Consider the following 57,671-nt stretch of genomic DNA (forward strand, 5'->3'; position numbering starts at 1 on the left):
AGGGGTGCCGGGCTGATGCTCGGCCTCAAATGCGCCATGCCCAACACCAAGGTGAACATGGCCTTGCGCGACCAGCACCTGTTGACGGTTCCGGCCGGCGACAACGTCATTCGCCTGTTGCCGCCGCTCACCGTCACCGACGCCGAGATCCATGACGCGCTCAACCGCATCCGCGCCGGCGCCAAGGGCCTGGCGGAGGCGATCGCTTCCGCCGCGGCGAAGTAATCCCGGAATCATTGCTGATGTCAGTTCGCCATTTCACCGATCTTTCCACCGTTTCCGAAGGCGACCTGCGCTTGATGCTGGACGACGCGGTGGTGCGAAAGGCGCGGCTCAAGGCCGGCGAGCGCACCAAACCGCTCGAAGGCAAGGTGCTGGCGATGATCTTCGACAAGCCGTCGACGCGCACGCGCGTCTCCTTCGACGTCGGCATGCGGCAGCTCGGCGGCGAGACCATCATGCTGACCGGCACCGAGATGCAGCTCGGCCGTTCCGAGACCATCGCCGACACCGCCAAGGTGCTGTCGCGCTATGTCGATGCGATCATGATCCGCACCACCTCGCATGAGCGGCTGCTGGAATTGACCGAGAACGCCACCGTGCCGGTGATCAACGGACTGACCGACGATACCCATCCCTGCCAGCTGATGGCCGATATCATGACCTTCGAGGAACATCGCGGTCCGGTAGCCGGCAAGACCATCGCCTGGACCGGCGACGGCAACAATGTGCTGCATTCCCTGCTCGAGGCCTCGGCCCGGTTCCGCTTCAACCTCAACGTCGCCGTTCCCGAAGGCAGCGAGCCGGCGCAGAAGCATATCGATTGGTCGCAGGCGCATGGCGGCAAGCTGCACTTCACCCGCTCGCCCGAGGAAGCCGTCGACCAGGCCGACTGCATCGTCACCGATTGCTGGGTGTCGATGGGCCAGGAGCATCGCGCCCGCGGCCACAATGTGTTCTCGCCCTACCAGGTCAATGCCAAGCTGATGGCGAGAGCCAAGCCGGACGCGCTGTTCATGCATTGCCTGCCGGCGCATCGCGGCGAGGAAGTGACAGACGAGGTTATCGACGGACCGCATTCGGTGGTCTTCGACGAAGCCGAGAACCGGCTCCATGCCCAGAAGGCCGTGCTTGCCTGGTGTCTAGGCGCTTGAAGTGTCTGGGCGCTTGATCCCTGGGAGCTTGATCTGCGGGCGTGTGATGCCTATTTGCGCCGCATCACGCAAATCAAGCGCGTTTCGACGCATGCGCCCCGGAGGGCGGCATCGCCGCGCCCTGGAGCTTTGTCATGTTGGAAACCTATCAAGTGACTGAACATCACCCCAAACTCGGCGAATTCGGCTATGCCGGCGACGATCACGTCGTGCCATTCGAGGTCGGCCCTCTCGACGTGCGCGGCCGCACGGTCCAACTCGGGCCGATGCTGGACGCCATCCTCAGCCGCCACGATTATCCCGAGCCGGTCGCCCGCCTGCTGGCGGAGGCCTGTGTGCTGACCGTGCTGCTCGGCACTTCGCTGAAGTTCGAGGGCAAGTTCATCCTGCAGACCCGCACCGACGGACCCGTCGACATGCTGGTTGCGGATTTTTCCACGCCCTCGGCGCTGCGCGCCTATGCGCGTTTCGATGCCGACCGGCTGGAAGCGCTGGTCGCGGCGGGCGAAACCTCCCAGCAGACGCTGCTCGGCAGTGGCGTGCTGGCGCTGACCATCGACCAGGGCGCCCATACGCAGCGCTATCAGGGTATCGTCCAGCTCGATGGCGAGACCCTGGAAGACGCGGCACGCACCTATTTCCGTCAGTCGGAGCAGATCCCGACGGATATCAGGCTGTCGGTGGCCAAGCTTTTGACGCCCGGTCCCGGCGGCGCCCGCGAGCAATGGCGCGCCGGCGGTATCCTGGCGCAGTTCCTGCCGCAGTCGCCCGAGCGCATGCGCGTCCCGGACCTGCCGGGCGGCGATGGCGATCCGCGTGAGGAGATCCACGATCCGGTCGACAATTCCTGGCAGGAGTTGCTGGCTCTGCTCGGCACCATCGAGCCGACCGAACTCATCGACCCGACGATCGGCGCCGAGCGGCTGCTCTACAGGCTGTTCCACGAGCATGGCGTGCGCGTCTTCGGCGGCGTTCCGGTCGCCGACCAGTGCTCGTGCTCCAGGGACAAGATCCGCGGCATCCTCGAGGGTTTTTCCGCCCAGGAGATCAAGGACAGCACCGAAGACGGCGGCATCCACGTCGCCTGCGAATTCTGTTCGAAGCAATATGATTTCGACCCGGCGGAATTCGCGGCCCAGTAGAGTAGAAACCACGCCTCACCGGTCGCTCCGCGGCCGGTGAGGCGAAATCAATTCACCGTCCGCCGCGTCCCCGGCAAGTCCAGCGAAAACGCCGGAATGGCGATGTCGAACGTCTCGCCCCGCTTGTTGCGCATCGTGTAATGCCCGACCATGATGCCGGACGGTGTCGAGAGCGGGCAACCGGACGTGTACTGGTAACTGTCGCCGGGATTGAGTTCGGGCTGGTCGCCGACCACGCCGGGGCCGCGCACTTCCTCGACCCGGCCGGTGCCGTCGGTGATGTGCCAATAGCGCGACAGAAGCTGCACGAAATCGTCCGACTGATTGTCGATCGTTATCTGATAGCCCCAGACATAGCGGTTCTCAGAGGGATCCGAACGGTCCTCCAGATAGAACGGCCTGACCTGCACTTCGATGTTGCGCGTGACGGCGCTATACATAAGCGGCTCCAAAAAACGGTTCCAGCGGAACTTTCGGCGCTCCGTGCGGTTAGGTCAACCGATCGAAGCCTCCTCTGGCCGACCTCGCGGGCAGGTGCCGACAAAGAATGTCATTTAAGTGACATATGACAATGATGGTGTGCGCGGACTGGTGACGCGCGACTCGGGCGCTCTGCTGAACTGTTGAAACCGGCCATCTTGCGGACCGGTTTTCCTGGAGTGACCGGATCTCGATGCAACTCACTCTCATAGCCGCCACGCTTTCAACCGTCCTCATCCTCTCGAATCTCGCCAGCATCGTGCTCGCCGCGTCGCGTCTGAGACGGCGTCGCACCATTGCGCCGCCGGCCGGCAAGCCGCGGCCGGTGTCGATCGTCGTGCCGTCGCGCGGCGTCGAGCCGTTCACGCAGGAGACGCTGGAGCGCGCCTTCTCGCTCGACTGGCCGCGCTATGAGCTGATTTTCTGCGTCGCCCATGCCGACGATCCGGTGGTCAAATTGATAAACAGGACGATCGTCCGGTTTCCGAAAGTGCCGGCCCGGCTGCTTGTCGGCGACGACCGCATCAGCGCCAATCCGAAACTCAACAATTGCGTCAAGGGCTGGGAAGCGGCGCGGCACGACTGGGTCGTCCTGGCCGATTCCAACGTGCTGATGCCGAGGGACTACATCCAGCACCTGATGGCTGCCTGGCGGCCCGGCACCGGCCTTGTCTGCTCGACGCCGATCGGCTCGCGGCCGGCCGGCTTTTGGGCCGAGGTCGAATGCGCTTTCCTCAACACGCTGCAGGCGCGCTGGCAGTATGCCGGCGAGGCGCTCGGCCTCGGCTTTGCCCAGGGCAAGAGCATGCTCTGGAACAAGCCGATGCTCGACGCCAATGGCGGCATCCGCGCGCTGGCCGCCGAGATCGCCGAGGATGCCGCTGCGACCAAGCTGGTGAACAGTCTCGGCCTGCGCGTCAATCTCGTCGCCGCCCCCTTCGAGCAGCCGCTTGGCCGGCGCTCGTTTGACGAGATCTGGTCGCGTCAGGCCCGTTGGGCGCGCCTGCGCCGCGTCACTTTCCCGCTGTTCTTCGCACCCGAAATCCTGACCGGCGCCGTGGTGCCGCTGGTGCTTGCGTTTCTTGCGGCGGCAAGCGCCGGTTTCAGCCTCTGGGCAACCGCCCTTGCCGTGCTGGCGGCCTTCTATCTTCCGGAGTGCGCCCTGGCCTGGTCCAAGGGCTGGTACCTGTCGCCACGCATGGTCGCCGCGATCATGGCGCGCGACCTGATCCTGCCGGCGATGTGGGGGCGCGGTTGGCTCGGCGGCGCCGTCGACTGGCGCGGCAATGCGATGACCATCGGCACCAAGACGGCCGAGCTGGAAGAGACGCCGTCCGGCGCCTGAAGGCCTCCTACCTGGCCTTCAGCGCCTGCGCGATGTCCTCGAGCAGATCGTCGGCATCCTCCAGGCCAACCGACAGCCTGAGCGTGCCCGGCCCGATGCCGAGCTCGGCGCGCGCCTCGTCGCTGAGATTCTTGTGCGTCGTCGTCGCCGGGTGGGTGATCAGGCTCTTGGCGTCACCGAGATTGTTGGAGATCAGGACGATGTCGAGCGCGTTCTGCAAGGCGAAGGCCGCCTGCTTGCCGCCCTTGACGTCCAGGCAGATCAGCGTCGAGCCGCCCGACATCTGCTTCTTGACGATGTCGGCCTGCGGATGGTCGGCGCGGCCGGGATAGATGACGCGCGCGATTTCCGGCCGTTCGGCCAGAAAATCCGCGATCCGGCCGGCACTTTCCGTCTGCTGGCGTACGCGCAGCGGCAGCGTTTCCAGGCCCTTCAGCAGCGTCCAGGCGTTGAAAGGCGAAAGGCTTGGGCCGGTATGGCGGAAATAATCGTGCAGGTTCTCGTCGATCCACTTCTTGTCCGACAGGATGACGCCGCCGAGGCAGCGCCCCTGGCCGTCTATGTGCTTGGTCGCCGAATAGACGACGATATGGGCGCCGAGCTGCAAGGGCTTCTGCTGCAGGGGCGTGGCGAAGACATTGTCGACGATCAGCCTGGCGCCGATCGAATTGGCAAGCGAAGCGACAGCGGCGATATCGACCACTTCCAGCGTCGGATTGGTCGGGCTTTCCAGGAAGAACAGCTTGGTGTTCGGCTTGACCGCCTTTTCCCAGTTGGCGATGTCGGTGCCGTCGACCAGCGTCGCCTCGATGCCGTATCTCGGCGCCAGCGTCTCGACCACCCAGCGGCAGGAGCCGAACAGCGCACGCGCCGCCACGATATGGTCGCCGGCCTTGGCGCTGCACAGAAGGGCGGCCGTCACCGCGGCCATGCCCGACGCGGTGGCGCGCGCGTCTTCCGCACCTTCCAGCGCGCACATGCGCTTCTCGAACATGTCGACGGTCGGATTGGCGTAGCGCGAATAGATGAAACCCGGCTCTTCGCCCTTGAAACGGGCTTCGGCGGCTTGCGCCGTTTCGTAGACATAGCCTTGGGTGAGATAGATCGCTTCTGACGTTTCGCCGAAACCGGAACGCAGCGTTCCGCTGTGCACGAGTGCCGTCTGAGGCTTCCAGTTGCGCTTCTTGGTGCTCATCGCTTTTCTTCCAGACACAAAAAAACCGGCCGCGAAAGTCGCAACCGGTCCATACGGCCTTGCGGCCCGACGGTCCTTTAGCGACTTGTTTAACGTGGCTGCAAGCCGACCGGCCAAATCACCACGGGATAACGACCCTTTAGACCCGCACCGCGCTTGCGTCAATTGCCGGCTTCATTAAGAGGTTTGTACCAAGCAGGAGTGGAGCCTTGCGGCAGACAGGCATTCTTCCCGACCAGGACATATCGGCGCTGTTCCAGTCCGGCGCGCTGAAGTCGGCGCGTGCGCTCGACACCGACCAGATCCAGCCGGCCAGCCTCGATCTCAGGCTCGGCGACAAGGCCTGGCGGGTGCGCGCCTCCTTCCTGCCCGGCCCCAATCACAAGGTCTCGGAAAAGCTCGACCGGCTGCAGCTGCACGAGATCAATCTGGCCGAGGGCGCGGTGCTGGAGACCGGCTGCGTCTACATCGTGCCCCTGCTTGAAAGCCTGGCGCTGCCGGCGGACATTTCAGCCTCGGCCAATCCGAAGAGTTCGACCGGGCGGCTCGACATCTTCACCCGCGTCATGACCGATCGCGGCCACGAGTTCGACAAGATCGCGGCCGGCTATCATGGCCCGCTCTTTCTGGAAGTCAGCCCGCGCACCTTCCCGATCGTCGTCCGCACCGGGTCGCGCCTGTCGCAGATCCGTTTCCGCACCGGCAATGCGCTGCTCTCCGAAGCCGAGTTGCACGACCTGCATCGCACGCAGATGCTTGTCGCCACCGAGCCGCCGAACATTTCCGGCGGCGGCATCGCGCTGTCGATCGACCTCAACGGCGATCAAAGCGGCTTGGTCGGCTATCGCGGCAAGCATCACACCGGCCTCGTCGATGTCGACAAGCGCGCGGCCCAGGAAGTCGTCGACTTCTGGGAACCGATCCACAAGAGCGGCGCCGGCGAATTGGTGCTCGACCCCGATGAATTCTACATCCTCGTCAGCCAGGAGGCGGTGCATGTGCCGCCGCTCTACGCCGCCGAGATGACGCCCTTCGATCCGCTGGTCGGCGAATTCCGCGTCCATTATGCCGGCTTCTTCGATCCGGGCTTCGGCCATTCCGCATCCGGCGGCACCGGCAGCCGGGCGGTGCTGGAAGTGCGCAGCCATGAAGTGCCGTTCATCCTCGACCACGGCCAGATCGTCGGCCGGCTGGTCTACGAGCATATGCTGAAGCGGCCGCAGGCGCTCTACGGCACCGATCTCGGCTCCAACTACCAGGCGCAGGGCCTGAAGCTGTCCAAGCATTTCCGCGCCGCGCGCTGACCCTCATTGCCCCAAGGCAAAATACTTGCCTGTACCGGCTCGCCATGCTTGGCTGCCTTGCCGCCCGTCAAGCTGGCGGCGTTCAAGGGGAACCAAGAAAATGCGATTTTCGAAATGGGTCATATCGGCGGCGGGCGCTGCCATGCTGGCAATGCTGGCCGGCTCTCCGTCGGTGCAGGCGGCGGAGAAAATCAAGATCGGCACCGAGGGTGCCTATCCGCCGTTCAACACCATCACCGCCGACGGCAAGGTCGAAGGCTTCGACATCGACATCGCCAATGCCCTGTGCGCGCAGATGAAGGTCGAATGCGAGATCGTTACCCAGGACTGGGACGGCATCATTCCCGCTTTGCAGGCCAAGAAATTCGACGCCATCATCGCCTCGATGAGCATCACCGAGGAGCGCAAGAAGCAGGTCGCCTTCACCAACAAATATTATACGACACCGCTGGCTCTGGTGGCGCCGAAGGACACCGATCTCACCTCGACCGAACCGGCGGCCCTTGCCGGCAAGACGGTCGGTGCCCAGGCTTCGACCACGCAGGCCGACTATGCCCAGAATGAATATGGCAAGGCGGGCGCGGAGGCCAAACTCTATCCCACCCAGGAAGAGGCGATCACCGACCTGACCAACGGTCGTCTTGACGCCGTGATCTCGGACAAGTTCGTGCTGATGGACTGGCTGAAGAAAGCAAGCGACGGCTGCTGCAAGCTGGTCGGCGACGTCAAGGGCACCGAGACCCAGGCCGGCATCGCCGTGCGCCTGGACGACACGGCCCTGCGCGACAAGCTCAACGCAGCCATCGACGCGATCGTTGCCGACGGCACCTACAAGAAGATCCAGGCCAAGTATTTCGACTTCGATATTTATTGAGGCAGAGGCGCCTTTTTCCTTCTCCCCTTGTGGGAGAAGGTGTCGCCGGAGGCGACGGATGAGGGGTGTTCCAGGGAACGCCAACGTTTCACTCCGCTGGAACACCCCTCATCCGTCTCGGCGCTAACGCGCCGATCCACCTCCCACTTGGGGAGAAGGAAAAGGCGCGCTCTCAAAGCGCCTTCACAGCCACCTTCACCGGCTGCTCGATCTCGAGCGGGTTGCGCAGCGGCAGGCCGAAATCCCCGGCCTCGATCTCGAAGACATCGCCGGCCTCGGTCGTGATGCCGTCGGCGAAGGACAGCGTCGCCGTGCCGAACATGTGCACATGCACGTCACCCGGCTGGCGAAAAGCCGCGTATTTGAAATGATGATGTTCGAGATTGGCGATGGTGTGCGACATGTTCGCTTCGCCGGACAGGAACGGCTTTTCCCACAGCACCTCGCTGTCGCGCACGATGCGCGAGGTGCCGCGGATGTCGGACGGCAGGTCGCCGATCAGGATCTCCGGCCCGAACGAGGCGTTGCGCAGCTTGGAATGCGCGAGGAACAGATAGTTCACGCGCTCGGTGACGTGGTCGGAAAACTCGTTCGACAGCGTGAAGCCGACGCGGAAAGGTGCGCCGTCGTCGCCGATGACATAGATGCCGGCGACTTCGGGCTCTTCGCCGGCGTCCTTGGCAAAGGCCGGTGACAGGAGTGCGGCGCCTGGCGCCACCGCCATCGTGCCGTTGCCTTTGTAGAACCATTCCGGCTGCACGCCGATCTGGCCTTTCGCCGGCTTGCCGCCCTCCAGCCCCATGCGGAACATCTTCATGGAATCGGTGAGCTGCTCCTCGCCGTCGGCGCTCAGCTTCTTGTGCATGGAATCGCGCGTCGCGGCGGAGCCGAGATGCGTCAGCCCGGTGCCGGTCAGGTGCAGATGCGCCGGATCGGGGTGATTGATCGGCGACAGCAGCCGCCCCTTCTTGTAAGCGGCCTCGAGATCGACCGTCTCGCCAAGCCCCTTGCGTTCGATCAGCGCGACGAGGCCGACGCCGGTGCGGGCGGCCTCCATCGCCAGCGAATAGACGCTGCGGGCGCCATTGATGATCCGGGTCTTGCCGCCATTGCGGGCGACGACGCGGATGGTCTCGGCGTCGTCAAGGATCTGGGAGATCAGCATGATGAATCCTCTCTCATTTGCCTTGGCAGGGCTGCCAAAACGGCAAACCTTGCTCAGCGCGGCCGGGACCTCGTCCATGCCACGGTTTAAATTCTCAGTTCGGATTGCGCTCGCGGGCCTGGTCCCTCAGGGACTTCTGTTACCGGCGGGTTGCCGGCAGCGTCGCGATCGTATGCCTCCTGCTTTCCTCGACCAGAGCAGTTCACCGTTTCACGGAAACGGCGAACCGCTCTAACTCATTGTCTTGGCGCAATTCCGGGCGGAAAACCGTTTCACACTTTTCCTGGAATTGCTCTTAAGTCCGTTCAAGCCTTGTTCTTGTTGTAGACGTCGAAGATCACGGCGCCGAGCAGCACCAGGCCTTTGACCACCTGCTGCCAGTCGACATTGACGCCCATGATCGACATGCCGTTGTTCATCACGCCCATGATGAAGCCGCCGACCACCGCGCCGATGACCTGACCGACGCCGCCCATCGCCGAGGCGCCGCCGATGAAGACGGCGGCGATGACGTCGAGCTCGCTGCCGAGGCCCGCGGCCGGCACCGCCTGTCCCAGTCGCGCCGCGATGATCAGGCCGCCGAGCGCCGACAGCACGCCCATATTGATGAACACCATCAGCGTCAGCCGCTCGGTGTTGATGCCTGACAGCTGCGCGGCCTTGGCATTGCCGCCCATGGCGTAGATACGGCGGCCGATGGTCATGCGCTTGGTGACGAAGACGAACAGCGAGATCAGCACGCCCATGACGAGCAGCACGACCGGCAGGCCTCTGTAGCTGGCGAACTCATAGACCAGGAACAGCGCCAGGGCGCTGGCGACCAGCGTCTTGACGACGAACAGGGCAAAGGGCTCGGCCTCATAGCCATGGCGTTCGCGCTTGCGACGCGTCCTCACCCCGAAATAGGCATAGGCCAGCACGGCGATCAGGCCGAGCACGACTGTCGTCATGTGCAGGGTCACGCCGCTGCCCAGGATGGTCTTGCCGGCCGCGTTCACCACCGGCGGGACGAGCGTCAGCGGGCCGATCACATCAGGGATGAAGCCGGAGCTGAGCATTTTGAAGTCGTCCGGAAGCGGGCCGACCGAAGAGCCGCCGCCGAGCAGCGCCTGGCAGATGCCGCGGAAGATCAGCATGCCAGCCAGCGTCACAATGAAGCTCGGTATCCGGTGATAGGCGATCCAATAGCCTTGCGCGGCGCCGATCAAGCCACCCGCAACCAGGCAGACGATCGAAACCACCAGCGGATTGCTGAGCGGTCCCAGCTGCCAGATGACCATCATGTTTGCCGCCAGCGCGCCGATGAAGCCGGCGACCGACCCGACGCTGAGGTCGATATAGCCCGATACGATCACCAGCAGCATGCCCAGCGCCATCACGATAATGAAGGAGTTCTGCTGCACCAGATTGCTGAGGTTGACCGGTTTGAACAGCGTTCCCGACGTGGTGAACTGGAAGAACAGCATGATGACGATCAGCGCGATAATCAGACCGTATTCGCGCAGGTTCGTCGCCAGCGCCGAGACGGCGATGCGCGGGCGCTGTTCCTCGGCGACATTGCCCTGCGGGGCGGGGGCGGTTTCGGTGCTCATGCTGCTTTTCCTTCTCCCCGGACGATGGCGCGCATTATTTTTTCCTGGCTTGCTTCCGCCGCCGGCATTTCGCCCACCATGCGCCCTTCGTTCATGACGTAGATGCGGTCGGTAATCCCGAGCAATTCCGGCATTTCCGACGAGATGACCACGATCGCCTTACCCTCCGAGGCAAGGCGCGCGATGATCGTGTAGATTTCATACTTGGCGCCGACATCGATGCCGCGTGTCGGCTCGTCCAGGATCAGCACGTCAGGGTCGGCAAACAGCCATTTCGACAGCACCACCTTCTGCTGGTTGCCGCCGGAAAGATTGCCGGTCATCTGATAGACGCTGGACGCACGGATATTGGTCTTCTTGCGATAGTCGTTGGCGACGGCGAGCTCGCGCATGTCGTCGATCACGCTGTGGCGCGACACGCCGCCGAGATTGGCCAGCGTAATGTTGTGCTTGATATGGTCGATGAGGTTGAGGCCGTAGGTCTTGCGGTCCTCGGTGACGTAGGCAATGCCGTGCTGAACCGCCTTGCTTACCGACGAGACATCGACCGGCTTGCCCTTGAGCATCACCTCGCCGGTGATGCGGCGGCCATAGGAGCGGCCGAACAGGCTCATGGCGAATTCGGTGCGCCCGGCGCCCATCAGCCCGGCAATGCCGACCACCTCGCCCTTGCGCACATTGATGTCGATGCCCTTGATCACCTGCCGCTCGGCATGGAGCGGGTGATAGACCGACCAGTTCTTCACCTCGAACACGATCTCGCCGATCTTGGGCTCACGCGGCGGATAGCGGTCGTCGAGCGAACGGCCGACCATCGAGGTGATGATGCGGTCTTCCGAGATATCTTTCTTGGCCAGCGTCTCGATGGTGCGTCCGTCACGGATGACGGTGACCTTGTCGGCGACCCGGTTGATCTCGTTGAGCTTATGCGAGATCAGGATCGAGGTCATGCCTTGCCGCTTGAATTCGAGCAGCAGGTCGAGCAGCGCCTGGCTGTCCTTCTCGCTGAGCGACGCTGTCGGCTCATCGAGGATCAAAAGCTTGACGTCCTTGCTCAGCGCCTTGGCGATTTCGACCAATTGCTGCTTGCCGACGCCGATATTGGTGATCAGTGTCTTGGGGTCCTCCTTGAGGCCCACCTTCTTCAACAGGGCGGCGGTGCGCGCCTCGTTGGCATCCCAGTCGATGACGCCGAATTTCGCGTGCTCGTTGCCGAGGAAGATGTTTTCGGCGATCGACAGCATCGGCACCAGCGCTAGCTCCTGGTGGATGATGACGATACCCTTGTGTTCGCTGTCCTGGATGCCCTTGAACTGGCATTCCTGGCCTTGGAAGATGATCTGGCCGTCATAGGTGCCGGAGGGATAGACGCCCGACAGCACCTTCATCAGCGTCGACTTGCCGGCGCCGTTTTCGCCGACCACGGCGTGGATCTCGCCTTCCTCGACGCTGAGGTTGACGTTCGACAGCGCCTTCACGCCGGGAAACGTCTTGGTGATGTCGCGCATCTCCAAAATCGTCGGGGCCATGGGGACTACCGCTCCTTGAGAGCTCGGCAAACATTGCCGGCGAGGTCGGTGACAATACCGGGCTCGCTGGTGAACGAAAAGGGGCCCTGCGTTGCGCAGGACCCCCTGACTTTGTAACCGGGATTACTTCAGTTCGTCGGCCTTGATGTAGCCGGAGTCGACGACCAGCGCCTGGTAGTTCGACTTGTCGACTTCATGCGGCGTCAGCAGGATCGAGGGAACGACCTTGACGTCGTTGTTGTAGGTCTTTTCATCGAGGCCGTCCGGCTTGCCGCCCGAGAGCACCTTGTCGACGAGCTGGACGGTGGCCTTGGCCAGTTCGCGGGTGTCCTTGAACACGGTCGAGTACTGCTCGCCCGAGATGATCAGCTTGACCGAAGCGGTCTCGGCGTCCTGACCGGTCACGATTGGCCAAGGCTGAGCTTCGGTGCCGTAGCCGACGGCGCGCAGCGAGGCGGTGATGCCGCGCGACAGGCCGTCATAGGGCGACAGAACGCCATCGACGCGGCTGCCGTCCGAATAGTTGGCCGACAGCAGATTGTCCATGCGCGCCTGGGCGGTGGCGGCGAGCCAACGCAGCGTGCCGACCTTGTCCATGCCGGTCTGGCCGGACTTGATCTTGATCGAGCCGTCGTCGATCAGCGGCTGCAGGACGGAGATGGCGCCATTGTAGAAGAAGAAGGCGTTGTTGTCGTCGGGCGAGCCGCCGAACAGTTCGACGTTCCACGGCTTGGTGTTCGGGAAGCGTTCCTTGAGGCCCTTGACCAGCGAATTCGCCTGGATCACGCCGACGCCGAAATTGTCGAAGGTGGTGTAGTAGTCGACATTGGCGGTCTTCTTGATCAGGCGGTCATAGGCGACGACGACGACGCCCGCGTCAGCGGCCTTCTGCAGAGCATCCGACAGGGTGGTGCCGTCGATCGAAGCGATGATCAGCGCCTTCGGGCCTTTGGTGATTTCGTTTTCCAGCTGGCTGAGCTGGTTGGGGATGTCGTCCTGCGCGTATTGCAGGTCGACGGTGTAGCCGAGAGCCTCGAGCTGGGACTTGACGGCGTCGCCGTCATTGATCCAGCGCTGCGAGGTCTTGGTCGGCATCAGCACGCCGACGAGACCCTTGTCGGCTGCGTGCGCCGAGTAGGTCATGGCAGCGATGCCAAGGGCCGCGACGGCGGCCAGTGTCTTGATGATTTTCACTTTAACTCTCCCTGTTTGATGGACGCGGCACCCCGGGGGTCGCGGGCCGCGCAATCGTGCAGAAGCGCCAAGGCACCGCTGCCGTCATATCGATCTCCGGTATCCTCCCATGGCCCCGAGACGCTGATTCAATCGATACGATTTTTCTCGTCGGCGACCGTCACGTCTTGGAACGCGCGGAGGGTGTGGGTCTTTGCCATAACTGTCAAATGCGATCTTTGATGGTTGCTATATCATGGTTGGTATATGTATTGCGGCGTGACGGGCTGACCCCGATGTCGGTCGTACACGAGCAGAAGGCAGGGAAAGCGATGGCGCGGCCAGCGAATCCGACAACAGCTTCAGATGGTCACAGAGAAGCACCGGGCGATGGCGAAACCCTGCTGCGCAGCGGTCTCAGTCTGCGTCACATGCGCATGATCGTCGCGCTCGACGACCATGGCCGGGTCAGCGCGGCAGCCCAGGTTCTGAACATTTCGCAGCCGGCGGCCTCGCGCATGATCGCAGAGATGGAGGCGGTGCTGGAGGTCAGGCTGTGCGAGAGGCTGCCGCGCGGCATCACCTTGACGCCATACGGCAAGGCTTTGGCCAGGCGGGCGCGCTCGATCCTGCTGGAGATGCGCGAGGTCGACCGCGAGATTTCCGAGCTCAAGGCGGGCAAGGGTGGTTCGGTTTTCCTGGGTGCCGTGACCGCGCCGGCAATCGAGCTGGCGGTGCCGGCAATTCGTGAAATCCGCCGCATCTATCCGCGCATCGAGATCACCATGCAGGTCGAGACCTCCAATGTGCTGGCACGCGAACTGATCGCCACGCGCCATGACTTCATCATCGCGCGCATTCCTGACGACTTGAACCCACGGCTGTTCGAATCCCGTGTCATCGGCGTCGAGAAGGCCTGCCTGATCGTGCGCCGTGGCCACCCGCTCACCAGGGGCAGCGTGGTGCGGCTGGAAGACACCGCCGCCTATGACTGGGTCTTCCAGTCTGGCGGCTCGCCCTTGCGCCAGGCGATGGAGAGCAACTTCCTCAACCGCAACATCGCTTTGCCGGACCGTATCCTGAACACCAGTTCGCTGCTCCTGACCCTGGTCATGGTCGCGCAATCCGATGCCATCGCACCGGTCTCTGTCCAGGTGGCGAAATTCATCCAGAACCCTGACGGGCTGGCCGGCGCCATCGACGTCGTCCAGACCGAATTCGACATCGAGGTCAGGCCCTACAGCCTGATCACGGTGAGGAATCGCGCGCTGTCGCCGGCCGCCAAGATGCTGCACGACTTCATTCTGAGGGAAGTGGGATGATGGCTGGATCAGGTAAGCTTCTCCGGCGAAAGCGCCGCCAGGCCGAGGCCAGCGAAAGCGAACTGGGAACATTATTTCCCGCCGATGCGTTCATGATCTTGCAAGGGACGATTTCTTCTGGAGGCTGAACATGCGCAGCTTCGAAATCATCGACCTGCTTTGCGTGATCGAGGCCTGCAAGCACGATCGATCGGTCGGCAATTTCGTGTCCATGGCTGAAGGCGTGGAAGAATTGCGGGTGTTGACCGGCGACTTCGTTTCATCGGATGACGCGGCGGCAAACGCCCTCGCAACGGTGGCGCTGGCGAGAGGCTGCTCGGTTGTGTTCGACGAACAGGCAGGCGCTGAAATGGTTCTGACGCCTTAGGCTGGAGCGGGTAGCGGGAATCGAACCCGCGCGTTCAGCTTGGGAAGCTGACAAGCTACCATTACATCATACCCGCGTGCGCCCTCGTTAGCATGAGGGTTGGCCTTCGGGCAATCGCAAAGCGGTCCGTTTCGGCACGACGCCGTCGTGCTGCGGATCACGGCGCGCCTGCGGCCGTGAATTGCCGGTTTGCCTTCGCGGCCTTGTCGCTGGTGGCGAAACTTGGCCAGTATTTCGAGATGGCCAGCGTCGCAGCAGCACATCGGTGGCAAAGCCCGTTGTACGGGTGCAGTCGGCGAGATTCCAGTCTTCGATGCGGGTCCCGTTTTCGTTGAAGCAGATGCCGTTGCGCCAGTCGCCGACCCGGATACGTTCGGTCGAGAAGTCCGGGAACCGTTGCGGGAAACCGTTGCCCAGTGCACCGGCCAAACCACCGGCGCACAGCAGCGCGATGGCCGTCGCCGAAAAGGCGAAGATAGGCAGCGGTGCGGTATAGGCTCGTTTCTGGCGGAAGGGCTGCTCGATATATTTCCAGGAGAATGCCGCCAGGGCGAAACTGGCCACCGTCATCGCGACAATCGTTGGCACACCGACGGTCTTCAGCGAGAGATAATGGACGAACGAGTTGATTGGCCAGTGGACGAGGTAAAGCGAATAGGAAATGAGGCCGACCCAGACCAGCGGCGCCAACCGAAGCACGCGAGTGGCGACAGGTGCCGGCCTGTCGGCGTTATCCTGGCCAGCGTAGATCAGCAGTGCTGTTCCGATGCAGGGGAATAGGGCATTGTAGCCGGGAAACGGATCGCTGTCCGAAATCATCACAAAGCCAAACGCAATCAGGGCAAAGCCGGCGAGGCCGATCAGTTCCACCGCCAGCCGACCGGCTGGGACCGGAGGCTTCCGCAACATCAGCATGGCGCCCAGCGCCAGCTCCCATATGCGCGTCGGCAAGAGATAGAAGCCTGCCGTCGGTGCCAGCGAGGTTGCTATGACTGCCAGGGCAAAGCTGCCGACGGCCATCGGCAGAAGTACCGTCAGCCAGCGCTTCGAGACGTATCGGTGGATCAGATAAAGCAGGATCGGCGCGAAGATATAATACTGCTCTTCCACCGAAAGCGACCATGTGTGCAGGAGCGGCCGCAGTTCTGCGTCGATGGAGAAATAGTTCGTCGTTCTCCAAAAATAGATATTCGACCAGAAGGTCGCGGCGGCGATCACGCTAAGGCTGAATTCGTGGAGATCCGAAGGCAGAAGGATGAACCAGGCGGCAATGCTCGCGAGCAGGATGACGAAGGTCAGCGCCGGCAGGATGCGCCGGGCGCGGCGCCAGTAGAAGCGGCCGATCGAGAACTGGCCCCGCTCAAGATCATCGAGCAGGCTGCCGCTGATCAGATAGCCCGATATGACGAAGAAGATGTCGACACCGGTGAAGCCGCCAGGAATGGCGGACACGCCGAAATGGAAGAGCACGACGGGCAGCACCGCAACGGCCCGCAGGCCGTCGATGTCGCGCCGGTAGTTCATCCGGCCGGCTCGCGCGCGACCACCATGATCCGTGCGGCCGCACCCGACACGCTCATGCGGCGATGCCTTCGGTCGTGCTGAAAATCCCGGCTCGTCGGTCTCACAGGCTTACCCTCAGGCAGTAATTTTGCTGCGCTGCAACATGGGTGTCAAGGCATATATTGGCTGTCGCGAAATCCGCCAGGAACGCACAGGATCAGGCGCCGGGCAGATAGATTACCGCGTAATCGTCCGAGTAGGCCCGTTTCCAGCCCAACTGGTCGAAGAAGGGAATCCGGCTGTCGTCGGCCGACAGCAGCGCCCAATCTATTGCGTATTTCTTCAGGCGGGCTTCGAGGAGCGGCTTGCCGTCTCCGCGTCCGGTGTCGTTGTCGCTCTTTGTGAAGCCGCCCAGGAACAGCTGGTCCGTCCGTCCGTCGATATAGGTCTTGAACCCGTGGAAAATCAGCGTGCCGCCGAAATTGTAGGAATTCAGCACATTACCGGACAGATGATGGCTTTGCGCGAAGGCCAGCGCCCCGCTGGCCGACGTCTTCGGGCTCGGCGTGACCTGATAGGCGCTGCCGAGCACGGCGATCCCGCCGATCAGCAGAACGGCTGCCGTGCCGCAGATGGCGTAGAACCGTCTGGCTAAGAATCTCTCCAGTCCGTCGCGCTTTTCGGCCAGCCATGCGGTGGCTGAAAGCGAGTGATATTGCTGTGCGACCTCGGCCGCCATCACCAGCGGAATCAGCAGGAAGAACAGATACATGAAGCGCACATGGGCGAGATAGACATGCAGGGTGAAGACGACGAACAAGGCCTTGGCCAAGCCAATTCGCAATCGGGACACCAGCAACCCGAAAAGCGCCAGCAGCATCGCCGCCTCCTGGACAGGACTGTCCGGCTGACTGAACGGTTTCCATTCCATGATCAGCGACACCGCCTCATTGCCGTAGGCCACGGCGAGCGTCGCGAGGATGGCCTGGACGCCGTAGGGGTGGATCAGGCTCACCAGCGGGCAAAGCAGGCCGAACGCGATCCACTTCGCCAGCAGGGACGGTTTCGACAGGCCCGTGCGCGCCAGCAGATCGAGACCGGCGAAAGCCGCGATGACGAAGCTCAAGGTGAAGGTGGCGTGCAGGTTCGCCCATAATACGACCAGCACAAGCAGCCACCAGGGCGGCGCCCGTTCTTCCCTTGCCGCACCGAAGAGGACCGCTGTCCAGATGACGATGATCGGGAAGGTGAAGACATGCGGACGCGCCGTGAAGATCGGGTTGATCAGGAACACCGCCGCGAACGCCAGTGTAATCGCCAGGATCGGTTTCAGCCATGCGCTGAGAAACCACCCCATCAGGAAAACCGTCAGGGAGATCGAGGCGATGATCGCGGTGACGACCCCGTTCCAGCCGCCCGCCCGGTAGGCAAGAGCCAGCAGGACCTGCCCCAGCCATTCCTTGGCAATCCAGGGCTGGCCTGCAAACGTGTAGGAATAGGGATCGACGGCCGGAAATGTCCGGTTAGTCAGGAAATCCAGACCGACCTTCACTTGCCACCAGCTGTCGGGATCCTGCAGGGTGGCGCCTGCCTGGGCACCCAACGCACCCGCCATCGCCAAGGCCGCGAGCAGGCAGAAGATCAGCCTGCTCCGCTCGTTGTATGTCGCGGCCGCCGCACTGGCCTGAGCGTCGTTCATGCTGCGCCCCCTCTAATCGGTTCCGGTGACAGTTGGGTGTTCAAGGTGTTGGATTGGCGGGCTGCCGCCGAGGCTTGTCGGCCACCCGAACTGTGCGGTCGGTGCTGTCGTCCCCACGCCCCACAAACACGAAGCGAGCCGAGCCAAGATAGAAAACAACCGAATAGGCGCAGATTCCCGCGAGGTGGACCAGCGGGTTTTCGACGATGCCTGCTGAACGGGCGGCGATTACGACGGCCAGATTGATGCTGTAGGCGACCAGAAAGACACCCCCATAGCGCAGCGCGGTCCCGGGCTGGAAGCCATCGGCTCTGCTGAAGGTCCATTGGCGGTTGAGGAAGAAGCCGAGGACAAGGCCGGCGGCATAGCCCGTGGCGTTGGCAAGGATGTCGCCCAGACCCAGCGCAAGCCCGGCCAGAATGACCGCGTATCCCAGCGCCGTGTTCAACAGACCGACGGCGCCAAATCGCAGCATCCTCGGGAAGTCAAACGGCAGGCTTGACCACATGCGCAAAATATTGGGCTCCGACAGGTACCTTGGTGAGGAAGCGCTCGAACGGCCTCAGTCTCGCAAGCATCCGAGGAAAGAAAATCCGGTAGACGATCCTCGTATTGGCAAGGCCCGCCTCGGCCATGCGCCCGCGCATCTCGCGCGAATTTATCAAAACCGCGTTTTCGTCGAAGGCACAGTTCCTCACCGCGTGCGTGGTCAGCGGGTTCCAAGGATTGTGTTCGAAGACGAAGAAGCTGCCGCGATAGGCCAGCACCCTGCCGATCTCGGCGAACAGTCCGATCTGCAGGTTCTCGGGGATATGGTGGAAGACGCAGGCCGCGAAGGCCAGGTCGAAGCTGCCGTCGGCAAAGGGAATTGTCTTGCCGTCGAAATGCGTGAAGGCGGCCTGGCCGGGAAAGCGCTTGCTGGCGATGTCGAGCGATTCCCGCGAAGGATCGAGCAAGGTGATCTCCGCGTCGGGAAACGCGTTGCGCATATGGCCGAGCGAATTGCCGACGCCGGCGCCGAAATCCAGTATTCGTCGCGGTTTGACACCGGCCCGCCGCAGCGTCGCGGCGACGTCGTCGATCTTGTACCTGGCGAAGAAATCCGGGTTTTCGCCGCTCAGCCTTATGCTTGCGGCATGCTGCTCCTGATATTCCCGCGCAAACTGGTCGAATTCCGCCTCAAGCACGTGCGGCCCTCTTTGCCATCTCCTGCAGGCGATGGACCGGCAATTCGCCGTCCTCCACCGCCTGGCTGCGCGAAACGATCTCGTTGACGAAGTAGAGCGGCCGCCGCTTTGTCTCCATGTACATGCGCCCGAGATACTCGCCGAAGATTCCAAGCACCATAAGCTGGACGCTGCCGAGGATCAGCACGATCGCGGCGAGGCTGGTCCAGCCGGGCAACACGTTTCCGACCGACCATTCGAGCAGCGTGTAGCCGAGCACGACCAGCCCCAGAAGCCCGAACATCATTCCGAGCAGCGAGGCGAACCGCAAGGGCACGATGGAGAAGCTGGTCATCGCGTCGATCGCCAGGAGAAGCATTTTCTTCAGCGGATAGTGGGTGGTGCCGGCAAAGCGGCGGTGCCGCTCATAGGGGAAAGCCACCTGTCTCAGCCCGATCCAACTCACCATGCCGCGAATGAACCTGTAACGTTCTGGCATCGCGTTCAGATGGTCGAGCGCGCGCCGGTTCATCAGCCGGAAATCACCGGTATTCGGGGCTATGTCGACGTCCACCATCCGGCGCAGCAAGCGATAGAACATGGACGCGGATGCGAGCTTGAACCAGCTTTCGCCATCGCGCGTCAGCCTCTGGCCGTAAACCACATCGAAGCCTTCGTTCATCTTCGTCATCATCGCGCCGAGCAGTTCAGGCGGATCCTGCAGGTCGGCATCGAGAATGAGAATGCGCTGGCCGCGACAGAATTCGAGCCCGGCGCTCAACGCGATCTGGTGGCCGTAATTGCGGGCAAGGTCGATGGCGACGATATGGTCGTCCTTTTCGGCCAGCTGCAGAATGGCCTCGCGCGTACCGTCGGTCGCGCCATCGATGACAAGGACGATCTCGTAGGAAGGGCCTTGTCCAAGGCATGCGGCCGTTACCCGCCGATGCAGTTCGGCCACGCCATCCAGCTCGTTGTAGCATGGGATGACCACCGACAGCATGACGCCGCGTCGCGCGGTGTTTCTCTCCGTCTCCACCAAAGCCTTGCTCCCGCTATTCGATTGGGAATAGCGGCAATTGGTTAGAAAACAGATAAGCCAGCGGGATAGGCCGCAACCGTGGGCCGGCCATCATTTCTGCCGCACGCGGCCACCGCCCGAACCGGCAATTCCATGCGGATGCGGGCGCCTTGCCAGGAGCCGGCCAATATCCGGATGGAGCCATCGTGCAGCAGTGCGATCTGCCGGGCAAGGTTCAATCCCAGGCCCGCGCCGCGCGATTGCGGCCGCAGTCGGTAGAAGGGCTCGAAAACGTTCTCGTGCTCATCGGCTGGAATGCCTGGGCCTTCGTCGCGGATTTCGACGCCGCCGTTTTCATCGATCGCTATGGTGATCGTGCCGGAACCGCCGCCATGATCGATGGCATTGCGCACGAGATTTGCCAGCGCCCGCTCGATCTGCAGCACGTTGATCTCGACATGGACCTTGTTGGCTGGCGGCTCGAAGGCAAGATCGTAGCCTGCTTCGATGGCGAGCGGGGCGAAGTCGGCGGCGACCCGGCCGACAAGATCGCAGAGGTCTATGATCTGGCGCTGGTCCGCCGGGCGGTCGAGCAGCTGGTGGTCGAGCAGCTGTTGCGCAAGATGCGACAGGCGCTCGATGTCATGCAGCAGGCGCGCGCTTTGCGGTTCCTGCTTCAGCAATTCGGCGCGCGTGCGCAGGATGGCGATCGGCGTGCGCAGTTCGTGCGCCGCGTCGGTGAGGAAGCGGTTGTGCCGGTCATAGCCCTGGGCGAGGCGCGCCAGCGTCTGGTTGAAGGCATGCACTAGCGGGGCGATCTCCTGCGGCACATTCTTGACCGGCAGCTGCATCGCACGGGTGCCGATGTCGATGCGCGCGGCCTGCTGGACGGTGTCGACGAGGCCGGCAAACGACCGGCGCACGACGGCTGGCGTCGTCACCAGGGTCGTGGCTCCCATGACGAGGACGATCGGCAGCAGCAGGATGACGATGATGGCCGCGAGAGCGGGAAGCGCCTTCTCCCAGTTCCTGCTGCCGTCCGGGTTCTTGGCGACGTCGATGGTGGCCGAAATGGTGACTTCGAGACCGTCGGTCTCTTCCCGCGACGATCGCGTCGCGGCAATGATCTGAACCGTGCCAGCCTTGGTCGAAACCCTTTCGAGATAGGCCTCCGGCCTCAAATCATCTTCGGAAAATCCGATGGTGGCGTGATCGGCCTGGCCCAGCAGATCGCCAAAATTCCTGGTGTAGACGTCGGGTATGTTGCCGAAGCGGATGCTCTGGCCGTTGTTGTCGCGGATGATGTACCAGACATTTGGGAAACCCTCACGAAACGAACGCAACCCATCGGTCTCATGGACGATCAATTTGCCGTTGCCGTCACGATCGACGGCATCCTTGAGGGCGGCGACGGCAGCCTCGTTGTCGACAAGAAGCCGTGGATCGGCGACCCACAGCGCGGCCGCGCACAGCACGATGAAGACAAGAAGCGTCGCCGCCTGCAGCAGGATCATCCGCCGCACCAGCACCCATTGCAGCGATCGCGCGCGCGGCTTCTTCACGAGGCGGCCCGCAAGAGATAACCGAGGTTGCGGATCGCCCTGATCTCGATGCCGGCAGCGACGTCGTCGAGCTTGCGACGCAGCCGCGAAATGTGCGCATCCAATGCGTTGGAGCCGATCTCGTCGTCGAGAGCATAGACGGCTTCTTCCAGCGCCCCGCGCATGATCGTCCGCCCCGGCCTGCGGATGAGCGTTTCGAGCACCAGCCGCTCGCGCCGCGGCAGTTCCAGCGCCTGGTCCTCGACAAGCGCCTCGCGATGGCGGAAATCATAGGTGAGGCGGCCGACCATCACCTGATTGGCACGCGTGGTGAACGAACGCCGGTGCAAGGCATTGAGCCTGGCGACCAGTTCCACCGTGGCGAACGGTTTGACCATGTAGTCGTCGGCGCCGGCGTCGAGCCCCGCCACGCGATCGTCGAGCCCGCTGAGCGCCGTCAACGCGATCACCGGCACGTCCAGATGCAAGGCCCGCAGGCGCGGGATCAGGCTGAGGCCATCGCCATCCGGCAGACGGCGGTCCAGCACCACCGCGTCATGGTGGCCGAGCCGCGCCACGGCTTCGGCATCCGCCAGTGTCGCGGCATGGTCGACGATGATGTCCTGGCGCTCGAGCGCGGTCTTCAGCACCGAGGCCATTTCCGGCTCGTCCTCGATCAGCAGGATGCGCATGCGCACTCTCCGTCACAGGCAGCCGGCACGCTGTGGCAATTCATTCGCATTCCAGCTTCGGTTGACGAAAATTGGTGATGAACCATCTGCCGCCCGAGGCGCGGGCATAGAACGTATAGAAGCATTCCTGGCGCTCGATATAGCCAGGCGTTTCGGTTTCTTCGTAGACGGTTCCGTGTTTTGTGTGGCGAACTTCGCCGCTGGAGCTTCCGGAAACCGCATTGGTGGATATTTTCCGCCACTGATAGGCCCGCTCGCCCCGGCCGAGATCAACGACGGCGGTCGGCGGCCCGTAGTCCAGAATGACCGATTCGACCGGTTGCCCGATGTAGTTCTTCATGATGTCGGAGGCGCATCCCGTCAGCACCAGCACGATCGCGATGAAGAACGCCTTGGAGATCCACACCAGATGGTTTGCGCTGCGTTTGGACATATCCGATTCCCGTCATCAAGGTCATCCGCGGCACCGAATGCATGTCGCCCAAAAGTGGTCCCGGTTTTGGGACAACGACATGCACAAAACAAAACCTGAAGCGGGCCGCATGATCCGTTTCGATGCGACGCGCTTTAGGGTGTGAAGATTGCATCGGCATTACGCAGGACCTGGCACACAAATGCGGTCTGCCGACACGCGTCGATGACGGTGCGGATGGAGGCAAAGCAATTGCGCGGCCCCGTTGCATCCGGGCGCCGCGCAAGGTCGTTCGAGCAAAATACAAAACAGGTTCGACGGAACCCATGGCCTGCCCTAGAACCGGTAGTTGATGCCGGCCTTCAGTTCATGGCTGCCGATCGTCGCCTTGGATTTGCCCAGGGCGGACGTCGTTTCGACGCCTGGGGTGCGCACATAGTCATATTCGACCTTGGCCGAGAGGCCGCCGGCAAAACCCTGCTCGATGCCGCCGCCGACCAGATAGCCGAGTTTCCACCCGTCGATACCGTTCACCTTGTCGCCCTTGTCGAATTTGGTCATGGCGACGCCGCCGGTTCCAAACAGCAGCGTCTGGTCGAAGCTCAAGCCGGCCTTGGCCTTGGCGGCACCGCGCCATTTTTCCTTGATCTTGCCGCCCCGGACGTCGTGCTCGGCGCCGCCCAGATAGGAGCCCTCGATCTCGGCACCGAGAACCGCTGGACCCATCTGCTGGTTGTAGCCGGCCTGAAAGCCGCCGCTGAGACCATTCCTGCCGGCAAACGGGTTCGGCATCCCGGTGAACGCCGTGCCGCCATGCACGCCGACATAGGCGCCGCTCCACTGGAACGCGGGGGGATCATTGTAGGCGGGCGAAAGGTCGGCGGCCATCGCCGGCCCCAGGAGGCACATGGCAAGGGCACTTGCCGTCAGGATGATCTTTGCTTGAGAGAACACTGCATTACTCCAACACGCGCGCGCATCCGGCAATCGATGCGCAGGTTTCCCGAAGAACTCGACCGTTGAGGCGGTCGGGCTCCGATTTGGTGTCTTTCAGGGATGGTTGCGCGGTCCTGGGACTGGCTTTCGCCAGTTGTGGTAGGGGGTCAGATCCCCCGCGCGGCCAATCGCCTGAAAGACGCCGACCGTCTCGCAGGCGAAAATTGCACGCACATTGCGGGAAATCGAAAAATGAAGGTTTTTCGCTTTGTTTTCAATAAATTAAAGCGATGTTGTTTACGCAAACTTAACAGTCTGGCGCGGGTTTAGTCCGTTTGGCAGCACAAGCCTGCCATGCAATCGCGCGGTGCAGGCCGTTGGCATCCCGCAAAACTCCCGGCTTGAAGCGGACAAGCCAAGTGCGTATGTCTGGCCGACGCCCTCGAGCCTGGGTGCCTCAATCGGGAGACGAGCCTTGTCCGCACTGACGCGCTTTCTTGGCGACTCGCCGCTCAAGGTGATCCTGAAACTGCTGGTGGTGTCTTTCCTCGTCGGCCTGGTCATGAATGCCTTCGGCTGGTCGCCGATGGATGTGCTCTACGGCATCCGGAAGTTCTTCATGGACCTGTGGAATCTCGGCTTCCACGCCATCGACCGCTTCCTCGGCTATATCCTGCTGGGCGCGGCTATCGTCGTGCCGGCCTTCATCCTGCTCAGGCTTGCCAACTACCGGAAGTAGAGCATGATCCCGAAAAGTGGGAACCGGTTTTCTCGGACAAACGGAAACCGTTTGTCCCGAGATCATGCTTGAAGAACTACCGGGCGTAGCCTGCGGCGACCTCGAACAGGATGGCGTGGCGCGCGGCAAGGGCGGGCACATCGGTGGAATAGCCACCGCCGATGACGCCGCAGACCGGAACGCCCTGCGCGCGAAAATGGCTGATGACCATGTCGTCACGGGCGCGCAGACCGTCATCCGACAGCGACAGCCTGCCAAGCCGGTCATCTGCATGGACGTCGACGCCGGCATTGTAGAACACGATGTCCCAATGCGCCTGGGCGGACAGCTCCGGCAGGATGGCGGCGAGCCTCTCGAGATAGGCAGCGTCACCCGTGCCGTCGGGCAGCGCGACATCGAGGTCGGAGGCGATCTTGCGCACTGGGTAGTTGCGGTCGCCATGCATGGAAAAGGTGAATACGCGCGGGTCATCGGCGAGAATATCCGCCGTGCCGTCGCCCTGGTGCACGTCGAGATCGACGACCAGGATGTTTCGTGCCGCGCCTTCGGCCAGCAGCACCAATGCGGCGACCGCGACATCCGAAGGTGCAGAAGCCCGCGCCTTGCGCGCGCCGCGCATGGTGGCTGCCGCCGGCGGTGTTGCAGGCGATACCGTGGCGCAAGGCCAGCCGCGCCGCCAGCACCGTGCCGCCGGTGGCAAGCTGCGCGCGCAGCGAGACGCGGGGTCCGATCGGAAAACCGATCTCGCGTTCGATCTTTTCGGGCACGCGGCAGTTGATGACCTGGTCGACATAGTCCGCCGCATGGGCAAGCTCCAGCCATGAAGCCGGCGCCGGTTCGGCGGTGCTGAGCGCGTCGGGGCCGGCGAGGCCGCGTGTCCGCAGCGCCTCCATCAGCAGGGGATATTTGCTCATCGGAAAGCGATGGTTGACGGCGAAGCCGGCGTCGTAGTCGGGATGATGGACGATCTGCAGAGGCATGAACTCGTATCCGGCTGGCTCACGCCAGACCGGGATTTCGGTTGGCCGTCAAGGGATAGGTGATTGCGCGGTGGCCGGAAAATGGGGCACATCGACGGTTCCATCAAGCCGCAATCAGCAAGGCAGCAATCCTTGGACAAAGGTGCAACCCCAGCCGACGCCGGATCCCCGATCCTCTCGGGATCGCCGCTTCACTCCGGATCATTTGTCGTCACCAACCGCTCCGTGCTCGCCATCGCGGTGCCGATGACGCTAGCCTATCTGACGACGCCGATGCTCGGCCTGGTCGACACGGCTGTCGTCGGCCAGTTCGGCGATGCCGCCTTGCTCGGCGGCCTGGCTGCCGGCGCACTGATCTTCGACGTCGTCTTCACCTCTTTCAATTTCCTGCGCTCGGGCACCACCGGCCTTGTCGCACAGGCATTTGGGCGTGGCGATGCCCTGGAGGAACAGGCGGTGTTCTGGCGAGCCGTGCTGATCGCGGTTATCGCCGGCATCGTGCTCGCTGCCCTTGCGCCGCTGGTCGCCATCGCCGGGCAAAAATTCATGGGCGCCGAACCGCGCGTCAGCGAGGCGATGGGCGTCTACATCAGGATCAGGCTGCTTGCAGCCCCTTTTTCGCTGATCAACTACGCCATCCTCGGCTACGTGCTGGGGCGCGGCGAGGGCGGGCTTGGACTGGTGCTGCAATTGGTGCTGAACGGCATCAACATCGCGCTGTGCTTCCTGCTTGGGCTGAAACTTGGCTGGGGCGTCGCCGGCGTTGCCTGGGCGACCGTCAGCGGCGAGTTCCTGGCCATGCTGCTCGGCCTGGCCGTCGTGATCCGCCGGTTTCGCGCGGCCCCGCCCTTGCCGCGCCATCGCCTGCTCGACATGACCGCCTTCCTGCGCATGCTGTCGCTCAACCGCGACATCATGATCCGTTCGTTCTCGCTGCTCGCCGCCTTTGCATTGTTCACCCGCCAGGGCGCGCAGTTCGGCACGGTGACGCTGGCCGCCAACGCCGTGCTGATGAATTTCTTCCTCGTCGCCGGCTATTTCCTCGATGGCTTTGCCACCGCCGCCGAACAGCTGGCGGGCCGTGCCGTCGGCGCACGTGCCGCCGCACCGTTCCGCCAGGCCGTGCGGCTGACGCTGTTCTGGGGTTTCGGGCTGGCGGGAGCCGCGACGCTGGTAATGCTGTCTGGTGGCGCCAATCTGGTCGCTCTCGTGACGACATCGGAGGAAGTCCGTTCGGTGGCCGACATCTACCTGCCATGGGCGGCATTCACGGCGCTGAGCGGTGTGCTGGCGTTCCAGATGGATGGCGTCTTCATCGGTGCGACCTGGTCTCGCGACATGCGCAACATGATGCTGCTGTCGTTCCTGGTTTTCGCGGCCGCGCTGCTGACCCTTGCGCCGGCCTTCGGCAACACTGGACTTTGGGCGGCGCTGCACGTCTTCCTGCTGGTGCGAGGCTTCAGCCTGCTGACGATCCTGCGGCTCAGGGTACGGACGGCGTTTTAGACGTGCCCCCGGAAGGCCCTGCGCCGTTCAGGACACCGAACGCCAGCTCTCGCGATAGGAATTTTTTCTTGACTCGGTGATCTCAGCTATGGTACATTTTTGCCCATGGTGCTGATTTGCGCCAATGACCCGCCGCACTGGCGGGTTTTTTGTTTGATGCGCCGTCAGCCAACGCCCGGCGAAAGCTCCGAAGGAACCCTTTGACCCGAGTTCGTTGCACCATCTGCGAGCGGGCCGTCAGCCGCGACCTGCGCTCCTGAGAGCAGTTCAGAGTTGCCTGGACGCCCAGAAGTCGAGGCGGCTGTCGCGCAACTCGCAAATCGACTTCAGCCGTTCTTTTTCGACGAAACGGGCCATTCCGGAAAGAATACGGCCTGGCAGCGAAGGCCCGGCATAGATCATGCCGGTGTAGAGCTGCACCAGATCGGCACCCGCACGGATCTTGTCCAGCGCCGTATCGGCGGAATCGACGCCGCCGACGCCGACGATGGCAAGCTCCGGCCCGAGCAGTTTGCGCATCTTCGCCAGCACGATGGTCGAACGCTCGAACAGCGGCTTGCCGGAGAGCCCCCCGCTCTCGCGCGCGGTGTCGCCGCTGCGCAGTGGCGGCCGGGAGATGGTGGTGTTGGAGACGATGACGCCGTCCACCCGCTTTTCCGTGACTTCGGCGGCGATGTCCTCCAGTTCGGCCTCGACCAGATCCGGCGCGATCTTCAGGAACACCGGCGGCCGGGCGGTTGCCGCGGCGCGCGCGGCCATGACCCGCGACAAGAGCTCGCCAAGCTGCTCACGCGCCTGCATGTTGCGCAGGCCCGGCGTGTTGGGCGAGGAGATGTTGACGGTCAGATAGCTGGCGTATTGCGCAAGCCGGGCGGCGCCGCGCTCATAGTCGCCGATGCGGTCGCTGCTGTCCTTGTTGGCGCCGATGTTGACGCCGACGATGCCGCCACGCCCCTTGCGCGCGGCAAGGCGCTTTTCGGCCGCTGCATGGCCTTCATTGTTGAAGCCCAATCGGTTGATCACCGCATCGTCGGCCGTCAGCCGGAAAATGCGCGGCTTCGGATTGCCGGCCTGCGCCAGCGGCGTGATCGTGCCGACCTCGGCAAAGCCGAAGCCCAGGCCAAGCAGCGCGTCGGGCACTTCGGCGTTCTTGTCATAGCCGGCCGCCATGCCGAGCGGATTGGGGAAATCGAGGCCGCAGATGCTGACCGTCAGCCTGTGGTCGCGGATCGCTGGTGCACCAACCGGAACGCCGCATCGCAAGGCCGCGATCGACAGGCCATGCGCGGTTTCCGGATCGAAGGCGAACAGCAGCTTCTGGCCGAGCCGGTCGAGCACGCTCATTGCCCCTCCAGTGCCGGGAACTGGTGCACACCATCGGAGCCAAGCGGCAGTGGCTGGACCCACAGCACAGCCTTGAGGCCGAGCGGACCATAAAGATGCGGAAACAGCGCACCACCGCGCGAGACCTCGTATCTCAGCGCAGCACCCAGGCTGGCGCCGTCGATGGCGACCAGCAGAAGGTCGGTCTGGCCGGCAAAGTGCTTTGCCGCCGTTTCCTTGACCTGCGCCGCCGTGGAGAAGTGGATGAAGCCGTCTGCGACATCAATCGGCGCGCCGGTGAAGCGGCCATGCGTTTCGGCCTCGCGCCAAAGCGCCTGCGGGGTTATCTTGTAGATAATCTGAGACATGGTTGCGCTATAGAGCAGTTCCAGGAAAAGTGTGAAACGGTTTTCCCGGGAAAAGCGCATAGCGCTTTCCCTTGGGAATTGCTTCAAAAGGTTCCGAACCAGCCATTCGGGAAAGGCCACGCCAAGGGTCTTCCCCATTTCCGGCGCAAACATGCGATATCTGAGGCCTTTGCCATGGAGGACAACATGCGTCTGCAGCACATCTTGATCCCCGCCGCGCTCGTTTCGCTGGTCGCGGCTTCAGCTTATTCGGAAGAAACCGACCGCTACCGGCTGGAAAAGTCGGCCACCGGCTATATCCGCATGGACACCCAGACCGGCGCCATGTCGATCTGCGACGAACGCTCCGGCCAGCTCGTCTGCAAGATGGCGGCCGACGAACGCGCCGCTTTCCAGGACGAGGTCGACCGCTTGCAGACCTCGATGAAGGCGATGGACGAGCGCGTCACCAAGCTCGAGAATTCGCTCTCCGCCCGCCTCGAATCGAAACTGCCGAGCGAAGAGGATTTCAACAAGACGATGGGCTACATGGAGCGCTTCCTGCGCGGCTTCATGGGCATCGTCAGGGATATGGACAAGGACAACGGCGCCCAGCCCAATTCGCAGAAGACCTGAGCGTTTCAACCACGGGAGGCGGCGCACTGGCTTTGCCGCTTGAAAACAGCGCGCAGCCGCTCATAATCGTCCAGTTGAACCCGAAAAGCCAAAAATCATCGGGGATTCGGGGAGGGACATTTGCCGGCAGGCTATTCTTTCGTCATCGCCGACGATCACCCGCTGTTTCGCGGTGCGCTGCGCGAAGCGCTCGCCGGCATCGGCAATGTCGCCGCCATCCATGAAGCCGGCGATTTCGAGAGCGCCAAGGCGCTGGTCGTGGCCAACGAGGACGTCGATCTGGTGCTGCTCGACCTGTCGATGCCGGGCGCCAGCGGCCTCTCCGGCCTGATCTCGCTGCGTGGCATTCATCCGGCGGTGCCGCTGGTCGTGGTGTCGGCGCATGACGATCCGGCGACCATCAGGCGGGCGCTCGACCTCGGCGCTTCCGGCTTCATCTCCAAATCGGCCAGCATGGAAGAGATCCGCAGCGCCGTGCAATCGGTGCTTGCCGGCGATATTGCAGCACCCGTCGGAGTCGATCTCGGCACCGAGCGCGACCCTGAAATATCCGACCTGATCAAGCGGCTGCAGGCGTTGACGCCGCAGCAGACCCGGGTGCTCGGCATGCTGGCCGAGGGCCTGCTCAACAAGCAGATCGCCTATGAACTCGGCGTCTCCGAGGCCACCATCAAGGCGCATGTCTCCGCCATCCTGCAGAAGCTCGGCGTCGACAGCCGCACCCAGGCGGTGATCCTGCTGTCCAAGATCGGCAGCGACCCGCTGCAGCCGGCGGGTTAGACCCCTATTCCGCCGCCGGCGCCAGCGGCCTGACCCTGGCCATCATCGAGCGCAGTACCGCTGGTTTGAGCGGTTTGTTGATCACCGCAATCTCGAGCCCGCCGGCGGCCGTGCGCACCTCGTTGGAGCGGTCGGCGGTGACCAGCACGGCCGGCAGGGTGTCGCCATGGATCGCACGCAGCCTGACGACGAGTTCGAGGCCGGTTTCGCCGTCGAGATGGTAGTCGGCAAGGACGATGTCCGGGCGATGTATCTTCGCGGTCTCCAGATCCTTTGAACCGGACGCGGTGTCGACGTTGCAACCCCAGCCTTCGAGCAGGAGCCGCATGCCTTCGAGGATGCGGGCGTCGTTGTCGATGCACAGCACGTGCAGACCGGCCAGCGAGGCCGTCGCGCGGGCGGGAGCCCTGGCTTCGATCTCGCGTCGTGCCTGCACGGCCGCGACGGGCAGGATAACGGAGAATCGCGTGCCCTTGCCCGGACTGGAAAAGATGCGGATCTCCAGGCGCAACACCCGAGCGATGCGGTCGACGATGGAGAGGCCGAGACCGAGGCCCTCGGCCTCGCGCGCGCCCTCGTCGAGCCGGGTGAACTCGCGAAAGACGGTGTTCAGCTTGTCGCCGGCGATGCCGATGCCGGTGTCGATCACCTGGATCTCGGCCAATTCGCCGCGCCGCCTGACGCCAACCAGGACGCGGCCGTGGCGCGTGTATTTGATGGCGTTGGAGACGAGATTCTGGATCAGGCGGCGCAGCAAATTGCGGTCCGTCGTCACCGTCAACGATGACGGCATGATGGTCAGCTCGAGCTTCTTTTCGGCCGCGAGCGGCCGGAAGTCGTTGCCGATCTGGCGCAGCAATCCGTCGAGGTTGAAGGCGGTGTCATCCGGCTTCATCGCGCCGGCATCGAGGCGGGAGATGTCGAGCACGGCGCCGAGAATGGTCTCGACGGATTCCAGCGAGGATTCGATGTTCACGGCCGCCTTGCCGGCAGGCCCCTTGCCGGCCTTCTCGATCAGCGAGGAGCAATAGAGCCGGGCGGCGTTCAGCGGCTGCAGGATGTCGTGGCCGGCGGCGGCGAGGAAGCGCGTCTTGCCGAGATTGGCCTCCTCGGCCAGCATCTGTGCCTGCGCCAGTTCCTCATTGACCCGGGTCAGCTCGATGGTGCGCGTCTTGACGCGCTGCTCCAGCGATTCATTGGCACGCTTCAGTGCCAGGTCCTGCTCGACGCGACCGGAAATGTCGGCATAGGTGGCGACGATGCCGCCGTCCGGCATCGGGTTGGAACGCAGTTCCAGGATGCGGCCCGAGGTTTTCAGCTCCATCTGCCATGGGCTGACGAAGCTGGTCAGCCGGTTGAGCATGGCCACACGCTGATCGGCAGGGATGTCGCCGCGCTCGGCGAGATGGCGCAGGATGCGGTCGAGCGAGACGCCGACCTGGCCCATCTCGTCGGGCAGGTCGAACAGCGCCCGGTACTGGCGGTTCCAGCAGATCAGGCGGAAATCGCGATCGAAGACGGTGATGCCCTGTTCCATCTGGTCGAGCGCGATCTGCAAGAGGTCGCGGTTGTGCTGCAGCGCCTCGGTGGCGTCGTCGAGCAAGCGGAAGGCATCTCGGGATTCGCGGTCGTGGCGCCGAAACAGCAGCGACAGGATCAGCCGTGCCGAGGAGGAGCCGACGGCGCTGGCCAGCAGCTGCTCGGAAAAGCGGATGACGTCCATGCTCGCCTGTTCGTTGCCGTGCAGCGAGGTTCCGTTGGTCTTTTCGAACGACTGGAAAGAGCGCTCGGTGCGCTCGACGCCGAGATAGCGCCCGATCGTGTCCTTCAGGTCGTTGACGGTGATGGCGGTGCGGAAACGGCGCAGGCTGGGCATCGGGCCGGCATCGCGCGGCACGAAGATCGACGCCTGGATGCGTTCCAGCGGCACCGACGCGCGCGACAGCGAGCCGAGCACGAAAAACACCGCATTGATCGACAGGCTCCATAACACGCCGTGGTTCAGCGGTTCGGCGACGGTGCCGAACAGGGCCTGCGGCCGCAGCGCCTCGAAGCCGAACAGCCCGTGCACGATGATGCCGGTATCGGCCGCGGCAAGCGACGGCAGGAGCAGTGTGTAGCCCCATACGAGGATGCCGGCGACCATGCCGAGTGCCGCACCCCGGCCGTTGGCGCCGCGCCAGATCAGCCCGCCGATCAGGGCGGGGGCGAACTGGGCGATGGCCGCGAACGACATCAGGCCGATCGACGACAGGCGCGCGCTGTTGGTGCTCTCGCGGTAGTAGAGGAAGGCGATGAACAACAGGATGAAGATCGCCCCGCGCCGCACATTGAGGATCAGCGTCGACCAATCCTCGGTCTCGGAGGTCGAGGTCTTGAGCAGGCGGCGCACGAACAGCGGAATGACGAGATCGTTGGAGATCATGATCGACAGCGCCACGCTTTCGACGATCACCATCGCCGTCGCCGCCGACAGGCCGCCGATGAAAGCCGCCATCGCCAGCACATCATGGCCGCTGAACAGGGGCAGCGACAGCACATAGAGATCGCTGCTGGTTCCGGTGCCGACCAGCGACAGGCCGGCGAAGGCGATCGGCAGCACGAACAGGTTGATCGCCACGAGGTAGAGCGGGAACACCCATGTCGCGGTGCGCAGTTCGGCCTCGCCGCGGTTTTCGACGATGGTGACGTAGAACTGCCGCGGCAGCATGATGATGGCAAAGCCGCTGAGGCACGTCAGCACCAGCCAGGTGGCGAGCGAGGTGTTGTAGCTCATCGCCTGCCGGACCTGCGCGTTCTCGGCGAGCTTGTCGAACATGTCGCCTGGGCCGCCGAAGATCAGGAAGGTGACCATCAGGCCGATCGCCAGGAAGGCGGCGAGCTTGACGACGGTTTCGACCGCCACCGCCAGCACCAGCCCGTCCTGGTGTTCGGTGGCGTCGGCGTGACGGGTTCCAAACAGCACCGCGAACAGCGCCAACAGCATGGCGACGACCAGCGAGATGTCGCTGACGAAGGGATCGAACGAAGGCGGCGATCCCGTATAGTGCTCGACCATCAGGCTGACCGAACCGGATATCGCCTTCAACTGCAGCGCGATATAGGGCACCGCGCCGATGGTGGCGATCAGCGTGGCGATCGCCGCGACGGTGAAACTCTTGCCGTAGCGTGCGCCGAGGAAATCCGCGATCGAGGTGATCTTCTCGGTCTTGGCCAGCCGCACGATACGGTTGAGCAGCGGGAAGCCGAAGACGAAGACGAGCACCGGGCCCGTATAGATGCCGAGGAATTCGAGGCCGCGTTCGGAAGAGAGACCGACCGAGCCGAAGAAAGTCCAGGATGTGCAGTAGATCGCGAGGCTGAGCGCATAGATGAAAGGCCGCCCCCGGCTCGGCTCGGAGATGGCCGAGCGGCGGTCGCCGAGGCTGGCGATGGCAAACAGCAGCGTCACATAGGCGACCGCGATGATGACGATGAACAAGCCCTGCACGCTTGGACTTTCCTCCTCTGCCGTCTTTCTATCCGGCTTGCCCGGACGCAACCACAGCTTGGCGTCCGAGTCCATTGCAGAGCTGTGCAGGACGGCTATCAGGGCGGCGCGTCGGTGTCGTTATGGTGAAGATCGCCGCTGAGCGCCGTGGAAAATACGGCCAATGACGACCTCCTCCAAACCCATGCGATAGAGGATGATGTGCTTGCCGTGGACGAACTGACGGGTCCTGCCTTCATAGAGCCGGCCCATACTCGGATAGTCGCCGAGCAACTCAAACACCGCGTCGAGTTCGCGCAGTTACTTTTCGGCCTGAGTGTGGCCGAAGTTTTCGAAGGTGTGTCGGTAAATGTCTTTCAGATCGCGTTCGGCGCGATGCGTTATCCTATGGCGCATGCGGGAGTTCGGCACGCGCTTCCCGAATAATGTCGTCGATCGACTTTTCGCTGACCGGGCTCTCAAAACCTTCGTTGATCGCCGCCTGAATCGCTTTCCGCTTCTCGTCGGGCGAAAGCGCGTCAAACCAAGCGCGCTGCTCCTTTGTTGGAGCCGCCCACGGATAAACATCAATGCTGATGGTTTCGAGCATGTTCATGAGAACATTATAGGCGAAAACGCCTATAATTTCCAGAAATTCAATGCTGGCTTTGCCGTGCCGTCAATGCGGGAAACCTTGCAAAGAGCGATTGATCGCTCGCGTCAACAACCAGGGGCCCATGCCGTGCTCGGCGGCAATCTGGTCCAGCGTGGTCGTTTTGCAGTGATTCGGCGGCATCTGTGTCGATTTGCATCGCGGGGATATGAAATTTCACGCCCTTGTACGCAACGCGTCAAATTCGGCAGAGCTGCCGCCCAAAGTGCCGTAAGGTAAGGAGAAAGCGGTTGTTTTCTCCCTTTTACCCATGTTGCGTCAGGAGGTTTTTGTTATGTTGCCTCAGGTCGATGCCGCAAGGACGGAAACGGCAGCTCGGCCAGTCACGACAAGGAGGGTCGAATGCTGAAAGAATTCCAGGAATTTATTTCCAAGGGCAATGTGATGGACCTTGCGGTCGGCGTCATCATCGGCGCGGCCTTCGGCAAGATCGTCGATTCCCTTGTTAACGATATCATCATGCCGATCGTCGGCGCGATTTTCGGCGGCTTGGACTTCAACAATTATTTCCTTGGCCTCTCCTCGGCCGTCAACGCCACCTCGCTGGCCGACGCCAAGAAGCAAGGCGCGGTCTTTGCCTACGGCAGCTTCATCACTGTCGCGTTGAACTTCCTCATCCTCGCTTTCATCATTTTCCTGATGGTCAAGGCGGTGAACAACATGCGCAAGCGGCTTGAGCGCGAGAAGCCCGCTGCACCGGCCGCTCCGCCGCCCGCCGACGTCGCGCTGCTCACCGAAATTCGCGATCTGCTCGCCAGGCGCTGACCACGGGCAGCATTTGCTGGACCAAAACCCCGGTCGTTGGCGGCCGGGGTTTTCTGTTTTCGCATCTGGTAAGGACCGCTGACGAAAACCGCAGACCAAAAACGGATCCGCCCATGACCCTGATCGACAGCTTGCGCACCGAGGCCCGTGCGGCACCCGAAAGTGGCATTGTCGCCGTCGTCAACTACGGCCGCCTGCGCGAAGGCATGATTCCGCTCTGGGCCGGCGAGGGCGACCTGCCGACGCCAGCCTTCATCACCGATGCCGCGTCGAAGGCGCTGGCCGGCGGCGAGACATTCTACACCTGGCAACGGGGCATCCCCGATCTCAGGCAGGCACTCTCCCGCTACTATGCCAGGCATTTCGGCAAGAATTTTCCGGAGGAAGAATTCATCGTCACCGGCTCCGGCATGCATGCCATCCAGCTGGCGCTCGACGCGCTCGCCGGCGCCGGCGACGAGGTGGTCTACCTGTCGCCGGCCTGGCCGAATTTCGATGCCGCAGCAGGGATAGCGGGAGCCGTTCCAGTCGCGGTCACGCTCGATCATTCCGGCAATGGCTGGTCCTGCGACGTCGAGAAGATCGCCGCTTCGATCACGCCGCGCACAAAGGCGCTGTTCATCAACACGCCGTCGAATCCGACCGGCTGGACCGCCGATCACGAGACCTTGCAGGCGATCCTCGCTCTGGCGCGCGCGAAGAACCTCTGGATCATCGCCGACGAGATCTATTCACTGTTTCACTACGGCCACGGCCGCGCGCCGTCCTTCCTGGACATAGCGTCGGCGGAAGACCGTATCCTGTACGTCAACTCCTTTTCCAAGAATTGGGCGATGACCGGCTGGCGCGTCGGCTGGATCAAGACGCATCCGAGCTTGCAGCAGGTGTTCGAGAACCTGATCCAGTATTCGAGCTCCGGCGTCGCCCAGTTCATGCAGCGCGGTGCGGTCGCCGCCCTTGACGAGGGCGACGCCTTCGTCGCCGAACAGGTGGAGCGGGCGCGCAAGGCGCGCGACCTTGTCTGCGGCATCCTCGGCGCCACCGGCCGCGCTGGGTTTACGGTGCCGCAGGGCGCGTTCTATCTGTTTTTCACAGTCGATGGCATCACCGATTCACGCACTGCTGCCTTCGACATCGTTGACAAGGCCAATGTCGGCCTGGCGCCAGGCACCGCTTTCGGCCCCGGCGGCGAGGCGTTTTTGCGGCTGTGCTTCCACCGCCGTCTCGACCAGATCGAGGAAGCGGCACACCGGCTGGCGAAGTGGATGAAGAACGCCTGAGCCGCTGACGAAGCCCGAATTGAAATCGCTCCGGCGAGCCAGATGGCCGCCGGAGTAGAGTTCCAAACGGCATCAGCCGCCTGACTTGGGCACCAGCAATGGAATGATGCGGTCGCTCTTGGCCACCGAAGGCCGACCTGCCGAACCATAGGGGATGCCGAGCGCATCCCAGGTCTCGACCAGCGCATCCTGCAATTCGGCGATCAGCGCATCGGAATGGAACGGCGTCGGCGTGATGCGCAGCCGCTCGGTCCCGCGCGGCACGGTCGGGTAGTTGATCGGCTGGATGTAGATGCCGTGCACGCCGAGCAGGCGGTCGCTGGCCATCTTGCAGGCCTCGGGATCGCCGACCAGCAGCGGCACGATGTGCGTCGGCGAATCCATCACCGGCAGGCCGGCGGCCGACAGGATGTGTTTGGTTCGGCTCGCCTGCTGCTGCTGGGCGTCACGCTCGGCCTGCGAGCGCTTGAGATGGCGGATCGACGCGGTCGCGGCGGCAGCGATCGCCGGCGGCAGTGCCGTGGTGAAGATGAAGCCCGGCGCATAGGAGCGCACGGCGTCGATCACAGCGCTGGTGCCGGTGATGTAGCCGCCCAGCGTGCCGAATGCCTTGGCCAGCGTGCCTTCGATGATGTCGATGCGGTCGGCCAGGCCTTCGCGCTCGGTGATGCCGCCGCCGCGCGGCCCGTACATACCGACGGCATGGACCTCGTCGATATAGGTCATGGCGTTGTAGCGCTCGGCGAGTTCGACGATCTCTTTGATCGGCGCGATGTCCCCATCCATCGAATAGACGCTTTCGAAGACGATCAGCTTGGCGCGTTCGCGCCCCGCCGCCTGCAAAAGGCTTTCCAGATGCGCCACGTCATTGTGGCGGAAGATCTTCTTTTCGGCGCCGGAACGCCGCACGCCTTCGATCATCGAGGCGTGGTTCAATTCGTCCGAGATGATCAGGCAGTTGGGCAAAAGCTTCGCGATGGTCGAGATCGAGGCTTCGTTGGAGACGAAACCGGAGGTGAAGACCAGTGCCGCTTCCTTGTCGTGCAGGTCGGCAAGCTCCACCTCGAGCTCTACCAGCGGGTTCGAGGTGCCGGAAATGTTGCGGGTGCCGCCGGCGCCCGAACCCATCTTGCCAGCGGTATTCTGGAACGCGGCGATGACGTCGGGATGCTGGCCCATGCCGAGATAGTCGTTGGAGCACCAGACGGTGATTTCCTCGGCGCGGCCATTGGAACGCCAGATGGCGCGCGGGAACTTGCCCGCGATCCGCTCGAGGTCGGCGAAAACGCGGTAGCGACGCTCGGCATGGAGCTGGTCGATCGCTTCCTCGAAGAACCGCTGATAGTTCATGTCGACTTCCCAATTTTTGCGCGGGATCATAATCATTGGCCTGTTGGTCGTCCACCTGGCCTTTTTGGTCAAAATGCCACGCCCCGGACCTGTTCCTAACGACCGCGGATCGTGGCCTATTCCCTTGATGTGGATGAACTTTGTTTCAGGACAATGCCACTGGCCGGCAATGCCGGTTACCAGGGGTCCAATGGCCATGCGGCGGGCTTTCCAGTAGAGCGGGGTTGAGACAGTTTCCGATAAATCTTGGATAAGCGAGGACGCGGATGACAGTTTTGGTGACAGGCGGCGCCGGTTACATCGGCAGCCATATGGTCTGGGAGCTGCTGGATGCCGGCGAAAGCGTGGTCGTTCTCGACCGTCTTTCCACCGGTTTCGAATGGGCGGTGGCGCCGGAGGCCAAGCTGGTCGTCGGCGATGTCGCCGACAAGGAATTGGTCGGCGCGGTCATCAGGGAGAACAAGGTCGACGCGATCATTCATTTCGCCGGCTCGATCGTGGTTCCGGAATCGGTCGCCGACCCGCTCAGCTATTATGAGAACAACACCTCGAAGACGCGCACGCTGATCGAAACCGCGGTGCGCGAAGGCGTGCCCAACTTCATCTTTTCCTCGACCGCCGCCGTCTATGGCGGCGCCGGGCTGGAGCCGGTGCGCGAGGACGCCCGCCTGGCGCCGGAATCGCCCTATGGCCTGTCCAAGCTGATGAGTGAGTGGATGCTGCGCGACGCGTCGATCGCGCATGGCCTGCGCTATACCGCGCTGCGCTACTTCAACGTCGCCGGCGCCGACCCGAAGGGCCGCACCGGCCAGTCGACACCGGGCGCAACCCATCTGATCAAGGTCGCATGCGAGACGGCACTCGGCAAGCGGTCGTTCATGCAGGTGTTCGGCACCGATTATCCGACGCCGGACGGCACCTGCATGCGCGACTACATCCATGTCAGCGACCTGGCGGCGGCGCATCGCCTGGCTTTGCAGCGGCTGCGCGCCGGGGGACAGAGCCTCGTCGCCAATTGCGGCTACAGCCATGGCTATTCGGTGCTCGAGGTCATCGACAGCGTGCGCCGCGCCTTTGGCCATGATTTCGAGGTGAAGATGGGTGATCGCCGCCCTGGCGACGCCGCGGCGGTTGTCGCCAATTCGGATCTCGCCCGCGCCGAGCTCGGCTGGACCCCGCAACGCGACGATCTCGACCAGATCGTTGCCGACGCGCTCGCCTGGGAGCGCATCCTGACCGGCAAGAACTCCGCGCGCGGCTGAGCCGGGTTCTCCCAAGGGCTCGCAAGGCGGGCAGCGAAGCGCTATTGAAGGCGTTCGCGGCAAGGCGCGGAGGCGCGGCGCCGCGAGGAGATTTTGGGGGAATGGCATGAAAATAACGGTGCTCGGGGCCGGTGTCGTCGGTACGGCGGCCGCCTATTATCTGGCCAGCGACGGCCATGAGGTGACGGTTATCGAGCGCCATCCGGCGGCGGCACAAGGCACCAGCCAGTCCAATGCCGGCCTGGTGTCACCGGGTGACGCCACCGCCTGGGCCTCGCCGGCGGCTTTGAAGACTTTCCTGCGCGGGCTCTACAACCATGATCTCGGCATCAAGGTCAGGCTGCGCCTTGATCCCTATTTCCTCGCCTGGAGCCTGCGTTTCCTGCGCCAGTGCACGGTGGCGCGCCTGCGCGCCAACACCGACATCAAGCTCAGGCTCGCGCTCTATTCGCGCGACTGCATCAATGCGCTTTCGGAAGCGACCGGCATCCATTACGACGAGCGCAAGAAGGGCATTCTCTATTTCTTCCGCTCGCAAAAGAGCCTCGACACCGGCACCGACAATTACCGTTATCTTGCCAAGCACGGCCTGCCGATCGAAATCGTCGGCCGCGACCGGCTGGTCGAGCTGGAACCGGGCCTTGCCGGCGTCAAGGACAAGATTGCCGGCGGCGTCTATTCGCCAACCGACCAGACCGGAGATTCCAAGCAGTTTGTCGACAGGCTGGCCGCCTATGCGGCCGAGAAGCTCGGCGTCAAATTCCTGTTCGGCACGACAGTCGAAGGCCTCGACATCGAGGGCGACCGGGTGCGCGCGGTGATGACTTCGGCCGGCCCGGTCGCCGGCGATGCGGTTGTCATCTCGATGGGGCCGGAAAGCGGCCTGCTCGGGCGCCGTTACGGCATCGACCTGCCTGTCTATCCGGTAAAAGGCTATACCGCGACGATTCCCCTGGAGGACGAAAGCAAGGGACCGACCATGGGCGGCGCCGACGAGGACCGGCTGATCGGCTATTCCAGGCTGGGCAACCGCTTGCGGATGTCCTCGACGGCCGAATTCACCGGCTTCGACCGCACTTTCAAGCCCGCCGATTTCAAGACGATCATCAGCACCGGCAAGGATCTTTTCCCGGGTGCCTTCGACGAGAAGAAGGCTGTGTTCTGGGCGGGTCTGCGCCCGATGATGCCGAACTCGGTGCCGGTCATCGGCCAGGCGCGCTACAAGAATCTCTATCTCGACACCGGCCACGGCCACGTCGGCTGGACCATGGCCTGCGGCTCGGGGAAATTCCTTGCCGACCTCGTTTCCGGCCGCAGGCCGGAGATCGACCCGCAGGGGCTGGTCTACGGGGGCTAGTGATGTCGGGACCGCAAGTCGCCATCGACCTTGGCCGCATCGAGCGCAACGCGCGCACCATCGTCGAGCGCTGCGCGCTGTCGGGCATAAAAGTGTTCGGCGTCACCAAGGGCACTTGCGGCATGCCGCAAGTGGCACGCGCCATGCTGCGCGGCGGCGTCGCCGGCATCGCCGAATCGCGTTTCGAGAACATCCGCCGGCTGCGCGACAGCGGCATCAACGCACCGATCATGCTGCTGCGCAGCCCGCCGATGGCGCGGGTCGAGGAGGTGGTGCGCACCGTCGACATCAGCCTGCAATCGGAACTCGCCACCATCCGCGAAATTTCGCGCATCGCCGAGCGCATGGGCCGCGTCCACGACATCATGCTGATGATCGATCTCGGCGATCTCCGCGAAGGCATCTGGCCGAACGACCTGATCCCCACGGTTGAGCAGATCCTGCAGTTCAAGGGCGTGCGCATCGCCGGCATCGGCACCAATCTCGGCTGCTTCGGCGCCATCATGCCGACGCCGGAAAACCTTGGGCAGCTCGTCGCCCATGCCTACAAGACCGAGCGCCTGTCCGGCAAAAGCCTCGACGTGATTTCCGGCGGCGCCTCGTCGTCGCTGCCGCTGCTGCTCGAAGGCAGGCTTCCGGCCGGCATCAACAATCTGCGCGTCGGCGAGGCGATCCTGCAAGGTGGCGTCGAAACCTTCCGCGATGTGCCATGGGCCGAGCTCGAGCCCGATGCCTGCCGGCTGACCAGCGACATTATCGAGGTCAAGCTCAAGCCGTCACGGCCGATCGGCCAATCGGGCTACGACGCCTTCGGCAACCAGCCGGTCTTCCCCGACGAGGGCGACAGGCTGCGCGCCATCGCCAATATCGGCCGCGAGGACGTGCTGGTCGAGGGGCTGACGCCGATCGCCAGGGGGATCCGGGTGCTGGGCGCCTCCAGCGACCATCTGCTTTTGGATGTCGCCGATGCCGACCCGCCGCTGGCCGTCGGCGACCGCGTCGCCTTCCGCATGAGCTATGGCGCCATGCTTTTGGCAATGACCTCGGAATATGTCGAGAAGGCCCCGATGCACGACGTCGAGGATTTTTCCGGCCGCAAGATGGTGCAGATCACGGCCGAACCTGGAGCCGCCGGCATCCTGGCCCGGGAAGGCACCGGCGCGCGGCTGGAGGCGATGAATTTCGACGTCGTCGAATTGGCCGATATCGAGCGGCCGCCATCGGGACTGGTCCGGCTGACCGCCGGCGCCGATCGTCGCGTCGCGCACAAGGCGCTGACCGCGACGGCGCGAGCCACGCATTCCTTCGGCCTGATCTGGATCGATTCCATCGCCGCCCTGATGCCCGAGGACGAGGACGGCATCGACCTGCCGGAAGGTTCGGTCCTGGCGCGCACCCTCGGCCTCGACCACAAGGCGGGCGCGCTGCAGCCGCAGCTGTCGCCGGAGAATGTCGTCATCATCGGCTTGCGCCACGCCGATCCGGCCGAGGCGCGGGTGCTGAAGGATTCGCGCGTCTCCGCCTTCACCATGACCGACATCGACGCCATGGGCATGCGCGACCTGATGCATGAAGCGATCCGTATCGCCACATCAGGCACGCAAGGCTTTCATGTCAGCTATTCGCCGACCGCGACCGAATTCGCCGGCTGGGCTGCGGGCTCCGGTGGGCTGACCGTGCGCGAAACACATCAGGCGATGGAGGCGATCGCGCTCTCCGGCGGCTTGCTGTCGATGGATGTTTCGGGCCTGACGGCGGATCTGGAGCCGCGGATCGGCACCGACGCGGTCAACTTCGTCATGTCTGCCTTCGGCAAACGGATTCTCTGATCAGCCCTGCACTTCCACTGCCGCCCGCCATGCGCTGACATAGTCGACCCAGGCTGGGTCTATAGGCCGTTCTATTCTTTCGCCCTTGCCCTGTGCCATCAGTTGATCGGATGCCAGCAGCGCCGCGCCGATGCTGGTGCCGGTGGCGGCCTCCGACGCAACCACGGCGCGCGCCGTGGCTGCCGCCAGCATGCCGACAAAGAGCCGGTTGCGGGCAAAGGGGCCTTCGACCGTGGTCGGCCCGTCGGCACCGATCAAGTCGAGGCAGGTCGCCGTCATCAGAGCCAGATAGAATGAGATGGCGGCAAAGCGCTGGCCTTTGTTGATGCCGTCGGCGTTGAGCCATGCCGCGGCATGGTGCGGGAACGGCCCCGAACCTTGCTGGGTCGACGGCAGCAGCAGCATCTTTCGCGCCAGCACGGCGCCGACATCATCCTCGGTCCACGGCTCCGGCTGATCCTTTGTCAGCACCGAAAACTCGCGGCCGCCCATGAAGCGCGCCGAGGGAACGGGATCACCGAGCGCGTTGACATTGACCAGCGTGTCGCGCGCGGCATCCAGCGCAATCTGTTTGCCGCCGACCGCCATCGATACCACCCAGGTGCCGGTCGAGACGACGGAGAAAGGCGGCTTGTCGGAGAGAAGATGCGGCAGCAGCGAGGCGTTGGAATCATGCAGGCCGCAGAACACCGGCGTGTGCGGATCCAGTCCGGTTCGCACAGCAACGGTGGGCAGGATCGGGCCGAGGCGATCGCTGGCCGGCCGCACCGGCGCCATCAGGCTCCGCCACTCCAGCCTGTCGACCAGGGATGAAAAATCCGCCGTCCACGGGTTCCACAGATCGGTGTGGCAGCCGAGCGAAGTGACCTCGTTGGCGGCGATGCCGGTCAGGCGCAAGGCCCAGTATTGCGGGTACATCAGCAGCGCCGCGGCCCTGGCGAATTCCGCCGGAAAGCTCTTCTGCTGCCAGAAGAATTGAGCACCGAGATTGAGGCCGAGCGGCAGGCGCGGCGTGCCGGTCTCGGCAAAAGGCGGGCGGATCGCGTCGTAATCCTCGGCCATCCCGTCGGGGCCGTCGAACTCATAGTCGAGCACCGGCAGCACCAGTTCACCCGCCGCGTCGACCAGCACGCCGGTCGCGCCATGGGTGGTGATCGAAATGGCGTCGATACGCTGTTCGCGGTTGAGGCCGGCAAGGCTTTCGAGGATGAATGCCCACAGTGCCTCGACATCGTGATGTGGGTAAGGCGCCTGCCGCACCGGCGCATTCGCCATGCGGCGCAGCGCCACCTCGCTCAACGTGGCGAGGTCGACCAGCGCCACCTTGGCGTTGGTCTTGCCGATGTCGATGACGGCGATGTGGCGCATCGCACTCATGCCATGTGGAACATTGTTTCCAGCTTCACGGCCACCGGCTCGTTGTCCGGCCTGGTCTCCATGATGTCGGCCATGTGGGCCCACCAGCGCTGCATCACCGAATGTCCGGGCAATTCGTCCATGCGGTGGTCGTCTTGCCGCCACAGTACACCGAACAGGATATTGGTCTCCTCGTCGAGATGGATGGAATAATCGGAGACGCCGGCCTGCTTCAGCAGCGCGACCAGCGACGGCCAGATCTCGTCATGACGCTTCTTGTACTCTGCCTTCATGCCGGGCTTCAGCTTCATCTTGAACGCGTATTTCTCGGCCATCAACGCCCTCCGCGCAGCCGCCGCCAGACGATCGGCAAGGCGATGACGATGATCAGCAGCAGGCCGATGAAGATCGACATGACGATGCCCGGCACGTTGAGCAGGCCGAGCCCGAAGGTCACCAGCCCCATGATGAAGGCGGCGAGCACGACGCCCAGAATGCTGCCGGCGCCACCGAGGATACTGACGCCGCCGAGCACCACCATGGTGATGACTTCGAGTTCATAACCCTGTGCGATCGAGGGCCGCGTCGAACCGAGGCGCGAGGTGATCAGCACTGAGGCGATGCCCGACATCAGCCCGGTCAGGCAAAACAGGATGAACTTGGTGCGGCCGACGCGCACGCCGGAAAATTGCGCAGCGACCGGATTGTTGCCGATGGCGAAGACGCGTCGGCCGAAACTCGTGCGGTGCAAGAGGAACCAGTAGACGACAGCCGCGATCAGGAACAGCACCAGCTCGAACGACACCACCCACCAGACATAGCCCTGGCCGAAGAAGGCGAAGCTTGAGGGATAGCCTTTGTAGGCCTGGTCGCCGAGGATGATGAAGGCGATGCCGCGAAACAGGCTCATCGTGCCGATGGTGACGACGATCGAGGGCAGGCCGAGCCTTGTCACCAGCAGACCGTTGAAGGCGCCGCAGCCGAGCCCGACAACGATGCCGATTGCCACCAGCACTGGCGTGCCGGCGCCGGCCTGCACCGCCATGCCCATCATGGTCGACGCCAGCGCAATGATGGCGGCCACCGACAGATCGATCTCGCCCGAGATGATCAGCAGCGCCATGGCGAAGGCGATCAGGCCCTTCTCGGTGAAATTGAAGGTCAGATCGGACAGCGAGTACGGATCGAGGAAATAGGGCGAGGCGAAGCTGTTGATGGCGAAGATGGCGACGGCCACCACGACCAGCAGCGCTTCCCAGGAAAAGATCGCCGAACGCAGCGGCTTGTCGAGCCGGTCGGGAATGTGGCGCGGGGCAGGGATGTCGGTCACGCCTCCACCTTTCTGAGGATGATGCGGCCTTGCTGGCGCTCGCCGCGCGCATTGAGCACGACGGCCAGAATGATTGCGCTGCCCGAAATCGCCATCTGCCAGAAGGGTGAGATGTTGATGACCGGCAGGGCGTTGGAGATGATGCCGAGGAACAGTGCGCCGAGCACCGCGCCGCCGACCGAGCCGATGCCGCCGGCGATCGAGATGCCGCCGATGACGCAGGCGGCGATGATGTTGAGCTCATAGCCATTGGCGACCTCGACCGAGGCGATCACGTAGCGCGAGATCCAGAGATAGCCCGACAGGCCGCCAATCATGCCGGAGATGCAGAAGACGATGAATTTCGTCCGGCCGACATCGATGCCGGCATAGACCGACGCCGTCGGGTTGACGCCGATCGCGTAGATCGAGCGGCCGAGCGCGGTGCGTGTCATCACAACGAAGAACAGCGCAATGACCAGGATGGCGATCCACGACAGCACCGGAATGCCGAGGAAGGCCGCGCGCTGGAAGCCGATGAACTCCGGGCTCATCTTGTCGGCATTGACCCAGGCACCGCCGGACAGGACGAAGGTGGCGCCGCGATAGATGGTCAGCGTGCCCAAAGTCACTACGATCGAGGGGATGTTCAGCCGCCAGACCAAAAGGCCGTTGATGGCGCCGAGCACCAGGCCGACCAGTAGTGCGATGACGATCAGCAACGGGATCGGGATCGCCGGATGCGCGGCGTTCAGCATCGCCACCACCATGCCGGTGAAGCAGAGGTTGGACGCCATCGACAGATCGATCGACCGGGTCAGGATGACCACCATCTGGCCGAGCGCCAGGATCATCAGGATCGAGGTGTCGTTGAACACCTGACGCAGATTGGCCGGATCGGCGAAGGCCGGAAAACGCGTCGAGATCAGCCCGATCAAGACGATGATGGCAGCAGCCAGCCAGATTTCGCGGTATTTGAGGAAAGCCTTCATGCCGCGATCCCTGCTGCCGTCCGAACCAGCGTCTCGGCGTCCAGCTCCTTGTTGTCGTAGACCGCCGCGACAAGCCCCTCGCGCATGACCACGACACGGTCGGACATGCCGAGGATTTCGGGCAGCTCGGACGACACCATGATCACCGACAGGCCTTGCGCCACCAACTCGGCCATGAAGCCGTGCACGGCGGCCTTCGAGCCGATGTCGATGCCCTTGGTCGGCTCGTCCAGGATGATCACCTTGGGCGACGTCGCCAGCCATTTGGCGATGACGATCTTCTGCTGGTTGCCGCCCGACAGTGTGCCGACATCCTGGCTGAGCGAAGAGGCCCTGAGGTCGAGTCGCTCGGTGTAGGAGCGGGCCAGATCGAACTCCTCCGACAGCCGCAGCAGGCCGGACTTCGACGTGCGCTTGAGCGAAGGCAGCGAGACGTTCTGGAAGATCGGCAGGCCGATCACCACGCCTTGCTTGCCGCGTTCTTCCGGTACGTAGACGATGCCGGCATCGATCGAATCCGCAGCCGATTTCGGCGCGATCGTCTTGCCTTCCAGCGTGATCGTGCCGGCTGAGGTGCGGGTGATGCCCGATATCGCCTGCATCACCTCGCTGCGGCCGGCGCCGACAAGGCCGTAAAAGCCGAGGATCTCGCCCTTGTGCAGTTCGAAGCCGATATCGTTGAATTCGGTCGGATGCGACAGGCCGGAAACGGAGAGCACCGGTGCGCCGATCTCGGCCTTGCGCTGCGGGAAGATGTGATCGACCGCGCGGCCGACCATCAGGCGCACGATCTGGCTCTGGCCGGCATCCTTGATCAGGCCTTCGCCGACCATCTCGCCATCGCGGAACACCGTGTAGCGGTCGGCGATACGGTAGATCTCGTCGAACTTGTGGCTGATGAACAGGATCGCCTTGCCATCGCTCTTGAGGAATTCGATCAGCAAAAAGAGCTCCTCGATCTCCTTCATGGAAAGCGCGGCGGTCGGCTCGTCCATGATGACGATCTGCGCGTCGATCGACATGGCACGCGCAACCGCGACCAGATGCTTGTTGGCGATGCCAAGGTCCTTCAGCCGCGCGTCGGCGTCGATATGGCCGGCATGCATGGTGTCCAGCACTTCGCGCGCATTCTTGCGCATCGTGCGCCAGTCGATGGTGCCGAAACGCGTGCGTGGCGCGTGGCCGAGAAAGATGTTTTCGGCCACGCTCAGATCGTCGAACAGCACGGTTTCCTGGTGGATGGCGGTGACGCCATGGCCGAAGGCGGCATGCGCGCTGGGCAGGGTGACGGCCTGGCCGTCTATGCTGATCGTGCCCCCGTCGGGCTGGTAGATGCCGGTCATGATCTTGACCAGCGTCGACTTGCCGGCGCCGTTCTCGCCGATCAGCGCTGTCACCTGGCCCGGATAGAGCGACAGGCTGACATTGTGCAACGCGCGCACGCCGGGAAAGCTCTTGGAGATGCCGGACAGCGTCAAGCGTGGAGCCGGGGCCGGAGGCCGCTCCTTCACCGCGCCGTGTTGGGCTGTCGTGTCCATAGTCGTATCAAGCCCTGAAACAAGGTTCGTTTAAAGCCGCGGCGGGACGTGAGCCCCGCCGCGTCAGCTCTAGAGAACTCCAGATCAATAGATCTTGGAGAACTTTTCGATGTTCGACTTGTCGAACTGGAAGGGCGGAGCCATTGCAGCCGAGTTGGTGTCGTCGAGTGTGACCTTGCCGACGCGGCCGATCGACAGCGTGGCGCCGGGCTTGGCCTCTTCCTTCTTCACCGCCAGATCATGGGCGAGGTAGACGGCCGAGTAGCCGAGGTCGATCGGGTTCCACAGGGCAACCGCCTGGCTGGAACCGTTGTCGATGAACTTCTTGAACTCGGACGGCAGTGCGAGACCGGTGACATTGACCTTGCCGATCAGGTTCTCGTCGGTGACGACCTGGGCGGCGGCAACGACGCCGACGGTGGTCGGCGCGATGATCGCCTTCAGGTTCGGATAGGACTTCAACAGGCCCTTGGCTTCGTCGGTGCTCTTGGCCGAATCGTCATCGCCGTAGACGGTGGCGACGAGTTTGATCTTGGGGAACTTCTCCGGCAGGATCTTCTTGGCCGCGTCGATCCAGGCGTTCTGGTTGGTCGCGGTCGAGGAGGCCGACAGGATGGCGACCTCGCCGCCTTCCGGCAGGTGGTCGGCGGCGAGCTTGATGATGGTCTCGCCGATCAGGCCGGTGTCGGACGGGTTGAGGTGAAGCTGGCGACCTTCCTTGGCGACGCCCGAATCCCACGAGATGACAGTGATGCCGCGTTCCATGGCCTTCTTCAGCACCGGCACCAGAGCGTCGGCGTCATTGGCCGAAATGGCGATGGCGTTGACCTTCTGCGCGATCAGCGAATTGACCACTTCGATCTGCGCTTCGGCGGTCGCCTTGGTCGGGCCGGTGTAGATGATGTCGACATCGCCGAGTTCCTTGGCCGCCTCTTCGGCGCCCTTGTTGGCGGCATCGAAGAAGCCGTTGCCGAGCGACTTCACCACCAGCGCGATCTTGACGTTTTCGGCGTAGGCGGCATTCACGAACATGGCGGCTGAGAATGCAGCCGTCACCATCAATTTCTTCAAGAAGCTCATCGAATTTCCTCCCTTGAGCGTTGCATTCCATCGCCGCTGCGAGCGCGAGTTGGCCTCAGGCCTGCAGTGAAGATTCTTCCTTGTTGGTTGCGGATGTGCGGGCGACGATCAGCGTCACGCCGGCGGTCTCCAGCATCTTGGCTTCACGATCCTCGATGCCATCATCGGTGATGACGGTGGCGATGCGCGACAGGCCGCACAGGATGAGGCTGGAGCGTTTGCGGAATTTCGAGGAATCGACCAGCACCACCAACTCGTCGGCCTGGTCGATCAGTTTCTGCTCCGCCTGGATCAAGAGCGGATCGCCCTCCATCAGGCCGAGCGGCCCCAGACCCTGCGCACCCATGAACATGCGGCGCGCATAGAAATTGCGCGTCACGTCGTTGTCGAAGGGCGACAGGATGATGTTCTGCTCGCGATAAATGGTGCCGCCCGACAGCATCACCGTATTCTTGGAGTGCTTGAGCAGGTGCTCGGCGATGGGGAACGAATTGGTGAAGATCGGCATGCGGCGGCCGGTCAGGAAATGCACCATCTGGAAGGTGGTGGTGCCGCCATTGATGATGATCGGTTCGCCGTCGTTGCACAGCTCGACCGCTTCACGCGCAATCGCCCGCTTCTGCGAGGCGTTGATGGTTTCGTTGACGGAAAAGGGCCGGCCGGCCAGCCCGATGAACTGCGGCGGCGAGATTGCCTCGGCGCCGCCGCGCACGCGGCGCAGGCGCTTCTGGACGTGGAGAGCCGCGATATCGCGCCGGATCGTCGCCTCGGAGGACTCCGTCAGGTCGACCATCTCCTGCACCGTCACCACAGGCTTTTCCTGGACGGCGGACAGAATGATCCTGTGGCGCTCTTTTTCGTGCATGGTTCCTCCCTGCCCGGGCATCTAGGCACCCAAAACGCGCAGTGTCAATCATTTCCGATCATATAATTTCATTGTGCAGTGCAATATGATCGATATTGATCGTTTGTGATTGACAAGCCAACCGCTTCCGTGGAAATTCGGGGCCAAATGGCCGCGCCTTTTGCGTGCCTTCGGGAGGATTTCTTATGCTCGACAAGCGCACCGGCGCGCGCCTCGCCAATCTGTGGGACGAGGCCAAGGCTCACGCCATGAGCGGGCCGGAACTTCTGGTCTACCGTTCGAACACACTTGGTTCCGACAAGCGGGTCACCAACTATGGCGGCGGCAACACGTCGTCGAAGATCTGGCAGAAAGACCCGCTCACCGGCGAGGATGTCGAAGTGCTGTGGGTCAAGGGATCGGGCGGCGACAGCGCCTCGATCAAGCTGGACGGCTTTGCCACGCTCTACATGGACAAGCTGCGCGCGCTCAAAGGCCTCTATCGCGGCGTCGAGCACGAAGACGAGATGGTCGGCTTCCTGCCGCACTGCACCTTCAACCTCAATCCGCGCGCGGCCTCGATCGACACGCCGTTGCATGCCTACGTGCCGAAGCCTTTTGTCGACCACATGCATCCCGATGCCATCATCGCCATTGCCGCGGCAAAGGATTCGAAGGCGCTGACGAAAGAAATCTTCGGCGACGCCATCGGCTGGCTGCCGTGGAAGCGCCCTGGCTTCGAACTTGGCCTGTGGCTGGAGAAATTCTGCCTCGAACATCCGGCTGCCAAGGGCGTCATCCTGGAAAGCCACGGCCTGTTCACCTGGGGCGACACCCCCAGGGAATGCTACGAGACGACGATCTCGGTGATCAACCAGGCGATCGAATGGTTCGAGCGCCGCTCCGAGGGTGTCGCTATCTTCGGCGGTGAAGCGGCCAAGTCGCTCGACGCCACTGAGCGCCGTGCCATCGCGGCCAAACTGATGCCGAGGATTCGCGGCCTGATCTCGGAAAGGAGCCACAAAACAGGCCATTTCGACGATTCCACTGCTGTGCTCGAATTCGTCAACTCCAGGGATCTGCGACCGCTGGCGGCACTCGGCACCTCATGCCCCGACCATTTCCTGCGCACCAAGATCCGCCCGCTGGTCATCGAATTCGATCCGGCAAAGCCCGATGTCGATGCCGTCATCGCGCGTCTTGCCGACGACATCGCCGAATATCGCGTTGGCTACCAGGCCTATTACGACAGCTGCAAGCATCCGGACTCGCCCGCCATCCGCGATCCCAATGCCGTCGTCTACCTGATGCCCGGCGTCGGCATGTTCACCTTCGCCGGCGACAAGGCGACGGCGCGCATCTCGGGCGAATTCTATGTCAACGCCATCAACGTCATGCGCGGCGCCTCCACCGTGTCGTCCTATGTCGGCCTGCCTGCACAGGAAGCCTTCGACATCGAGTACTGGCTGCTCGAAGACCTGAAGCTGCAGCGTATGCCGAAGCCGAAGTCGCTTGCCGGCCAGATCGCCCTGGTCACGGGTGGCGCCGGCGGCATCGGCCGCGCCACGGCCAACCGCCTGCTGCGCGAAGGCGCCTGCGTGGTGCTGGCCGACATCGACGAGACAGCGCTGGCCAGCGCCAATGACGAACTGGCGAAAGTCTACGGCAGGGACTTCGTGCGGCCGGTGCTGATCAATGTCACCTCGGAGGAGCAGGTCATTTCGGGCTTTGCCGAGACAGCGGTCGAGTTCGGCGGCATCGACATTCTGGTATCGAATGCAGGGCTGGCCTCCTCGGCGCCGATCGAGGAGACGACGCTGGCGCTGTGGAACAAGAACATGGACATCCTGTCGACCGGTTATTTCCTGGTCTCGCGGGAAGCGTTCCGGCTGTTCCGCGCGCAGAAGATTGGCGGCAACGTCGTCTTCGTCGCCTCCAAGAACGGCCTTGCCGCATCGCCGAACGCCGCCGCCTATTGCACCGCCAAGGCTGCCGAGATCCATCTCGCCCGCTGCCTGGCGCTGGAGGGCGCGGAGGCGCAGATCAGGGTCAATGTCGTCAACCCGGACGCGGTGCTGCGCGGCTCGAAGATCTGGACCGGCGAGTGGAAGGAACAGCGCGCCGCCGCCTACAAGATGTCGACCGACGATCTGGAGGAGCACTATCGCTCGCGTTCGATGCTGAAGCGCTCGGTCTTCCCGGAAGACATCGCAGAGGCGATCTATTTCCTGGCGTCCGACATGTCGGCCAAGTCGACCGGCAACATCATCAATGTCGACGCGGGCAACGCCCAGTCGTTCACGCGCTGAGCGGAGGGGACGATGGAACACATCATCTCCGCCGACCTCGTCGACAAGGACAACGCCGCGCGCAAGGCAAACCTCGAGCGCGACTACGCCTCGCTCGGCGAGCGGCTCGACCGTCGCGGCATCGCCATCGACGCTATCAGAGACAAGGTCGAGAAATTCGCGGTGGCGATCCCGTCCTGGGGCGTCGGCACCGGCGGCACGCGCTTTGCCCGCTTTCCCGGTGCCGGCGAGCCACGCGATATTTTCGACAAGATCGAGGATTGCGCCGTCATCCAGCAATTGACGCAGGCGACGCCGACCGTTTCCCTGCACATTCCGTGGGACAAGGCCGATCCGAACCGGCTGAAGCAAGCGGCCTCGCGCTTTGGCCTCGGCTTCGACGCCATGAACTCCAACACCTTTTCCGACGCCAAGGACCAGAAGCTCTCCTACAAATTCGGCTCGCTGTCGCATGCCGACGCCGGCACGCGCCGGCAAGCGGTCGAGCACAATCTCGAATGCATCGAGATCGGCAAGACGCTCGGCTCCAAGGCGCTGACGGTGTGGATCGGCGACGGTTCGAACTTTCCCGGCCAGGTCAATTTCGCCAAGGCATTCGAGCGCTATCTCGACGCCATGAAAGAGGTCTACGCCGGACTGCCCGCCGACTGGAAGCTGTTCAGCGAGCACAAGATGTACGAGCCGGCCTTCTATTCCACCGTCGTGCAGGACTGGGGCACCAACTACATGATCGCGCAGGAGCTGGGCGACAAGGCGTTCTGTCTCGTCGACCTCGGCCACCATGCGCCAAACGTCAACATCGAGATGATCGTGTCGCGGCTGATCCAGTTCAAAAAACTCGGCGGCTTCCACTTCAACGATTCGAAATATGGCGACGACGATCTCGACGCCGGTTCGATCGATCCTTACCGGCTGTTTCTCGTCTTCAACGAACTGGTCGATGCCGAACTTTCCGGCGCCGAGGGGTTCGACCCGGCCCACATGCTCGACCAGAGCCACAACGTCACCGATCCGATCGAAAGCCTGATGCTGTCGGCGGTCGAGGTGCAGCGCGCCTATGCGCAGGCGCTGCTGGTCGACCGCAAGGCGTTGGAAGGTTTTCAGGATAGCAATGACGCGCTGATGGCGACGCAGACGCTGAAAGCGGCCTACCGCACCGATGTCGAGCCGATCCTCGCCATGGCGCGGCTGAAGACCGGCGGCGCCATCGACCCGGTCGCCGCCTATCGAGCGGCGGGTTACCGCGCCAAGGTTGCAGCGGAACGCCCTGCAGTCGCTGGCGGTTCGGGCGGCATTGTCTGAGGCCGAGCCGGCCCCCTCATCCGGCCGCTTTGCGGCCACCGCCCTCCGGGCGTTCGTTGTTCGAAAGCCAAGCAGTTGGCTTTTCGCCCGCTGCGCGGACCACGCCTCACCCCCGCAGGGAGAAGAGACTGGTGTCAGCGCTGACACCTCCTCTCCCCTCGGGGAGAGGTCGGGTTGCCCCGAATTGCCCTTCGCAATTCGGATGGCAATCCGGGTGAGGGGGCTCTTTCTCGTGCTCCCTTAATTGTTAGTGGACTCGATCCGTCCAACACGGTCTTCTAGGCATCCCCCCGCCCGGAGAACCGCCATGCCTCTCAACCGTCGGACACTGATCGCCGCCAGTCTTTCCATCACCTTTGTCCTGGCGCCGTTGACGAGTGTCTTCGCCGCCTCGCCGGCGCCGGCCAAGGGCGAGCACGGCATGGTGGTGACGGCCCAGCATCTGGCGTCCGAAGTCGGCATCGAGGTGTTGAAGAAGGGCGGCAATGCTGTCGACGCGGCGGTTGCCGTCGGCTATGCGCTCGCCGTCGTCTACCCCAATGCCGGCAATATCGGCGGCGGCGGCTTCATGACCATCCGCTTCAAGGACGGCAAATCGACCTTTCTCGATTTCCGCGAGCGGGCGCCGCTGGCGGCGACAAAAACCATGTATCTCGACAAGGACGGCAACCCGGTGAAGGGCGCCAGCCTCGACGGCTATCTCGCCGTCGGCGTACCGGGCTCTGTGGCTGGCTTCGAGATGGCCCGTGAAAAATACGGCAAATTGTCCCGCCAGGATCTGATGGCGCCGGCAATCGGCTACGCCAAGGACGGGTTCATCCTCAACCAGGGCGACGCTGCCTCGTTTGCCGGCAGTGCCGACAGGCTGGCGAAGGACCCCGCGGCCGCCGCCATATTCCTGAAACCCGACGGCAAGCCCTATGGCATCGGCGAGCGGCTGGTCCAGCCCGACCTCGCCGCCTCGCTCGCCGCCATTTCCGAAAAGGGTACGGATGCCTTCTATAAAGGCGCCATCGCTGACGCCATCATCAAGGCGAGCGGCGCCAAGGGCGGCATTCTCGCCAAGCCGGATTTCGAGCAATATGCGGTGCGTGAGCTCAAGCCCGTGACCTGTACCTATCGCGGCTACGAGATCACCTCCTCGCCGCCGCCCAGCTCCGGCGGCATCATCATCTGCGAAATCCTCAACGTGCTGGAGGGCTATCCGCTGTCCTATCTCGGCGCAGGTTCCGCCGAGACGGTCCACGTCATGGTCGAGGCGATGCGCTACGCCTATGTCGACCGCAATTCAGCGCTTGGCGATCCTGATTTCGTCGATAACCCGGTCTCGAAATTGCTTGATAAGGCCTATGCCAAGGATATCCGCGACAAGATCGACCCGTTCCGGGCCGGCGTGTCGCAGGATTTGATGCCGAAGGGCTTTGGCGAGAGCAAGGAGACGACGCATTATTCGATCATCGACGATGCGGGCAATGCGGTCGCGGTCACCTACACGTTGAACGGTTCCTTTGGAGCCGGCGTCGTCGCCGACGGCACCGGCATCCTGCTCAACAACGAAATGGACGATTTCACCCAGAAACCCGGCGTGCCCAACCTCTATGGCCTGGTCCAGGGGGAGGCCAACGCCATCCAGCCGAAGAAGACGCCGCTGTCGTCGATGAGCCCGACCGTGGTCGCCAAGGACGGCAAGCCGTTCATGGTCATCGGCAGCCCCGGCGGCTCCCGCATCATCACCATCACGCTGGAAGCGATCGTCAATGTCATCGACCACGGCATGAACATCCAGGAGGCGATCGACGCGCCGCGCATCCACCATCAATGGCTGCCCGACAAGGTGTATGTCGAGCCGTTCGGCCTGTCGCCGGACACAGAAAAGCTGCTGGCCGGCATGGGATATCACCTCGATCTCGCCGACCAGACCTGGGGTCAGGCCGCCGGCATCCTGGTCGGCGGCAAGAGCCTGGCGGAAATCGAGAAAGGCGGCGGCGCGCGCTACAACGGCGCCATCGACAGCCGCGCGGCCTCTGGCGAGGCGCTCGGATACTGACAGCTCGGAGGAAAAGCTTGGAGCAGCGTGGCGATTCGGGTTGATCGCCCGCTGCTCAAGTGGATCGGCTCACACCGACTTGACCGTCACAAGACCAGCGTGAGGGTGGACGCAACCAGCATCAAGGCGGCAATGCCGACGAACAGCGCATAGATGCGCGGCCGGTCGAGCAGCAGCGCATTTCCGGAGATCCAGGCGGATGTGGCGCCGCCAAGCGCGAAGAGGAAGCCGTTGCGGTGCCCGAAGACCATCGATGCGGCCATCAGCCCGCCGATGATCAGCGCACCGAACACGATGATCACGGCAACGGCATATCTCTCGAAATCATTGCCGCTTCCCATGCTCGGGCCGATTGCGTTCAAGGTTGGCAGGTCGTCCGGATCGAAAGGGTTCGTCGACCCGTATTCGTCTTGACCGGCAGGCTCTCGCATCATTCGTTCTCCGTATAGCGGCAACAAATCATCAAGCCTTGCCGAGTGCAACCCGATCACGCTGCCTTGATGCGTTCGACCGGTCCTTGACGTCTTCAGGTGGCGGCTTGCTGCCGGCTTTTGGTTCTTGGCCGTCTTTGGTCTCTCAGGCAATCCAGGAAACGGCTGCCCAAAGGCGACCGTAGCTCCCTCTATCATGGAATGCATTCGTGGAGGAAAAATGATGCGAAGCGCGGATTGGGCTTCGCAAACCGTGATTCGGACGGTGACGTCGCACAGGATTGTTGTACGGGCGAATCGCCTTGCGGCCAGTGGGCGTCTGCGCTTGGCATGCGGTCGCGTGAAAGTTGACTGGGCAGGCATCTTAAATGTTGACTAGTACACTCATGTTTCATAGTCACCGGGCAGTGGTCACTGGAGACCAACCCCCGAAAAGCAGGGCCGGCCGCATTGCAGAGAGACCAAGAGCCCCAGTCGAGAGCCGCGCCCGATCATTTGCGCAGCCGAATGACCCGGCGCCAGGCGCTCGGGCTTTTTTCGCTGCCGTTCGCCGGCATGAGGTCCTCCACGGCTGAAGCCCGTCCGTTGCGCATCGTCTGCCTGGATGACGGGTTGACCGAGACCTTGCTCATGCTCGGTGTCAGCCCGGTCGCCATTGCCGATCGGGAGGTCTGGGAGAAATGGGTGGTCGAGCCGCGGCTGCCGCCCGACGTCGCCGATCTCGGCACGCTGCTCGAGCCCAATCTCGAATTCCTGCAGCAGCTCAGGCCCGACATCATCCTGTCCATGCCGTATCTCGACGGCATCAAGCCGCTGCTCGAACGCGTGGCTCCAGTGACGACGATCGGGCTCTATACCGAGGCCGGGCAGCCCTATCGGCGCGCGCTCGAGGCGACGCGCCAGCTCGCCGGGCTTGTCGGCAAGGAAAGCGAAGGCGAGGCGCTGATCGCGGCGACAGACGCGTATCTTTTGGAGGTTCGCCAGCAGCTGGCGCCGCTTTCGGCACGGCCGATCTATGTCGTCAGCTTCCTGGACCCGCGCAATGTGCGCGTCTACGGCGCAAAGAGCCTGTTTCAGGAGGTGTTCGACCGCATCGGGCTCAGCAACGCGTGGACGGCCGAGACCAACTATTGGGGGTTTTCGACCGTCGGCATCGACGGGCTGGCGACATCCAGCGATGCGCGCCTCGCCTATCTCGAACCCTTGCCTGAGGGCGCCGGCGGCACGCTGACCGAAAGTCCGGTCTGGAATGCCATGCCCTTCGTGCGCAACCGCTCGATCATGCGCCTTCCTGCCGTCCTGATGTTTGGCGCGCTTCCATCCGCGAGCCGTTTTGCTCGGGTCCTGGCATCGGCGATGACCGCGGAGGCCGCCCATGGCTGAGGATGCTGCCATTGCCCAAAGGGGGAAGCCTGCGTCGGCCGGCCGGGCCCCCGTGTGGAGCTTTTCCAGCAATCAGCCGGTAGGCGCGATCCTGCTTTGCGCGGTGCTGCTCGCGGCTGCGGCAGCGGCAACCGTCTCGAACCTCACCGTGCAACTGCCATCGGCGCTCTGGCTCCAATCGCTCGCCGCTCCCGACATCGCTGACATGCGGCAGGTGCTCGTCCACTATGCCTTCCTGCCCCGTCTTGCGATCAGCCTTTTGTGCGGTGCGGCGCTCGGGCTTGCCGGAACTGTCCTGCAGCAGGTTCTGCGCAACCCGCTCGCCTCGCCTGAAACCGTTGGCGTCTCGGCCGGCGCCTATCTGGCGCTGGCACTGGCGACGCTTCTGTCACCGTCCCTGCTTGCCTTCGGCCGCGAATGGGTGGCGCTGGCCGGCGCATTGATGGCCCTTGCCGCCGTCATCGCTCTGTCCTGGCACAAGGGCCTGTCGCCGCTTTCGGTGGTGCTGGCGGGGCTTGTGGTCAGCCTCTATGCCGGCGCCATCGGTGCCGCTCTCATCGTGCTGCGGCATGAATGGCTGGCCAGCCTGTTCATTTGGGGCGCCGGTTCGCTCGGCCAGCAGGATTGGTCGACGACGCTGTGGCTTTTGCCACGCATCGGCGCAGCGGCGCTGGCGATCTTATTTATGGTGCGGCCCCTGACCCTGCTTGGCCTCGACGATGAAGGCGCGCGCAGCCTTGGCGTGCCGCTCGGCGCCTATCGCTTCGCCGGACTGGCGGCCGCCGTCGCGCTGATCGCCTTTGTCGTTGCCGCTGTCGGCGTCATCGGTTTCGTCGGCCTGGCCGCGGCGACGCTCGCGCGCATCGGCGGTGCCCGGCGGCTGGGCCAACAACTGGTGATGGCACCGCTGATCGGCGGCGCGTTGCTGTGGGCCACCGATCAAGGCGTGCAGATCGCCACCGGGCCGCAAGGCGACCTGCTGCCGACCGGAGCGATCACAGCACTTCTCGGTGCGCCGCTGCTGCTCTGGCTGCTGCCGCGCCTTGCGCTTGGCTCGGAAGCCCCGACCTTGATGGCCGTGCGCCTGCCGCGCGCAAGCCGGCCCGGCCTTGTTCTGATGGCACTCGGCCTGGCTCTGCTTCTGCTGCTCGGGCTGGCCCTGCTCTATGGAC

General features: G+C 63.4%; 51 protein-coding genes, 1 tRNA gene, 1 pseudogene and 1 riboswitch (2 of these 54 cut by a window edge). Of the genes and pseudogenes, 22 read left to right on the plus strand and 31 right to left on the minus strand.

Features of this window, described 5'->3' with window-relative positions; translation table 11 throughout:
- The 3 genes from LB519_RS02885 to LB519_RS02895 form a co-directional block, all read left to right on the plus strand.
- Positions 1-225: the end of an aspartate aminotransferase family protein gene (locus LB519_RS02885; RefSeq protein ID WP_063170013.1), read on the plus strand. 975 nt of this gene lie to the left of the window's left edge; the window shows 225 of its 1,200 coding nt (coding positions 976-1,200); the start codon falls outside the window, past its left edge; it ends in the stop codon at positions 223-225.
- Positions 226-242: 17 nt separating this feature from the next.
- On the plus strand, positions 243-1,154 hold the full coding sequence (gene argF / locus LB519_RS02890) for an ornithine carbamoyltransferase (protein WP_013533642.1): 912 nt from the start codon (positions 243-245) through the stop codon (positions 1,152-1,154).
- Between the two features lie 134 nt (positions 1,155-1,288).
- Positions 1,289-2,296, plus strand: coding sequence for an Hsp33 family molecular chaperone (locus tag LB519_RS02895; RefSeq protein ID WP_032808387.1), 1,008 nt, complete (start codon positions 1,289-1,291; stop codon positions 2,294-2,296).
- Between the two features lie 47 nt (positions 2,297-2,343).
- On the opposite strand, the gene apaG is transcribed toward LB519_RS02895, so the two are convergent.
- Positions 2,344-2,736 carry a Co2+/Mg2+ efflux protein ApaG gene (gene apaG, locus LB519_RS02900; protein ID WP_013533640.1) on the minus strand — a complete coding sequence of 131 codons (393 nt, stop codon included), beginning with the start codon at positions 2,734-2,736 and terminating at the stop codon, positions 2,344-2,346.
- A gap of 233 nt (positions 2,737-2,969) precedes the next feature.
- On the opposite strand from apaG, the gene LB519_RS02905 reads away from it, so the two are divergent.
- Positions 2,970-4,121, plus strand: coding sequence for a ceramide glucosyltransferase (locus tag LB519_RS02905; protein ID WP_224618599.1), 1,152 nt, complete (start codon positions 2,970-2,972; stop codon positions 4,119-4,121).
- A gap of 7 nt (positions 4,122-4,128) precedes the next feature.
- On the opposite strand, the gene LB519_RS02910 is transcribed toward LB519_RS02905, so the two are convergent.
- Entirely contained in the window at positions 4,129-5,316 is a 1,188-nt protein-coding gene (locus tag LB519_RS02910; RefSeq protein WP_127384517.1) for an O-succinylhomoserine sulfhydrylase, read from the minus strand.
- Positions 5,317-5,373: 57 nt separating this feature from the next.
- A riboswitch (SAM riboswitch) is annotated at positions 5,374-5,451 on the minus strand.
- 74 nt (positions 5,452-5,525) lie between these two features.
- Between LB519_RS02910 and LB519_RS02915 the strand changes: the two genes are divergently transcribed.
- The gene (locus tag LB519_RS02915; protein WP_013533637.1) at positions 5,526-6,620 is read left to right on the plus strand and encodes a 2'-deoxycytidine 5'-triphosphate deaminase; all 1,095 of its coding nucleotides are present in this window, start codon (positions 5,526-5,528) and stop codon (positions 6,618-6,620) included.
- Positions 6,621-6,720: 100 nt separating this feature from the next.
- Complete coding sequence (locus LB519_RS02920; protein WP_050596217.1) at positions 6,721-7,494, plus strand: ABC transporter substrate-binding protein; 774 nt, start codon at positions 6,721-6,723, stop codon at positions 7,492-7,494.
- A gap of 172 nt (positions 7,495-7,666) precedes the next feature.
- Here the strand turns inward: LB519_RS02920 and araD1 are convergent, their stop codons facing one another.
- The 4 genes from araD1 to chvE form a co-directional block, all read right to left on the minus strand.
- On the minus strand, positions 7,667-8,659 hold the full coding sequence (gene araD1, locus LB519_RS02925) for an AraD1 family protein (RefSeq protein ID WP_013533635.1): 993 nt from the start codon (positions 8,657-8,659) through the stop codon (positions 7,667-7,669).
- A gap of 305 nt (positions 8,660-8,964) precedes the next feature.
- The gene (mmsB, locus tag LB519_RS02930; protein WP_027161717.1) at positions 8,965-10,251 is read right to left on the minus strand and encodes a multiple monosaccharide ABC transporter permease; all 1,287 of its coding nucleotides are present in this window, start codon (positions 10,249-10,251) and stop codon (positions 8,965-8,967) included.
- Positions 10,248-11,780 (minus strand): multiple monosaccharide ABC transporter ATP-binding protein, encoded by a 1,533-nt coding sequence (gene mmsA, locus LB519_RS02935; RefSeq protein WP_224618601.1) that lies wholly within the window; start codon positions 11,778-11,780, stop codon positions 10,248-10,250. The genes mmsB and mmsA overlap by 4 nt, the downstream gene beginning before the upstream one ends.
- A gap of 123 nt (positions 11,781-11,903) precedes the next feature.
- Positions 11,904-12,974 carry a multiple monosaccharide ABC transporter substrate-binding protein gene (gene chvE / locus LB519_RS02940; RefSeq protein ID WP_024503154.1) on the minus strand — a complete coding sequence of 357 codons (1,071 nt, stop codon included), beginning with the start codon at positions 12,972-12,974 and terminating at the stop codon, positions 11,904-11,906.
- 311 nt (positions 12,975-13,285) lie between these two features.
- Between chvE and LB519_RS02945 the strand changes: the two genes are divergently transcribed.
- Together LB519_RS02945 and LB519_RS02950 are read left to right on the plus strand one after the other, a co-directional pair.
- Positions 13,286-14,275, plus strand: coding sequence for a LysR family transcriptional regulator (locus LB519_RS02945; protein ID WP_224618602.1), 990 nt, complete (start codon positions 13,286-13,288; stop codon positions 14,273-14,275).
- A gap of 130 nt (positions 14,276-14,405) precedes the next feature.
- Positions 14,406-14,642 carry a hypothetical protein gene (locus tag LB519_RS02950; protein WP_024503153.1) on the plus strand — a complete coding sequence of 79 codons (237 nt, stop codon included), beginning with the start codon at positions 14,406-14,408 and terminating at the stop codon, positions 14,640-14,642.
- Between the two features lie 2 nt (positions 14,643-14,644).
- On the opposite strand, the gene LB519_RS02955 is transcribed toward LB519_RS02950, so the two are convergent.
- From LB519_RS02955 to LB519_RS03000, 10 genes are all read right to left on the minus strand, one after another.
- A tRNA-Gly gene (locus tag LB519_RS02955) sits at positions 14,645-14,718 on the minus strand.
- An 11-nt stretch (positions 14,719-14,729) separates the two neighbouring features.
- Positions 14,730-16,166, minus strand: a complete 1,437-nt coding sequence (locus LB519_RS02960) for an acyltransferase family protein (RefSeq protein WP_224618604.1) — start codon at positions 16,164-16,166, stop codon at positions 14,730-14,732.
- Positions 16,167-16,362: 196 nt separating this feature from the next.
- Positions 16,363-17,844 (minus strand): hypothetical protein, encoded by a 1,482-nt coding sequence (locus LB519_RS02965; RefSeq protein ID WP_224618606.1) that lies wholly within the window; start codon positions 17,842-17,844, stop codon positions 16,363-16,365.
- A 40-nt stretch (positions 17,845-17,884) separates the two neighbouring features.
- A complete protein-coding gene (locus LB519_RS02970) occupies positions 17,885-18,352 on the minus strand; it encodes a GtrA family protein (protein WP_224618722.1) in 468 nt (155 codons plus the stop codon).
- A complete protein-coding gene (locus tag LB519_RS02975) occupies positions 18,330-19,031 on the minus strand; it encodes a class I SAM-dependent methyltransferase (protein WP_224618607.1) in 702 nt (233 codons plus the stop codon). Before LB519_RS02975 ends, LB519_RS02970 begins: the two co-directional genes overlap by 23 nt.
- A complete protein-coding gene (locus tag LB519_RS02980; RefSeq protein WP_224618723.1) occupies positions 19,024-20,013 on the minus strand; it encodes a glycosyltransferase family 2 protein in 990 nt (329 codons plus the stop codon). The genes LB519_RS02975 and LB519_RS02980 overlap by 8 nt, the downstream gene beginning before the upstream one ends.
- Before the next feature lie 80 nt (positions 20,014-20,093).
- Positions 20,094-21,593, minus strand: coding sequence for an ATP-binding protein (locus LB519_RS02985; protein WP_224618608.1), 1,500 nt, complete (start codon positions 21,591-21,593; stop codon positions 20,094-20,096).
- Positions 21,590-22,264 carry a response regulator transcription factor gene (locus LB519_RS02990; protein WP_013533623.1) on the minus strand — a complete coding sequence of 225 codons (675 nt, stop codon included), beginning with the start codon at positions 22,262-22,264 and terminating at the stop codon, positions 21,590-21,592. The genes LB519_RS02985 and LB519_RS02990 overlap by 4 nt, the downstream gene beginning before the upstream one ends.
- A gap of 40 nt (positions 22,265-22,304) precedes the next feature.
- Positions 22,305-22,697 (minus strand): hypothetical protein, encoded by a 393-nt coding sequence (locus LB519_RS02995; protein WP_013533622.1) that lies wholly within the window; start codon positions 22,695-22,697, stop codon positions 22,305-22,307.
- 315 nt (positions 22,698-23,012) lie between these two features.
- A complete protein-coding gene (locus tag LB519_RS03000) occupies positions 23,013-23,630 on the minus strand; it encodes an outer membrane protein (RefSeq protein ID WP_013533621.1) in 618 nt (205 codons plus the stop codon).
- A 457-nt stretch (positions 23,631-24,087) separates the two neighbouring features.
- Between LB519_RS03000 and LB519_RS03005 the strand changes: the two genes are divergently transcribed.
- Entirely contained in the window at positions 24,088-24,351 is a 264-nt protein-coding gene (locus LB519_RS03005) for a DUF6460 domain-containing protein (protein WP_013533620.1), read from the plus strand.
- Positions 24,352-24,427: 76 nt separating this feature from the next.
- Here LB519_RS03005 and LB519_RS03010 read toward each other — a convergent pair.
- Positions 24,428-25,331: pseudogene (locus LB519_RS03010) on the minus strand (histone deacetylase).
- Positions 25,332-25,463: 132 nt separating this feature from the next.
- Here LB519_RS03010 and LB519_RS03015 point away from each other — a divergent pair.
- Positions 25,464-26,837, plus strand: coding sequence for an MATE family efflux transporter (locus LB519_RS03015; protein ID WP_224618610.1), 1,374 nt, complete (start codon positions 25,464-25,466; stop codon positions 26,835-26,837).
- A gap of 267 nt (positions 26,838-27,104) precedes the next feature.
- Here the strand turns inward: LB519_RS03015 and LB519_RS03020 are convergent, their stop codons facing one another.
- Complete coding sequence (locus LB519_RS03020) at positions 27,105-28,181, minus strand: quinone-dependent dihydroorotate dehydrogenase (protein WP_224618612.1); 1,077 nt, start codon at positions 28,179-28,181, stop codon at positions 27,105-27,107.
- A complete protein-coding gene (locus tag LB519_RS03025; RefSeq protein ID WP_224618725.1) occupies positions 28,178-28,528 on the minus strand; it encodes a DUF952 domain-containing protein in 351 nt (116 codons plus the stop codon). Before LB519_RS03025 ends, LB519_RS03020 begins: the two co-directional genes overlap by 4 nt.
- 186 nt (positions 28,529-28,714) lie before the next feature.
- On the opposite strand from LB519_RS03025, the gene LB519_RS03030 reads away from it, so the two are divergent.
- On the plus strand, positions 28,715-29,143 hold the full coding sequence (locus tag LB519_RS03030) for a hypothetical protein (protein WP_013533615.1): 429 nt from the start codon (positions 28,715-28,717) through the stop codon (positions 29,141-29,143).
- A gap of 120 nt (positions 29,144-29,263) precedes the next feature.
- Positions 29,264-29,923, plus strand: coding sequence for a response regulator transcription factor (locus LB519_RS03035; RefSeq protein ID WP_064995689.1), 660 nt, complete (start codon positions 29,264-29,266; stop codon positions 29,921-29,923).
- A 4-nt stretch (positions 29,924-29,927) separates the two neighbouring features.
- Here LB519_RS03035 and LB519_RS03040 read toward each other — a convergent pair whose 3' ends face one another.
- The 3 genes from LB519_RS03040 to LB519_RS03050 form a co-directional block, all read right to left on the minus strand.
- Positions 29,928-33,413: a PAS domain-containing hybrid sensor histidine kinase/response regulator gene (locus LB519_RS03040; RefSeq protein ID WP_024503138.1), complete on the minus strand. Its 3,486-nt coding sequence runs from the start codon at positions 33,411-33,413 to the stop codon at positions 29,928-29,930.
- A gap of 120 nt (positions 33,414-33,533) precedes the next feature.
- The gene (locus LB519_RS31390) at positions 33,534-33,713 is read right to left on the minus strand and encodes a type II toxin-antitoxin system RelE/ParE family toxin (RefSeq protein WP_348630338.1); all 180 of its coding nucleotides are present in this window, start codon (positions 33,711-33,713) and stop codon (positions 33,534-33,536) included.
- An 85-nt stretch (positions 33,714-33,798) separates the two neighbouring features.
- A complete protein-coding gene (locus tag LB519_RS03050) occupies positions 33,799-34,008 on the minus strand; it encodes a hypothetical protein (RefSeq protein ID WP_024503137.1) in 210 nt (69 codons plus the stop codon).
- Between the two features lie 399 nt (positions 34,009-34,407).
- On the opposite strand from LB519_RS03050, the gene mscL reads away from it, so the two are divergent.
- Positions 34,408-34,830 (plus strand): large conductance mechanosensitive channel protein MscL, encoded by a 423-nt coding sequence (gene mscL / locus LB519_RS03055; protein ID WP_013533610.1) that lies wholly within the window; start codon positions 34,408-34,410, stop codon positions 34,828-34,830.
- A gap of 113 nt (positions 34,831-34,943) precedes the next feature.
- Positions 34,944-36,110, plus strand: a complete 1,167-nt coding sequence (locus LB519_RS03060) for a pyridoxal phosphate-dependent aminotransferase (protein WP_024503136.1) — start codon at positions 34,944-34,946, stop codon at positions 36,108-36,110.
- Positions 36,111-36,182: 72 nt separating this feature from the next.
- On the opposite strand, the gene hemA is transcribed toward LB519_RS03060, so the two are convergent.
- The gene (gene hemA, locus LB519_RS03065) at positions 36,183-37,460 is read right to left on the minus strand and encodes a 5-aminolevulinate synthase (protein ID WP_013533608.1); all 1,278 of its coding nucleotides are present in this window, start codon (positions 37,458-37,460) and stop codon (positions 36,183-36,185) included.
- Between the two features lie 266 nt (positions 37,461-37,726).
- On the opposite strand from hemA, the gene galE reads away from it, so the two are divergent.
- The 3 genes from galE to LB519_RS03080 all read left to right on the plus strand — a co-directional run bounded on the left by galE (position 37,727) and on the right by LB519_RS03080 (position 41,908).
- Positions 37,727-38,722, plus strand: coding sequence for a UDP-glucose 4-epimerase GalE (gene galE / locus LB519_RS03070; protein WP_224618614.1), 996 nt, complete (start codon positions 37,727-37,729; stop codon positions 38,720-38,722).
- A 106-nt stretch (positions 38,723-38,828) separates the two neighbouring features.
- A complete protein-coding gene (locus LB519_RS03075; protein WP_224618616.1) occupies positions 38,829-40,079 on the plus strand; it encodes a D-amino acid dehydrogenase in 1,251 nt (416 codons plus the stop codon).
- 2 nt (positions 40,080-40,081) lie between these two features.
- Positions 40,082-41,908: an alanine racemase gene (locus tag LB519_RS03080; protein WP_224618618.1), complete on the plus strand. Its 1,827-nt coding sequence runs from the start codon at positions 40,082-40,084 to the stop codon at positions 41,906-41,908.
- Here the strand turns inward: LB519_RS03080 and LB519_RS03085 are convergent, their stop codons facing one another.
- The 7 genes from LB519_RS03085 to LB519_RS03115 all read right to left on the minus strand — a co-directional run bounded on the left by LB519_RS03085 (position 41,909) and on the right by LB519_RS03115 (position 49,048).
- Positions 41,909-43,285 (minus strand): FGGY-family carbohydrate kinase, encoded by a 1,377-nt coding sequence (locus LB519_RS03085; protein WP_224618620.1) that lies wholly within the window; start codon positions 43,283-43,285, stop codon positions 41,909-41,911.
- Positions 43,282-43,599, minus strand: coding sequence for an L-rhamnose mutarotase (rhaM, locus tag LB519_RS03090; protein ID WP_024503130.1), 318 nt, complete (start codon positions 43,597-43,599; stop codon positions 43,282-43,284). The genes LB519_RS03085 and rhaM overlap by 4 nt, the downstream gene beginning before the upstream one ends.
- On the minus strand, positions 43,599-44,594 hold the full coding sequence (locus LB519_RS03095; protein ID WP_024503129.1) for an ABC transporter permease: 996 nt from the start codon (positions 44,592-44,594) through the stop codon (positions 43,599-43,601). Before LB519_RS03095 ends, rhaM begins: the two co-directional genes overlap by 1 nt.
- The gene (locus LB519_RS03100) at positions 44,591-45,565 is read right to left on the minus strand and encodes an ABC transporter permease (RefSeq protein ID WP_127368686.1); all 975 of its coding nucleotides are present in this window, start codon (positions 45,563-45,565) and stop codon (positions 44,591-44,593) included. The genes LB519_RS03095 and LB519_RS03100 overlap by 4 nt, the downstream gene beginning before the upstream one ends.
- Positions 45,562-47,103, minus strand: coding sequence for a sugar ABC transporter ATP-binding protein (locus LB519_RS03105; protein ID WP_224618621.1), 1,542 nt, complete (start codon positions 47,101-47,103; stop codon positions 45,562-45,564). Before LB519_RS03105 ends, LB519_RS03100 begins: the two co-directional genes overlap by 4 nt.
- A gap of 84 nt (positions 47,104-47,187) precedes the next feature.
- Positions 47,188-48,183 carry a rhamnose ABC transporter substrate-binding protein gene (rhaS, locus tag LB519_RS03110; protein WP_013533599.1) on the minus strand — a complete coding sequence of 332 codons (996 nt, stop codon included), beginning with the start codon at positions 48,181-48,183 and terminating at the stop codon, positions 47,188-47,190.
- Positions 48,184-48,238: 55 nt separating this feature from the next.
- Complete coding sequence (locus LB519_RS03115; protein ID WP_013533598.1) at positions 48,239-49,048, minus strand: DeoR/GlpR family DNA-binding transcription regulator; 810 nt, start codon at positions 49,046-49,048, stop codon at positions 48,239-48,241.
- Positions 49,049-49,233: 185 nt separating this feature from the next.
- Here LB519_RS03115 and LB519_RS03120 point away from each other — a divergent pair, with 185 nt between their 5' ends.
- The 3 genes from LB519_RS03120 to ggt all read left to right on the plus strand — a co-directional run bounded on the left by LB519_RS03120 (position 49,234) and on the right by ggt (position 54,685).
- Positions 49,234-51,336: a bifunctional rhamnulose-1-phosphate aldolase/short-chain dehydrogenase gene (locus LB519_RS03120; protein ID WP_224618622.1), complete on the plus strand. Its 2,103-nt coding sequence runs from the start codon at positions 49,234-49,236 to the stop codon at positions 51,334-51,336.
- Positions 51,337-51,348: 12 nt separating this feature from the next.
- The gene (rhaI, locus tag LB519_RS03125) at positions 51,349-52,638 is read left to right on the plus strand and encodes an L-rhamnose catabolism isomerase (protein WP_224618623.1); all 1,290 of its coding nucleotides are present in this window, start codon (positions 51,349-51,351) and stop codon (positions 52,636-52,638) included.
- Between the two features lie 307 nt (positions 52,639-52,945).
- Positions 52,946-54,685: a gamma-glutamyltransferase gene (ggt, locus tag LB519_RS03130; RefSeq protein ID WP_063170036.1), complete on the plus strand. Its 1,740-nt coding sequence runs from the start codon at positions 52,946-52,948 to the stop codon at positions 54,683-54,685.
- 86 nt (positions 54,686-54,771) lie between these two features.
- Here the strand turns inward: ggt and LB519_RS03135 are convergent, their stop codons facing one another.
- Positions 54,772-55,119, minus strand: a complete 348-nt coding sequence (locus tag LB519_RS03135; RefSeq protein ID WP_032808338.1) for a hypothetical protein — start codon at positions 55,117-55,119, stop codon at positions 54,772-54,774.
- A gap of 504 nt (positions 55,120-55,623) precedes the next feature.
- On the opposite strand from LB519_RS03135, the gene LB519_RS03140 reads away from it, so the two are divergent.
- Positions 55,624-56,499 carry an ABC transporter substrate-binding protein gene (locus tag LB519_RS03140; RefSeq protein ID WP_224618624.1) on the plus strand — a complete coding sequence of 292 codons (876 nt, stop codon included), beginning with the start codon at positions 55,624-55,626 and terminating at the stop codon, positions 56,497-56,499.
- On the plus strand, positions 56,492-57,671 hold the 5' portion of the coding sequence (gene fhuB / locus LB519_RS03145; protein ID WP_224618630.1) for a Fe(3+)-hydroxamate ABC transporter permease FhuB. The gene runs 869 nt beyond the window's last position; 1,180 of the gene's 2,049 nt are visible here — the first part of the coding sequence; its start codon is at positions 56,492-56,494; its stop codon lies beyond the right edge, outside the window. Before LB519_RS03140 ends, fhuB begins: the two co-directional genes overlap by 8 nt.

This window comes from Mesorhizobium sp. AD1-1, assembly GCF_020164655.1.
Lineage (GTDB): Bacteria > Pseudomonadota > Alphaproteobacteria > Rhizobiales > Rhizobiaceae > Mesorhizobium > Mesorhizobium ciceri.

Bases quoted from the DNA above. Each gene is read 5' to 3' on its own strand.
- argF (WP_013533642.1), top strand. From the start codon at position 243: ATGTCAGTTCGCCATTTCACCGATCTTTCCACCGTTTCCGAAGGCGAC.
- LB519_RS02895 (WP_032808387.1), top strand. From the start codon at position 1,289: ATGTTGGAAACCTATCAAGTGACTGAACATCACCCCAAACTCGGCGAA.
- apaG (WP_013533640.1), bottom strand. From the start codon at position 2,736: ATGTATAGCGCCGTCACGCGCAACATCGAAGTGCAGGTCAGGCCGTTC.
- LB519_RS02905 (WP_224618599.1), top strand. From the start codon at position 2,970: ATGCAACTCACTCTCATAGCCGCCACGCTTTCAACCGTCCTCATCCTC.
- LB519_RS02910 (WP_127384517.1), bottom strand. From the start codon at position 5,316: ATGAGCACCAAGAAGCGCAACTGGAAGCCTCAGACGGCACTCGTGCAC.
- LB519_RS02920 (WP_050596217.1), top strand. From the start codon at position 6,721: ATGCGATTTTCGAAATGGGTCATATCGGCGGCGGGCGCTGCCATGCTG.
- araD1 (WP_013533635.1), bottom strand. From the start codon at position 8,659: ATGCTGATCTCCCAGATCCTTGACGACGCCGAGACCATCCGCGTCGTC.
- mmsB (WP_027161717.1), bottom strand. From the start codon at position 10,251: ATGAGCACCGAAACCGCCCCCGCCCCGCAGGGCAATGTCGCCGAGGAA.
- mmsA (WP_224618601.1), bottom strand. From the start codon at position 11,780: ATGGCCCCGACGATTTTGGAGATGCGCGACATCACCAAGACGTTTCCC.
- LB519_RS02945 (WP_224618602.1), top strand. From the start codon at position 13,286: ATGGCGCGGCCAGCGAATCCGACAACAGCTTCAGATGGTCACAGAGAA.
- LB519_RS02950 (WP_024503153.1), top strand. From the start codon at position 14,406: ATGCGCAGCTTCGAAATCATCGACCTGCTTTGCGTGATCGAGGCCTGC.
- LB519_RS02960 (WP_224618604.1), bottom strand. From the start codon at position 16,166: ATGAACTACCGGCGCGACATCGACGGCCTGCGGGCCGTTGCGGTGCTG.
- LB519_RS02965 (WP_224618606.1), bottom strand. From the start codon at position 17,844: ATGAACGACGCTCAGGCCAGTGCGGCGGCCGCGACATACAACGAGCGG.
- LB519_RS02970 (WP_224618722.1), bottom strand. From the start codon at position 18,352: ATGTGGTCAAGCCTGCCGTTTGACTTCCCGAGGATGCTGCGATTTGGC.
- LB519_RS02980 (WP_224618723.1), bottom strand. From the start codon at position 20,013: ATGCTGTCGGTGGTCATCCCATGCTACAACGAGCTGGATGGCGTGGCC.
- LB519_RS02990 (WP_013533623.1), bottom strand. From the start codon at position 22,264: ATGCGCATCCTGCTGATCGAGGACGAGCCGGAAATGGCCTCGGTGCTG.
- LB519_RS02995 (WP_013533622.1), bottom strand. From the start codon at position 22,697: ATGTCCAAACGCAGCGCAAACCATCTGGTGTGGATCTCCAAGGCGTTC.
- LB519_RS03020 (WP_224618612.1), bottom strand. From the start codon at position 28,181: ATGAGCGTGCTCGACCGGCTCGGCCAGAAGCTGCTGTTCGCCTTCGAT.
- LB519_RS03025 (WP_224618725.1), bottom strand. From the start codon at position 28,528: ATGTCTCAGATTATCTACAAGATAACCCCGCAGGCGCTTTGGCGCGAG.
- LB519_RS03030 (WP_013533615.1), top strand. From the start codon at position 28,715: ATGCGTCTGCAGCACATCTTGATCCCCGCCGCGCTCGTTTCGCTGGTC.
- LB519_RS03050 (WP_024503137.1), bottom strand. From the start codon at position 34,008: ATGAACATGCTCGAAACCATCAGCATTGATGTTTATCCGTGGGCGGCT.
- mscL (WP_013533610.1), top strand. From the start codon at position 34,408: ATGCTGAAAGAATTCCAGGAATTTATTTCCAAGGGCAATGTGATGGAC.
- LB519_RS03060 (WP_024503136.1), top strand. From the start codon at position 34,944: ATGACCCTGATCGACAGCTTGCGCACCGAGGCCCGTGCGGCACCCGAA.
- hemA (WP_013533608.1), bottom strand. From the start codon at position 37,460: ATGAACTATCAGCGGTTCTTCGAGGAAGCGATCGACCAGCTCCATGCC.
- galE (WP_224618614.1), top strand. From the start codon at position 37,727: ATGACAGTTTTGGTGACAGGCGGCGCCGGTTACATCGGCAGCCATATG.
- LB519_RS03075 (WP_224618616.1), top strand. From the start codon at position 38,829: ATGAAAATAACGGTGCTCGGGGCCGGTGTCGTCGGTACGGCGGCCGCC.
- LB519_RS03080 (WP_224618618.1), top strand. From the start codon at position 40,082: ATGTCGGGACCGCAAGTCGCCATCGACCTTGGCCGCATCGAGCGCAAC.
- LB519_RS03085 (WP_224618620.1), bottom strand. From the start codon at position 43,285: ATGAGTGCGATGCGCCACATCGCCGTCATCGACATCGGCAAGACCAAC.
- rhaM (WP_024503130.1), bottom strand. From the start codon at position 43,599: ATGGCCGAGAAATACGCGTTCAAGATGAAGCTGAAGCCCGGCATGAAG.
- LB519_RS03100 (WP_127368686.1), bottom strand. From the start codon at position 45,565: ATGAAGGCTTTCCTCAAATACCGCGAAATCTGGCTGGCTGCTGCCATC.
- LB519_RS03105 (WP_224618621.1), bottom strand. From the start codon at position 47,103: ATGGACACGACAGCCCAACACGGCGCGGTGAAGGAGCGGCCTCCGGCC.
- rhaS (WP_013533599.1), bottom strand. From the start codon at position 48,183: ATGAGCTTCTTGAAGAAATTGATGGTGACGGCTGCATTCTCAGCCGCC.
- LB519_RS03115 (WP_013533598.1), bottom strand. From the start codon at position 49,048: ATGCACGAAAAAGAGCGCCACAGGATCATTCTGTCCGCCGTCCAGGAA.
- LB519_RS03120 (WP_224618622.1), top strand. From the start codon at position 49,234: ATGCTCGACAAGCGCACCGGCGCGCGCCTCGCCAATCTGTGGGACGAG.
- rhaI (WP_224618623.1), top strand. From the start codon at position 51,349: ATGGAACACATCATCTCCGCCGACCTCGTCGACAAGGACAACGCCGCG.
- ggt (WP_063170036.1), top strand. From the start codon at position 52,946: ATGCCTCTCAACCGTCGGACACTGATCGCCGCCAGTCTTTCCATCACC.
- LB519_RS03135 (WP_032808338.1), bottom strand. From the start codon at position 55,119: ATGATGCGAGAGCCTGCCGGTCAAGACGAATACGGGTCGACGAACCCT.
- LB519_RS03140 (WP_224618624.1), top strand. From the start codon at position 55,624: ATGACCCGGCGCCAGGCGCTCGGGCTTTTTTCGCTGCCGTTCGCCGGC.